Here is a 57,671-nt window from a genome sequence, read left to right on the forward strand (position 1 = left end):
CCAGGGAGTCATCGGCTTCCGGTGTGGTCCCGCGAGGGCGGGAACCCGCGATCGGGTGCGTGACCACCTCTCCCGACCGGACGGTCACGAGTGCTTCGGGTGAGGAGCCGATGATGCTCACCGGTTCCCCTCCGTCGTCATGGAGGTTGAGCAGGTACATGAAGGGGCTCGGGTTCGCATGCCGCAGCATCCGGTACACGCTCAGCGCATCAGCCTCGCACGGTGTGTCGAAGCGCTGGCCGATGACGACCTGGAAGATCTCACCGTCGACGATCTTCTGCTTCGCCGTCTCCACACCGTCGAGGTACACCTGTGGCTGGGTGCGGGTGGACACCTCGGGGTCGGCCTTCCGGGGGCGCAGGACATCTGCCGGGCTGGGCTGCTGCAGACGCTCGCACATCGCGGCGATGCGGGCGACTCCCGAGGCGTGGGCGTCGTCGATCCCGGTATCGGCGCCGTTGACGTTGAATACGTTGGCCACGAGGGTGACCATTCCCGAATAGTGGTCGAAGACGGCGATGTCGCCGGGGATCATCAGCTGCACAGTCGGCAGGTGGTGTTCGTTGGGCCGCGGCGGCCCGAGCTTCTCGAAGCGACGGACGATGTCCCAACCGAAGTAGCCGACGAAGCTGGAGACCATGGGCGGCAGCTCCGATTCCGCCTCGGCCACGGCGAGGAGGTCGAGAGTGGCGGTGACCGCGTCGAGGACGTCGCCATCGGTGGGGACGCCGACCGGTGGGGTGCCGGTCCAGTGCAATCCGTCTGCGGTCGAGATGAGGGTGGCCACGGGCGCCGAGCCGATGAAGGAGTACCTGGCCCAGGATCCGGCGACGGCGGATTCGAAGAGGAAGCTGCCCGGTCCGCCGTCGGTGAGTTTGCGGTAGAGGCTCAGCGGGGTCTCCGAGTCCGCAAGCACCTGGGTGTGGACCGGCACCAGGCGATGGTCGGCGCCGAGGGCGCGGAACTCGTCGAGGCTGGGTCGGATCGGCAGGTCGGTGGGGTTCGCCGCTGGGTCAGTCGACACTGATGGTCCTTCCGGTGAAGCAGGTCGGGGTGTTCGTATGGCAGGCGGGTCCGGTCTGGTCGACGAGCATGAGCAGGGCGTCGGCATCACAGTCGAGACTGAGCGAGCGGACGTGCTGGACATGACCCGAGGTCTCCCCCTTCACCCAGTATTCCTGCCGGGATCGGGACCAGTAGGTGGCCCGGTTCGTCTCCAGTGTGCGGGAGACGGCTTCGACGTCCATCCACGCGAGCATGAGCACCTCTGCGCTCGTGGCCTCTTGGACGATGACAGGGATGAGCCCGTCGGCGTTCGTTCGGATGATCTCCCGCCAGTTCTCCGGAGTCGCGTCGATGTCCCTGCTCATCGGACGTCGATTCCCTCCGCGCGCAGGGCGTCCTTCACCTCGGCGATGCTCAGGGTGCCGAAGTGGAAGACGCTGGCAGCCAACAGGGCGTCGGCTCCGGCTTCCACTGCTGGAGCGAAGTGTTCGACCTTTCCGGCGCCGCCCGAGGCGATGAGCGGTACGTCGACGGCGGCGCGGGCGGCGCGGATGAGTTCGAGGTCGAACCCCTCACGTGTGCCATCGGCGTCGATGGAGTTGAGCAGGATCTCGCCGACCCCGCGGTCGGCGGCTTCCCGGATCCAGTCGATGGCGCAGCGGCCCGTGCCTTCGCGGCCGCCGCGAGTGGTGACCTCGAAGCCGGATTCCGTACTCGCGCCCTGAGCGCGGCGGGCATCGAGAGAGAGGACGAGGACCTGGTTGCCGAAGTGTCGGGATATCTCGCTGATGAGTTCCGGGTTCTTCACCGCCGAGGTGTTGACCGAGACCTTGTCGGCTCCGTCGCGCAGCAGCCGGTCGACGTCGGCGACGCTGCGGATCCCTCCGCCGACGGTGAGCGGGATGAAGACCTCTTCGGCGCAGGCGCGGACGACGTCGTGGACGGTCTCCCGGTCACCGCTGCTGGCCGTGACGTCGAGGAAAGTGAGTTCGTCGGCTCCGGACTCGCCGTAGCGGCGGGCGAGCTCGACGGGATCGCCGGCGTCCCTGAGGTCGGCGAACTTCACTCCCTTGACGACGCGTCCGCCGTCCACGTCCAGACAGGGGATGACTCTGACAGCTACCACGCAGTCCTCCTAGATTCCCAGGCCCCGGTAGCGATCCATTCGGCGGGCCAGGCGCCTGGCCGAAGGTTCGCGCATGAGCGAGATGAGTTCGTATTCGAGTGTCTCACCGACCCTGGCGACGAAGTCGAGCGGTTCGTCGCTGGCGTCGGAATGTTCAGCGATGATTCGGTCGACGACTCCGTTGGCCTGCAGCATGGGAGCGTGCACGCCCTGGCTCTGAGCCATCTCGGCGGCTCTCTCGGTCGTGCGGTGCACGATCGCCGAGGCGCCTTCGGGCGGCAGGGGCGAGAGCCAGCCGTGTTCGGCGCTGAGCACCCGATCGGTCGGGATGAGGGCCAGTGCTCCGCCCCCGGATCCCTCACCGAGGATGAGCGAGACGGACGGAGCGTCGAGGTTGGCGAGGTCGGCGAGGCTGCGGGCGATCTCGCCGGCGATGCCGCCTTCTTCGGCTTCCTTCGACAGAGCCGCGCCGGGGGTGTCGATGACGGTCACGAGCGGCAGGTGCAGCTCCGCGGCCAATCGCATTCCGCGTCTGGCCTCACGCAGGGCCGCCGGGCCCATCGGTTCGCGGGAGTCCTGCCGGAATCGGTCCTGGCCGAGAACGATGCACGGTGCGGAACCGAACTTCGCGAGGGCCAGCAGCAGTCCGGGGTCCTTCTCCCCTTCGCCGGTGCCGTTGAGCGGCAGCACGGTGTTCGCTGCGGTGCGCAGCAGATCACGGACCCCGGGTCGTTCGGGGCGACGCGAGCTGGTGATAGCGGCCCAGGCATCGGAGTTCGGGTCGACGCTGTCCGGGGCCGTGTCCGGGTCCGGCACCGAGCTGGGAACCTCCTTGGCGCCCATGAGCACGTCGAGGACGCGGGAGACCGTGCCGGCGATGCGTTCGGGTCCGATGACGGCGTCGACGATGCCCATCTTGTGCAGGTTCTCCCCGGTCTGCACGTTCTCCGGAAACTTCTCTCCGTAGATGGCCTCGAATACTCGAGGGCCTAGGAATCCGATGAGGGATCCGGGTTCGGCAACGGTGACGTGCCCCAGCGATCCCCAGGAGGCGAAGACTCCTCCGGTGGTGGGATGGCGCAGGTAGACGAGGTAGGGCAGTCCGGCCTTGCGATGGGCGATGACGGCGTTCGTGATCTTCACCATCGACAGGAAGGCGATGGTGCCCTCCTGCATGCGGGTGCCGCCAGAGGCGGGACCGGCCAGCAGGGGCAGCCCTTCGAGGGTCGCACGTTCGATGGCATCGACGAGGCGTTCGGCCGCGGCCACGCCGATCGACCCGGCGAGGAAGCGGAATTCGCCGGCGATCACGGCCACGCGACGGCCGGCGATGGTGCCTTCGCCGGTGATGATGGATTCGTCGACTCCGGACTTCTGCGCCGCGGCTTCGAGTTCAGCAGCATAGGCGTCAGAGATCCCGCCGGCGGCTGGACGGGAGTGGTGTCCCAGGACAGATAGGATCCTTCGTCGAGGACGATGTCGACGAGCTCGAGTGCGTTGAGACGCGTCATGGCGTTTCCGTTCAGTTTCCGTCGGCGAGCCACGCCACGATGGATTCCGCGTCTTCGTCGAGCAGCGGCGGGGCATCGTGAGCGGTGCGGGTGGTTTCGACCTCACCGGAGGAATCGGAGTCGAAGAAGCGCAGCGGCGGTCCGGGCAGGTCGATGTCGCCGAGCACGGGGTGGTCGACCGAGACCTTGAGTCCCTGGCTGAGTGCCTGCTCCCACTGGTAGACCTCGGGCAGGGTGCGCACCGTGCCGGACGGGATTCCCGCCTCGGTGAGCCTGTTCAGCAGATCGGCTGCGTCGTAGGCGGAGAAGCGGTCTTCGATGAGTTCGATGACGGCGGCCCGGTTGTCCACGCGCTCGGAGTTGACGGCCATGCCCTCGGCGGCGGGATCGATGTCGAAGGCAGTGCAGAACTTCTGCCACAGGTTCTCGTTGCCCACGGAGATCTGCACGGCGCCGTCGCGGCAGTTGAAGAGTCCGTAGGGCGACAGCGACGGGTGGTGGTTGCCGCCGGGCTGCGGTTCCTGACCGGCGACCGTGGCCCGGGTGCCCTGGAAGGCGTGGACGCCGACCATTCCCGCGATGAGCGAGGTGCGCACGACCTTGCCCTTGCCGGTGCGTTCGCGTTCGAGCAGGGCCGCCAGCACGCCGTATGAGCCGTAGATTCCGGCCAGCAGGTCAGCGATCGGCACGCCCACGCGCTGCATATCATCGGGTCCCGAGCCGGTCAGCGACATCAGCCCGGCTTCGCCCTGGGCGATCTGGTCATAGCCGGCGCGGGAGGCTTCCGGACCGTCGTGGCCGAATCCGGTGATGGACAGGATGACCAGGCGCGGGTTGATCTCCATGCAGCGGGCGGTGGAGAAGCCGAGTCGGTCGAGGACACCGGAGCGGAAGTTCTCGATGAGAACATCGGCGCGTGCGATGAGTCCGGTCAGGGTGTCCTTGCCCGTGTCGGATTTGAGGTCGAGGGCGATGGATTCCTTGTTGCGGTTGCACGAGAAGAAGTAGGTGGCCTGAGGATTGTCCGCAGGCCCGACGAAGGGAGGTCCCCACGACCGCGAATCATCGCCCTTGCCGGGGTTCTCGACCTTGATCACCCGCGCGCCGAGATCGCCGAACATCATTCCTGCATGAGGGCCGGCCAGGGCACGAGAGAGATCGACGACGGTGTATCCGGTCAGGGGGCCTGCCTCGGGTGTCTCGTTCGCCATTCCTAATCCTCCTTGAAGTGGGTGCGTCTCTTGATGAGCATACGCAATCGTGCGACCTCCGCATGGGCGCGGCGACCGTCTGCGTGCTGGATCGCCATCACCGCGCAGGTGGTGCCGTCCGTGAGGTCCAACAGGGGCCACGGATCATCGCCCTCGGGTGAGAACGTCACACCGAGGATCTGTCCCCATTCGAACCGACGGGTGCGCACCATGTTCTTGACCACCAGACCGTCCTCGGTGGGCCGGGCCTGGATATCGGAGATGCGCAGCAGGGCGGCTCCGAAGAGAATGCCCAGCAGGTTCATCCATATCATGTCGAGCACTGTCCACGGTTCCCAGTCCACGACGAACAGCGCCACGGACAGGACCGCGAACCCAGCGGTCACGGCAACGGCACCGACGATGCTGACGACGCGCACCTGGCGGGGCCGGAACACGGCCAGATCAGATTCGGCAGGCGCCAATGTTCGTCACCAGAATCGCACGCGCCCCGACTCCGTAGAGCCGGTCCATGACGTTGTTGACTTCCTTCGCTTCGACCATGACGCGCACAGCGACCCACCCGGTCTCCTGCAGCGGGGACACGGTCGGGGATTCGAGCCCCGGGGTCAGCGAGATCGCCTCGGGAACCAGGCGCTGTTCGATGTTGTAGTCGACGAGCACATACTGGCGGGCGACCATGACCGATTCGAGGCGGCGTTTGAGCACGCCGATGCGGGATTCGGCTCCGTCGCGCTGGATGAGCACACCTTCTGATTCGAGCAGCGGCTCGCCGAAGGTTTCGAGTCCCGCGGCGCGCAGCGTGGAGCCGGTCTCGACGACATCGGCGATGGCGTCGGCGACTCCGAGCTGGATGGAGACCTCGATCGCTCCGTCGAGCTGCACAGTCGTCGCTTCGATTCCGCGTCGCTGCAGGTCGGCTTCCACGAGGTTCGGGAAGCTCGTGGCGATGCGGGCACCGGCCAGCTGCTCGGCCGAAGTGAAGGAGCCGACGGTGCCGGCGTAGAAGAACCGCGAGGCGCCGAATCCGAGTCCGAGCACCTCATCGGCCTCGGCCTGTGACTCGAGCAGAAGATCACGACCGGTGATTCCGGCGTCGAGGATGCCCGAGCCGACGTAGATGGCGATGTCGCGGGGACGCAGGTAGAAGAATTCGACTCCGTTGACCTCGTCCTGATGGACCAGGGTCTTGGTTCCGCGTCGAGTGGAGTATCCGGCCTCGCTGAGCATGTCGGAGGCGGCTTCGGACAGTGCGCCCTTGTTGGGCACGGCTACACGCAGCATGGGGTCCCTTTGGAGTTCGATGGCGTCGGGTCGGTCAGGTTCGTGGGAGGGTCTTACAGGTGGGTGTTGACGTCGTCGAGGGTCAGTCCCTTGGCGATCATCATCACCTGTACGTGGTAGAGCAGCTGCGAGATCTCCTCGGCGAGCTCTTCCTTGGTTTCGTATTCGGCGGCCATCCACACTTCGGCGGCCTCTTCCACGACCTTCTTGCCGATCGCATGGACTCCGGCGTCGAGTTCGGCCACGGTCTTCGAACCGGTGGGGCGATCGAGGGATTTCTGCTGGAGTTCGGCGTAGAGAGTCTCAAAGGTCTTCACTTCTCCAGCCTAATGCATCCGCATCGGCCGCAGCATTCGGGGTCTCATGTTCTAAAACGCGGCGGACCCGGGTCTCACCGGTGCGACCGGAGGCTGACCTCAGTCCTCGGGGTCGCGGCCGATGTCGGTTGCCGGACGGTGAGGCGCAGAGATCGTCTGTCGTGACCGCTTCGACCAGTCGACGAGTCCGAGGATGACCATGACGAGGAAGAACAGGTACACGGCACCGGAGAAGACGAGTCCGCCGGAGATCGCCAACGGGATGCCGACGAGGTCGACGGCGAGCCAGACGAACCAGAATTCGACGATGGCCCGGCCCTGGGCGTACATGGCCACGATCGAACCGATGAAGATATAGGCATCGGGGTAGGGGTTCCAGGACCATCCGCCCAGGGCGAGGACCCAGCCGAAGACTCCGGTGCCGATGACGAGAGCTGCGAGCAGGATCGCCCGTTCCTTCCAGCTCGCCCAGCGGACGAGGACTTCACCGGCTGCGGCCTTGGACTTCTTCCATTGCGTCCATCCCCAGACCGCGGCGACGATGATGACGACCTGCCGAGAGGCGTTGCCGCCGAGGCCGGCGGAGAGGCTGGCGGAGAAGAGGAGGATGGAGCCGAGGATCTGCACCGGCCAGGACAGGATGTTCCGGCGCAGCGCCAGGACGACCGTGGCCAGCGCACAGATGTTGCCGAAAAGGTCGGAGTACGGCACAGGCTTGCCCAGCAGTTCGAATGCCGGGGTGTTCAACCAGTCGAACAGGTCCATCGCAGGCTCTCTTCAGGTGTGGGCCGTAAGCATAGTCCGGCCCGGTTCGGTCAGTGGGTGTGTGCGGCGGCGAGGGTGCGGAGTTCGCTGATGGCGGCTGCCGCATCGTCGGCACCGTAGACGGCGGAGCCGGCGACGAGGACGTCGGCGCCGGCGTCGACGACACGGTCGATCGTCGCCGCGGAGACTCCCCCGTCGACCTGCAGCTTGATCTCGAGTCCGGCAGCAGAGATCGCTTCGCGGGTCCGCGTGATCTTCGGCAGGCACACGTCGAGGAACTTCTGACCGCCGAATCCGGGTTCGACGGTCATGATGAGGATCTGGTCGAATTCGCCGAGGAGGTCGATGAAGGGTTCGATCGGGGTGGCAGGCTTGAGGGCGAGGCTGGCCTTGGCCCCGAGACGGCGCAGTTCCCGAGCGAGACGGACGGGGGCGGCAGCCGCCTCGGCGTGGAAGGTCACCGAGGCGCAGCCGATCTCCGCGTACACGGGAGCATTGCGGTCGGCATCGGCGATCATCAGGTGGGCGTCGAGCGGGATCGGTGAGATCGCCTGGATGCGTTCGACGACGGGCGGGCCGAAGGTGAGGTTCGGCACGAAATGGTTGTCCATGACGTCGATATGGGCCATATCGGCGGTGCTGATCTTGGTAAGCTCACCGCGCAGATCGGAGAAGTCCGAGGACAGGATGGAGGGGTTGATATCGATCGACATGGGTCATTTCGCCTTTCGCAGGAGAGCCAGGAACATTCCGTCGCTGTTGTGGACATGGGGCCAGAGCTGGGCGTATCGCCCGCCTTCACGGTTCACCGACGCGAACGACTCCGACTCGCTGCCGGTGATCGCCGACAGCACGGCCGGGGTGTCGAGGATCTCGATGTCCGCACTTCCCGCTTTGGCTCGCAGGCGCAGAACCTCGTCGACGATGAGCACGGTCTCGGCGTAATGCGGTGAGCACGTCGAGTAGGCGACCACTCCCCCTGGTGCGCAGGCGTCGAGGGCGGCAGAGAGCAGTTCGCGCTGGAGTCCGGTCAGTGCCGTGATGTCGTCGGGCGACCTGCGGTAGCGGGCTTCGGGGCGGCGGCGCAGGGCGCCGAGTCCGGAGCAGGGCACGTCGACGAGGATCTTCGAGTAGGGTCCGCGAGCGTCGCGGCCGTCGCGGACGGCGGCGGTGACATTGGTCAGCGCCTTGGTGGAGTCGCGGACGAGGTCGACACGGTGCTCGCTGGAGTCGAAGGCCTCCAAGGTCGTCGATTCGCCCGCGGCTCTGGCTGCGAGGACGGCTGCCTTGCCTCCGGGTCCTGCGCACAGATCGGCCCAGGTTCCGATGGGTGCGTCGATATCGGCCAGAGCGAGGGCGACGAGCGCGGAACCTTCGTCCTGGACGCGGGCGCGTCCGTCGGCCACGGCTGCCACGTCTCGGGGCACTGCGGTCTCCAGGGTGACGCCGATCGGCGACAGCGGAGTGGGTTCACCCGGCAGTTCGGCGCGATCGATGAGTCCGGGCAGGGCGGTCACGCCGACCTTTGCGGGAGCGTTGTCGGCTTCGAGGAGGGCTTCGAGCTCGGCGGCATCGCGGCCGTGTCCCTTGAGCGCCTGGTTCAGTGCACGGACGACCCATTCGGGATGGGAGTGTTCGATCGCGAGTCGGGTGGTCTCGTCGGCCTCGGCGGTGACGCGGTCGAGCCACTCGGCGGGTTCGGCTTCCGAGATGCGGCGGAGCACGGCATTGACGAATCCGGCGGTCTTCGCCGCCGATCGTTTGACCACGGCCACGGTTTCGGACAGTGCAGCATGGTTGGGCACCCGCATCGACAGCAGCTGGTGGGCGCCGAGCCGCATTGCGGCCAGGGGTTCGGGATCGATCTTGTCGACGGCTCGGGACGAGGCGATTTCGATGACCGCATCGTAGAACTTCTGCCGACGCAGGGTACCGTAGGTGAGCTCGGTGGTGAAGGCAGCGTCCTGAGCGCCCATATGGGTGCGGGAGAGTTTGGCCGGCAGCAGCAGGTTCGCGTAGGCGTCTTTCGTCGCCACGTCGAGGAGGACTTCCCAGGCGATGCGCCGCGGCAGGTTCTTACCCGCTCGCTCTGCATTTCGGGGGCCGCCTCGGCGCTGCCCGCGATTGCCGTCGTTGCCGCGGCTGCCGCCTCGGCGGTCTCTGCCTGCTGACTCAGCCATGGCTCTTATGCCTGCCTCTCGGTATAGGGGTCGAAGGTCACGTCTCCGCGGCCGCGCAGGAAGTCGGCAGTGGCCATCCGGGCCTTGCCGAAGGGCTGGATCTGCTCGACTCGGACCCAGCCGTCACCGCAGCGCAGCACCGGCTGCCGCTGCCAGGTGGTCAGTTGCCCGACAGTGCCGGGGGTCGTCACTTCTGGTGCGGGTGAAAGTCCGAAGAGCTTCGTCCTCTTTCCGTCGAGTTCCACCCACGGTCCCGGTGCGGGACTGGTTCCGCGGGCCCGGTCGATGACCCGGGCGGCCGGAGCGGACAGATCGAGGTGGGCGTCGACGACGGTGATCTTCTCGGCATGGCTGGACTCACCGGTCTGCGGGATCGGGGCGGCGGTGCCGGCGGCGAGATCGTCGAAGGCGGCGACGAGTTCGGGGGCGCCGCGGCGTGCATAGTCCTCAAGAGCCTCGGCGACGTCGGAGTGGTCGAGCGGCAGTTCGAGTCGGCGCAGCACGGGGCCGGTGTCCATACCTTCGTCGATGCGGAACACGCTGATCCCGCTGGTGGTCTCGCCGCCTATGAGTGCGCGTTGGACAGGGGCGGCGCCGCGATAGGCCGGCAGCAGCGAGAAGTGGAGGTTGAACCAGCCGAGTCGGGCGGTGGCCAGTGCGGCGGGTCCCGCGATGGCGCCGAAGGCGACGACGGCGACGGCGTCGACATCGAGTGCCTGCAGCTGGGAGATGACCTCGCCGCGCAGACGACCGGCTTCGATGACGGGCAGTCCGAGTTCGAGAGCGCGAGTCTTCACCGGTGACGGGGTGAGGACTCTCTTCCTTCCGACGGGCGCATCGGGTCGGGTGAGCACCGCACGGATGCGGTGGCTCGACTCGGCTAAGGCCTCGAGGGCGGGAACTGCGACATCAGGGGTGCCGGCGAAGACGATATCCACGTGGGGAATTCTACTGGTTCGCCGCGCCGTCACAGCGACCGGGGATCATCGATGCGCACGCGCACCTGTCGCTGCTTCTTGGCGGACCGGGAGGCGATGATCTCGGCCGCTCTCGTCCCGACGCAGTCTCCGGCGGAGAACGGGTAGGCGCTGACGCTGCGCTGGCCGTCCTCGGCGTCTTCGCGCAGGAGTTCCTCGACCTCGCCGATCTGTTCCCGCACCTCGTCGATGTCGGCACCCGCTCCCGTGAGTTCGAGGATCCGTCGGTAGGGCGGGAAGCCGAGGGACTTCCGGTCGCTCAGCTGTCGTGACATGAAGGTCGTGGGATCGAAGGCGGTCAGGGTCTGCCGGATGAGTTCGTCCTCGTCTCCGAGGTAGACGGCTCCTCCGTCAACGCGGGATCGCACGAGTGAGGCGGCTCGCAGTCGACGTGCCACACTTTCGTCGATCGAGCGCATCCAGGGTCCCGGCCACAGCGAATCCAGAAGGATCGCCGCGGCATAGCCGCCGAGCACATAGGGTTCGGCTCCGGTGGTGGCGACCACGAGCCGCGGGGTCTCGTCGAGGGCAGTGGAGATGTGGTCGCCTCCGGATTCGACGATCTCGATGTCGGGCAGCGCCCGGGCGAGCTCTTCGACGGTGCGGGCCCGGCCGCGCACGATCGATCGCACACGGTTCGAATGGCAGCGCAGGCAGCTGAACGTCTCCGAGTGGTAGCCGCAGGACCGGCAGGCGAAGGGACCGACCTCGGACTGTGTGGTCAGCGTCGCCTGACATTGCGGGCAGCGGGCGACTTCCTGGCAGCGGGCACAGGCGAAGACGGGATAGTAGCCGGAGCGCGGCACCTGCACGAGCACCGGGCCGGGCACTCCGCCGTCCCGGGGACGCGGACGCAGCGCCGTTCGCATGATCTGCCAGGCGCGGCTGGGAATGCGCTGCCACGCGAAGGGATCCCGCTCCTCATCGGGGACGAAGACGACCGGCGCGGCATGCCGCCGGGCCGGACCGACCGGTGTGACGTCGGCCAGCCAGCCGATCTCGACGAGACGCTGCACCTCGGCGCTGCGGTCAGTGGAGACGAAGAGCAGCTCGGTGTCCTCGATCGTCGACCGCAGCAGGCAGACTTCTCGGGCGTGCGGGTACGGGGCGTGCTGATCGAGATAGTTGAGGTTCGCGTCATCGGTGCAGATGATGAGCCCGAGGTCCGCGACCGGGGCGAAAGCCGCCGCACGCGTGCCGATCGTGATCCGCGTGTGTCCGAGCAGTCCGCGCAGCCAGGCCTGCCACCGCAGCTCCGGTGACTGGTCGGCGCTGAGCACCGAGACCTCCGCGATCCCGGCTTGAGCGAGGGTCGACTGGAGCACGGCGAGTTCGCGATGATCGGGCACGAGCCAGAGCACGGACCGGCCGGCCTCGAGACTCGCCCGTGCGGCATCGAGTCCGGCACGGATCCAGCTCAGCCCCGGCGTCGGCCCGGGTGTGCACGCCACGGCCCTGCGCCGAGGCGACGCCGAGGCATCGTCGGCCGTGGGCTGGTCCCCCGCCGCGAGAACCCATTCGGCTAGGCGGTTCAGCAGCTGCGGATCATCCGCCGGTCCGGCGTTCGGCCCGGTCGCTGGGTCCGCCGCGTCCGCATCGGTCTGCGCGCCCGGATCTCCCGCCTTCTCCGCCTTGAGCACGGCTTTCTCGCCGCGGGCATGACGCGGTGGGATGGCCAGGCGCAACACATCGGCGAGGGTGCCGCCGTAGCGACGGGCGACGGCTTCGCTCAGGGCGAGCAGATCGTCATTCAGCACCTGAATTGGGCCGCTGATGCGTTGGATCGTCGCGAGAGGACCGACGTGGTCCGATGTCTCGACGCGTTCGAGCACATAGCCGTCGCGCAGCTTCCCAGCGAACTTCACCCGCACCCGCACACCGGGCAGGGCAGCCTCGGCGAGCTTCTCCGGCACCGCATAGTCGAACGTCCGCGCCAGGTGCGGGACGGGATGGTCGATGAGCACTCGGGCGACCGGTTCGGTCGGGGCCAGGGGAACCTGGCCCTCGGCCGAGGTGCCGGTGTCGATCGGGAGGGGTTCGTCCACGCCGACGGCAGACTAGTTGGAGGACACGGCGCGCAGCAGGTCCTCGGCGCGGTCCGTGACCTCCCAGGTGAAATCGGGCAGTTCACGGCCGAAGTGGCCGTAGGTCGAGGTCTGCGAGTAGATCGGGCGCAGCAGGTCGAGTTCCTGGATGATCATCGCGGGGCGGAGGTCGAAGACCTCGCGGATGGCGGCCGAGATGGCTGCCGGGTCCGCCTTCTCCGTGCCGAAGGTCTCGACGTAGAGCCCCATCGGATCGACTCGGCCGATCGCATAGGATACCTGCACCTCGGCGCGGTCCGCGAGACCGGCGGCGACGACGTTCTTCGCGACCCAGCGCATCGCGTAGGCCGCCGAACGGTCGACCTTCGACGGGTCCTTGCCGGAGAACGCACCGCCGCCGTGGCGGGAGAACCCGCCGTAGGTGTCGACGATGATCTTCCGACCGGTCAGACCGGCATCGCCCATCGGTCCGCCCGTGACGAAGGGACCGGCCGGGTTGATGTGGATGTTCGCTCCCGAGGTGTCGAGACCGGAGTCGGCGATCACCGGATCGATGACGAGTTCCTTGATCTCCGTGTGCAGCTGGGACTGGCTGGTGTCCGCCGAATGCTGGGTGGAGACGACGACATTCTCGATCGAGACTGCCTCGTCGCCGTCGTAGCCCAACGTCAGCTGCGTCTTGCCATCGGGACGCAGGTAGTCGAGCCGGCCGGACTTGCGCACCTCAGAGAGCTGCTCGGCCATCCGGGAAGCCAGGTGGATGGGCAGCGGCATGAGCACATCGGTGGAGTTGTCGGCATAGCCGAACATCAGTCCCTGATCTCCGGCGCCGAGGCTGGTGCCGTGGTCTGAGGATTCGACGGCTTCGCGGAAGTCCAGCGGATTCGTCACACCGGAGTGGATGTCCGTGGACTGGCTGCCGATGGACACGGAGACTCCGCAGGAGTGTCCGTCGAAGCCGGTGTCCGAGGAGTCGTAGCCGATGCCCGTGATGAGGCTGCGCACGATTCCGGCGACATCGGCGTAGGCGGCCGTATTCACCTCACCGGCGACGTGGACGAGGCCGGTGGTGACCATGGTCTCCACGGCCACTTTGGCGTTGGGGTCCTGCCGGAGCAGGTCGTCGAGCACCGCATCGCTGATCTGGTCGCAGATCTTGTCGGGATGTCCCTCGGTGACGGACTCGGATGAGAAGAAACGCAGATTTGTGTGTGTCACGTTGTCGATTCTACGTGGGTGATTCGGTCGGAGACGGCCGCGATGACCTTTTGTGAAACATGGTCCTTCGACCCGTGGAATTCCTCACCGACGACGATCTCGCCGCGGTCGGAGGAGATGATCTGGACCATGGTGTCATCGTGGCCGAAGGCGCGGTCGTCCGAGACGTCGTTGAATACGAGCAGGTCGACGCCTTTGCGCTGGAACTTGGCTCGAGCGAAGTCGAGGGCGGCGGTGGCGGCGTCCCCGGTCTCGGCGGCGAATCCGACGATGATCTGGTGGCGCAGTCTGGTCTCACGGCTGCGCTCGTCGACGAGTCCGCGGAGGATGTCCGGGTTCTGCACGAGACGCAGAGTCAGACCGGCGTCTCCGGACTTCTTCATCTTCGAGTCCGTCGTCTCGGCCGGCCGGTAATCGGCGACGGCAGCGGCCATGATGATGGCATCTGCGCGCGTCTGGGCGCTATGCATCGCCGACTGCAGCTCCAGAGTGGATTCGACCGGAGTGATCGTGATGCCCGCAGGCAGTCCCGTCAGCAGACCGGTGTCGATGTTCGCGGCGACGAGCTCGACTGCTGCGCCCGCGGCATACGCGGCCTTGGCCAGCGCAATGCCCTGCTTGCCCGAGGAGCGGTTGCCGAGGAAGCGCACGGGGTCGAGTGCTTCCCTGGTGCCGCCGGCGCTGATCACGATGCGGCGACCGGACAGAGCACCGCTGGGGTCGGCGGGTGCGTCTGCCGAGCCGCCGGCTGTGCCGTCCTTGACCGAGAGCGCGAAGTCGACGATCTCTTCGGGTTCGGGGAGTCGTCCGGGACCGGAATCGGGGCCGGTGAGGCGTCCGACTGCAGGGTCGAGGACATGGACGCCGCGGGAGCGCAGGGTCGCGATGTTGGCGACCGTCGCGGGGTTGAGCCACATCTCGGTGTGCATGGCCGGGGCCACGACCACCTCGGCGGTGGTGGTGAGCACGGAGGCGGTGAGCAGGTCATCGGCTCGTCCGGCTGCGATCTTCGCGATCAGATCGGCGGTCGCCGGGGCGATGATGACGAGTTCGGCTTCCTGTCCGATGCGCACATGATTGACGGTGTCGATCTCGTCGAAGACATTGGTGGTCACGGTCTGGCCGGACAGGGCCTCAAGAGTGGGGGCACCGATGAATTTCAGTGCGTTGGCCGTAGGAACGACCTTGACGCTGTGGTCGAGCTCCCGGAGTCGCCGGATGATGTGTGCCGCTTTGTAGGCGGCGATCCCACCGGCGACGCCGAGTACGATTCTCACTGGTCGCTGAAGTCGATCGCGCCGTCGTCGCTCACAGGAGCGGTGGCTTCGGCCTCGGGTGCGGCCTGGATGAAGTCGGCTTCGGAGACCTCGCGGGCGACGATCTTCGACTCGTTGACCTCACGCAGAGCGATCGACAGAGGCTTCTCGTTGGTGCCCGGAGTGACGAGCGGACCGACGTTCTCGAGCAGTCCCTCCTGCAGCTGGGCGTAGTACGAGTTGATCTGACGGGCGCGCTTTGCCGCGATCGAGACCAGTTCGTACTTCGAACCGGTGACGTTGAGCAGATCGTCGATCGGAGGGTTGGTGATGCCTTCAGGCTGTGCGGGCAAGGAGATTCCCATCTAATCGGAAGTGGATATACCCATCAATGATAGGAGTTCTTCGGCCGCAGTGCGAACGTGGTCGTTCACAATGGTCACGTCGAACTCCGATTCGGCGGCCAATTCGCGTTTCGCGGTGGCCAGTCGTCGCTCCTGCTCCTCCTCCGTTTCGGTGCCCCGACCGGTCAATCGGGAGACGAGTTCCTCCCAGCTGGGCGGGGCGAGGAAGACGAAGCGGGCATCGGGCATCTTCTCTTTGACCTGGCGAGCTCCCTGCAGATCGATCTCCAGCAGCGCGGGAATCCCCTGGTCGAGCTTCTCCTCCACCGGAGCCGAAGGCGTGCCGTAGCGGTGGCGTCCGTGGACGACGGCGTATTCGAGCAGCCGATCCTCGGCGATGAGGGTGTCGAAGGCGTCGTCGGTGAGGAAGTGATAATGGACACCATCGATCTCACCGGGTCGCCTGGGGCGGGTCGTGGCCGACACGGAGAACCACACCTCGGGGTGATTCTGCCGAATATAGGTGCTGATGGTGCCTTTTCCGACGGCGGTCGGACCCGCGAGAACGGTGAGTCGATTATTCACAGATCTGAGGTTGTCACACTCAGGAATATTTCTCCAACAGGGCGGACTTCTGGTGCACGCCCAGACCTTTGATCCGACGGGAGGTGGCGATGCCGACCTCTTCCATGGCGGCTTCGGCGCGCCGGTCGCCGACTCCGGGCAGAGCTCTGAGCAGATCGAGCACACGCATCTTCGCCAGTGCTTCGTCGTCTGCTGCCTTCTTGAGCACGGCCGCGAGATCGGTATCGCCGGTCTTCAGCGCCGACTTCACTTCGGCTCGTGCCTGACGTGCCTTGAACGCTTTGTCCAACGCAGCGGAACGCTGTTGCGGGGTCAACGGTTCGAGTGCCACTTTGTCTCCTCTGTCACCATGAACGGGCAGGTAGGGAAGTTGTCTCAGTCTAAGACAAAATCCCTGCCGAGAGGCGATATGAGCAGAAATTTGTGGTGTGGCGAGCCGGAATCCGCCGTCGACGGAGCACCGAATCCGGTGTTCGGACCGCCCCCGCGATCCGAACACCGGTGTTCAGTCGGTGATCGTCAGCGCACGATTGAGAGCGGCGGCGGTTTCGGCGAGACCGTCGGGTCCAGCGCCGAGCACCGCCCGGGAGGCGGTGGCGAGCACCTGTCCCGATTTCAGCGCCCGGTCGCCGAAGACGGCACGCAGCTCGGTCAGGCCCGCGCCCTGTGCGCCGACGCCCGGGGCGAGGATCGGTCCCCCGCAGTCACCGGGATCGAATCCCAGATCGCGCGCGGCGGTGCCGATGGTCGCGCCGACGACGAGTCCGAAAGGACCGAGCTCGTCGGATGACCCCACCGCCCGAGCATTGCGCTGCCGCACTCGGGACACGATCGATCCGGCCACCGATTCGCGGTCTTTCTCGGCATGCTGGACCTCTGCCCCTTCCGGGTTCGAGGTCAGTGCCAGGACGAACACGCCCTTTCCGTGAGCGGCAGCGAGTTCGAAGGCGGGCTCCAGGGCACCGAATCCGAGGTAGGGCGAGACCGTGATCGAGTCCGCGGCCAGCGCCGAGGCGGGGTCGAGGTAGGCCTTCGCGTAGGCACCCATGGTCGACCCGATGTCACCGCGTTTGATGTCGAGGACGGTGAGCAGTCCGGCGTCCCGGGCCGCGGCCAGCGTCTCTTCGAGAGCAGCGATTCCGGCGGAGCCGAACTGTTCGAAGAACGCGGACTGCGGTTTGACGGCGGCCACCGAGCCTTTGAGCTCGGAGACCGTGCGGAGGGCGAACTCCCGTACGCCTGCGGCGCTGGCAGGCAGCCCCCAGGAGGCGAGGAGATGCTCGTGCGGGTCGATGCCCACACACAGCGGTCCGTGCTCGTCCATGGCCGCTGCCAGTCGGGTGCCGAACATCAGGCGCTCCAGTCCTGCAGGCTGCGCACGTCGAACTTCGAGTCGCGGATGACCTCGAGGGAGGTCACGGCGGCGGCGAATTCGGCCAGCGTCGTGATCAGCGGCACGGAGTTCGCGGTCGCCGCCGCTCGGATCTCATAGCCGTCGGCGCGTTCCTGCCGACCCGACGGCACGTTGATGACCATGTCGATGGTGCCCGCGGTGAGGTAGTCGATGACCGTGCGGTCTTCGGCGTCGGCCTCGAAGTGCTTGTGCACCTGGGTGGTCTTGATCCCGTAGCGGGAGAGCACGGCCGCGGTGCCGGTGGTCGCGACGACGTCGAAGCCCATGTCGACGAGCTCCTTGACCGGCAGCACCATGGCGCGCTTGTCCCGATCGGCCACCGACACGAACACGGTCCCCGCCGTCGGCAGCTTCACGGAAGCCCCGAGCAGTCCCTTCGCGAAGGCGGTCGGGAAGTTGTGGTCGATGCCCATGACCTCACCGGTCGAACGCATCTCGGGGCCGAGGATCGAGTCGACGATCTTGCCTTCGACGGTGGTGAACCGTCGGAACGGCAGGACTGCCTCCTTGACCGCGATCGGATGGTCGAGCGGCAGGGTCGAGCCGTCGCCGTCTGCTGCCAGCAGATCTCCGCGCAGATCCTCGATCGTGCGACCGACGGCGATGAGTGCCGCGGCCTTGGCCAACTGGGTCGACGTCGCCTTCGAGACGAACGGCACGGTCCGCGAGGCACGTGGGTTGGCTTCGATGACGTGGAGGACATCCGCGGCGATGGCGAACTGGATGTTGAGCAGTCCGCGCACGCCCACACCTTCGGCGATGGCCTTCGTGCCCTGGCGGACGCGTTCGAGCACGTCCTCGCCCAGAGTCAGCGAGGGCAGTACGCAGGCGGAGTCACCGGAGTGGATTCCGGCCTCCTCGATGTGCTCCATGATTCCGCCGATGTAGACCTCGTTGCCGTCGTAGAGGGCGTCGACGTCGATCTCGATGGCGTCTTCGAGGAACCGGTCGACGAGGACCGGACGGTCGGTCGAGATCTCCGTGGCGCTGGCCATGTAGTCGAGCAGCTGGGTGCGGTCGTAGACGATCTGCATTCCGCGTCCGCCGAGGACATAGGAGGGCCGCACGAGCACCGGGTAGCCGATGTTCTCCGCGATCGCGGCGGCTTCCGCGGCGGTCACCGCGGTGCCGTGCTTGGGGGCTGTGAGTCCGGCCCTCTCCAGCACGGCTCCGAACTCTCCGCGGTCCTCGGCCAGGTCGATGGCTTCGGGCTGGGTGCCGAGCACCGGCACACCCGCGGCCTTGAGCTTGTCGGCCAGGCCCAGCGGGGTCTGTCCGCCGAGAGTGCATACGACCCCGAGGACCTCGCCGGCGGCGAGCTCGGCGTGGTAGACCTCCATGACGTCTTCGAACGTCAGGGGTTCGAAGTACAGGCGATCGGCGGTGTCGTAGTCGGTCGACACGGTCTCCGGGTTGCAGTTGACCATGATCGTCTCGTAGTCGGCCGACCCGATCGCCATGGTCGCGTGCACGCACGAGTAGTCGAACTCGATGCCCTGGCCGATGCGGTTCGGGCCCGAACCGAGGATGATCACTGCCGGGCGTTCGCGCGGCATGACCTCGGTCTCGGAGTCGTAGCTCGAGTAGTGGTAGGGAGTCTTCGCTTCGAATTCCCCGGCGCAGGTGTCGACCGTCTTGAACACCGGGCGCACGCGCAGTGCATGGCGGATGCCGGTGACGACGCTCGTGTCGAGGCTGCGCAGTCCCGCGATCTGCTCGTCGGAGAAACCGTGGTTCTTCGCGACCCGCAGGACCTGCTCGTCGAGTTCGTCGGCGTCGCGGACATAGGCGGCCACCTCGTTGATGAGCTGGATCTGGTCGAGGTACCAGGGATCGATCTCGCAGGCGTCGAAGACCTCTTCGGCACTCAGGCCGGCGGCGAGTCCGCGCTGGACCGAGTGGATGCGGTCGGCAGTGGCGTGCGAGATCGCTTCGAGGACGGATTCGCGGACGTCGTCGTCGGAGACGTCGGGCAGGTCGGTCCAGCTGAACGCGGAGTCCTTCTGCTCGAGTGAGCGCATCGCCTTCTGCAGCGCGGTGGTGAAGTTGCGGCCCAGTGCCATGACCTCACCGACGGATTTCATCGTCGTCGTCAGGGTCGGATCCGCGGCCGGGAACTTCTCGAAGGTGAAGCGCGGGATCTTCACGACCACATAGTCCAGGGTCGGTTCGAAGCTGGCCGGAGTGACCTTCGTGATGTCGTTGGGGATCTCGTCGAGCGAGTAGCCGACGGCGAGCTTCGCGGCCATCTTCGCGATCGGGAAGCCGGTGGCCTTCGATGCCAGCGCCGAGGACCGGGAGACGCGTGGGTTCATCTCGATGGTGATGATGCGTCCGGTCCTGGGGTCGACGGCGAACTGGATGTTGCAGCCGCCGGTGTCCACGCCGACGGCCCGGATGATGGCGATGCCGATATCGCGCATCGACTGGTATTCCCGGTCGGTCAGCGTCAGTGCCGGGGCCACGGTGATCGAGTCGCCGGTGTGCACGCCGACGGGGTCGACGTTCTCGATCGAGCACACGACGACGACGTTGTCCTTGTTGTCGCGCATGAGCTCGAGTTCGTATTCCTTCCACCCGAGTATCGATTCCTCGAGCAGCACCTCGTGGGTGATGGAATCGGACAGGCCGGCGCCGGCGATGCGGCGCAGATCGGCTTCGTCATAGGCCATGCCCGAACCGAGGCCGCCCATGGTGAACGATGGTCGGACGACGACCGGGTAGTTGAGCTCCTCGGCGGCGGCCAGAGCTTCGTCGAGCGTGTGGCAGATGGCGGATCTGGCCACTTCGGCACCGCAGGCTTCGGCGATGTCTTTGAACTTCTGGCGGTCCTCGCCGCGCTGGATGGCGTCGACGTCGGCACCGATGAGTTCGACACCGTACTTCTCGAGCACTCCGGCGTCGTGGAGGGCGATGGCCGCGTTGAGTGCGGTCTGTCCGCCCAGGGTGGGCAGGAGCGCGTCGGGGCGTTCCTTCTCGATGATCGTCTCGATGACGTCCGGGTCGATGGGCTCGACGTAGGTGGCGTCGGCGATGTCCGGGTCGGTCATGATCGTCGCCGGGTTCGAATTGATGAGGATGACGCGCAGGCCCTCGGAGCGCAGCACGCGGCAGGCCTGGGTGCCGGAGTAGTCGAATTCGCAGGCCTGGCCGATGACGATGGGGCCGGAGCCGATGACGAGGACGGATTTGAGGTCGTGTCTCAGTGGCATTGGGTGTTCTCCTTAGGCCTGGGCAGCCGAATCGGCCTGGGAAGCGGACATGAGGTCGACGAAGCGATCGAACAGGTAGCTCGAATCGTGCGGGCCGGCCGCAGCCTCGGGGTGGAATTGGACGGAGAAGGCGGGAATGTCGAGGCAGGCGAGTCCCTCGACGACGTCGTCGTTGAGGCACACATGGGAGACGGTCACCCGGCCGTAGTCGGCCTTGTGCGGGGCGGTGGTCTCGCCTGTCAGCGGAGCGTCGACGGCGAAGCCGTGGTTCTGCGAGGTGATCTCGACCTTCTCCGTGGTCCGGTCCATCACGGGCACGTTGATCCCGCGGTGGCCGAAGGGCAGCTTGTAGGTGCCGAAGCCCAGGGCCCGACCGAGCAGCTGGTTGCCGAAGCAGATGCCGAAGAACGGGATTCGGGCGTCGAGCACGGCGCGCAGCAGTTCGACCTGGTCGTCTGCGGTGGCGGGGTCGCCGGGACCGTTCGAGAAGAATACTCCGTCGACGCCCAGGGCCCGGATCTCGTCGAAGCTGATCGTCGACGGCAGCAGGTGCACGTCGATTCCGCGTTCGCTCAGTCGTTCGGGGGTCATCGATTTGATGCCGAGATCGACGGCGGCGACGCTGAAGCGCTTCTCTCCGCGGGCGGGGATGAGTCGGGGCTCGGTGATCGAGACCTCGTCGACGAGGTTGGCTCCGGCCATCTGCGGAGACGCCTGGACACGAGCGAGGAGTTCGGATTCGGGCGCCTCGGCGGCGGGTCCGGAGAAGATGCCCACGCGCATGGCTCCCTTGTCGCGCAGGTGGCGGGTCAGGGCTCGGGTGTCGACGTCGGAGATGCCGACGATCCCGGACTCGGTCAGCCAGTCGACCAGGTCGCGTTCGGAGCGCCAGTTCGACGAGATCCGGGAGGCGTCGCGGACGACGTAGCCGGCGGCCCAGATCTGGGCGGATTCGTCATCGGTGCGGTTGACTCCGGTGTTGCCGATGTGCGGAGCGGCCTGGATGATGATCTGTCGGTGGTAGGACGGGTCTGTCAGCGTCTCCTGGTAGCCGGACATGGCCGTGACGAACACGGCCTCACCGGTGGTTTCGCCGATGTGTCCGTAGGCGGATCCGTGGAAGGTCCGGCCGTCTTCGAGGACGAGGACGGCGGGGGTGGTGGAAAAGCTCATTGTGCCTCTTCGATCATTTCGCGGATGCGGTCGACGGTGGGGGTGGTGGATGCGGCGTAGCGGGCGCGGAAGCCCGTGTCGACGAGGGTGTCGCCCAGGTGCCAGGTGATGCGGATGATGCCTCCGCGTTCGACGAATTTCCCGATCATCCCGTTCGTGGTGTCTACGGAGACGATGTCGCGGCGCGGGATGAGGAAGTCCTCGCGTCCGGCCAGGTCCATGATCACTCCCCCGTCGGTGACGACGAGTTCCCCGGTGGTGCGGATGCCCAGACCGTGGACGGCGACGCGTTCGAGCGGATGGCCGGCCTTCGTCGTCGACACATAGGAGCCTTCGACGGGTTCGCCCACGGCCTTGATTCCCATATGGGGCTTCGGCGGGGTGACGACCTCTGACTGGGCCTGTTTGCGTCGGCTCCATCCCCAAGCGATCGCTACGATCACGAGGAGGATGACGGCGGCGACGATGAGTGTGCCTACTGTTGTGTCCATGTTGCTCCTGCCGGGTGGGGTGTGGTGAGTGCCCCTGCGGCCAAGACCCGGTGGCCGTAGAAGAAGGTGTCGGTGACCTGAGCGGTGACTTCGACGCCGGCGAAGGGGTTGTTGCGCCCCTTCGTGGCGTGGTCGGCGGGTTCGATGCGGTGCGGTGCGGACGGGTCGACGAGGACGATGTTCGCACTCGCCCCGATCTCGAGGCTGCCGTGCCCGGAGGCCCCGGTGATCCGGGCCGGAGCCGAGGACATCACGCGCGCAACATCGCCGAAGTCGAAGTCGTGGTCGGCCATGGCGGCGACGACGATCGACAGGGCCGATTCCATGCCGACCATGCCCATGGCCGCTGCGGTCCATTCGCTGCATTTGTGTTCAGCCGTGTGCGGGGCATGGTCGGTGCCGACGACGTCGATCGTGCCGTCTGCCAGCGCTTCACGCAGCGCCTGCACGTCACGGTCGGTGCGCAGCGGCGGGTTGACCTTGTAGACGGGGTCGAACGTGCGCACGAGTTCGTCGGTGAGCATGAGGTGGTGCGGCGTCACCTCGGCGGTCACGGCGATCCCCCGGGCCTTGGCCCAGCGGATGAGGTCGACGCTGCCGGCCGTGGAGACGTGGCAGATGTGCAGTCGGGATCCGACGTGTTCGGCCAGGAGCACATCGCGGGCGATGATCGACTCCTCGGCCACGGCGGGCCAGCCGGGCAGTCCGAGTTCGGCCGAGACCGTTCCCTCATTCATCTGTGCGCCTTCGGTCAGACGCGGCTCCTGTGCGTGCTGGGCGATGATCCCGTCGAAGGTCTTGACGTATTCGAGGGCGCGGCGCATGAGAAGCGGATCGGAGACGCAGATTCCGTCGTCGGAGAACATCCGCACGCGGGCTCCCGAGCGCGCCATGGCTCCCAGCTCGGCGAGCTGCTGTCCCTCGAGTCCGGTGGTCACGGCGCCGACGGGTACGACTTCGGTGAATCCAGCGGCGCGGCCGAGGCGGTGAACCTGTTCGACGACTCCGGCGGTGTCGGCCACGGGCGCGGTGTTCGCCATGGCGTGGACGCAGGTGAACCCGCCCGAGGCGGCTGAATGTGATCCGGTGAGCACGGTCTCGGCGTCTTCCTTGCCCGGCTCGCGCAGATGGGTGTGCATGTCGACGAGTCCCGGCAGGGCCACGAGTCCTGCGGCGTCGACGGTCTCATAGTCGCTTGTGCTCAGCAGCTCGGGGTCGACGATGCGACCGCCCTGGATCGCGATATCGGCGGCTCCGCGTCCGAGCACATCGGCACCGCGGATGAGGTAATCAGTCATTGGTCTCCTCCTGACCGGTCAGCAGACGGTAGAGGACCGCCATGCGCACGCTCACTCCGTTCTCGACTTGGTCGAGGACGAGGGCGCGGGGTGAGTCCGCTGCGGCAGCGGAGATTTCGAAACCGCGGTTCATGGGTCCTGGGTGCATGATGAAGCTCGTCTCCGGCAGTTTGGCCAGACGGGCCGCGCTCAATCCCCACAGGCGGGCGTATTCGCGTTCGTTGGGGAAGAAGGATTCGTGCATCCGCTCGTGCTGGACCCGCAGCATCATCACGGCTGCGAAGTTCTCGCCGCTCAGCGCCGAATCGAAGTCGTAGTGGATGGTCACCGGCCAGTTCTCCACTCCCCAGGGCAGCAGCGTGGGCGGGGCGATGAGGTGGACGTCCGCGCCGAGGCGGGCGAGCAGGTGGACGTTCGACCGTGCAACTCGGGAGTGCAGGATGTCTCCGACGATGGCGACCTTCGCTCCGTCGAGTCCCTGACCGCGCGGTCCCCCTTTCACCGGCCCCGAGGCGGGGACTCCGGCGAGTGCCCGACGCAGGGTGAACGCGTCGAGGAGCGCCTGGGTGGGGTGTTCGTGGGTGCCGTCGCCGGCGTTGACGACAGGGACGTCGATCCACCCTGTATGGGCGAGGCGGTGGGCGGTACCTGCTCCGGAGTGGCGGACGACGATGGCATCGGCACCCATCGCCGAGATCGTCTGGATCGTGTCCTGGAGGCTCTCGCCCTTCGAAACGGAGGAGCCCTTGGCGGAGAAGTTGAGCACATCGGCCGAGAGGCGTTTGGCTGCGGCTTCGAAGGACAGTCGGGTGCGTGTGGAGTCCTCGAAGAACAGGTTGACGACTGTGCGTCCGCGCAGCACGGGCAGCTTCTTGACCTCGCGTTCGGAGACGAGAGTCATCTCCTCGGCGATGTCGAGGATGCCGATGGCGTCGTCCCGGCTCAGCGATGCGGTGTCGAGCAGATGCTTCATTCGCGGCCTCCCGAGATGCTCACGGAGTCGTCTCCGTCGGTTTCTATCAGGGAGACGTTGACGCGTTCGCTGCTCGAGGTCGGCAGGTTCTTGCCGACGTGGTCGGCACGGATCGGCAGGTCCCGGTGGCCGCGGTCGACGAGGACGGCGAGGCGGACCTTGGCGGGCCGACCGACATCGGCAAGGGCGTCGAGGGCGGCGCGGATGGTGCGTCCGGAGAAGAGCACATCGTCGACGAGGACGACGGTCTTCGCATCGATTCCCGCACTCGGAATGGTGGTGGGTTCGGGGGCCCGGTAGGAGCCGCCGCGCAGATCATCGCGGTACATCGTGATGTCGAGGCTGCCGGCGAGTTCGCCCGCGGTCTCGGGCCGACCGGAGATGGAGGCGATCGCCTCGGCGAGTCGGTGGGCGAGCGGGACTCCGCGGCGCGGGATCCCTAAGAGGACGAGGTCGTCGCTGCCCTTGTTGGATTCGATGATCTCGTGCGCGATGCGGGTGATCGCCCGCGAGATATCGGGGGCGTCCAGCACTGTTCGCTGTGTCATATTTCCCCTTCTCCGCCTCTCTGGACGGTGGTTAAAGGAGTGGTTCGATTCGATTGTAGACCCGGTGGGGTGCCCACCGGCGGGCGGGTCCGGAGTGCGGACCCGCCGCCTCAGATGAGTGTCGGTTTGATGTCGAGGATGCGGGAGAGCAACCCCGAGACGAAGCCGGGAGAGTCATCTGTGGAGAACTGTCTGGCCAGGGACACTGCTTCGTCGATGGCCACTTTGTCGGGTACCTCATCGTTGTACAGCATCTCCCAGGTCCCGATCTCCAGCAGCGACCGGTCGACGGCCGGCATCCTATCCAGGGTCCAGCCTTCTGAGTAGGTGGAGATGATCTCGTCGATCTCCGCCTGCTTCTCGGTGATGCCCCTGACGATCTCGACCGCGTATTCCTTCATCGGGTAGTCGGGATCGTTCGACCGCATGGTGACGAGTTCGTCCATGGCCAGTCGACGCTGCCCGGCTTCGAAGAGCAGCTCGAGAGCCCGGCGACGGGCTCGGGTACGTGCGGACGCCACTTACTTGACGCGACCGAGGTAGTCGCCGCTGCGGGTGTCGACCTTGACCTTCACGCCTTCTTCGAGGAACAGGGGCACCTGGATCTCGTAGCCGGTCTCGAGGGTCGCGGGCTTCGAACCACCGGTCGAACGGTCGCCCTGGAGTCCGGGTTCCGTGTGGGTGATGGTCAGTTCCACCGAGGGCGGCAGCTCGACAGAGAGCGGGGTGCCTTCGTGGAAGGAGATCTGCAGCTCCTGGTTCTCGAGCATGTAGTTCGCGGCGTCGCCGACGAGCTCTGCGGAGATGTTGACCTGGTCGTAGTCCTTGGCATCCATGAATACGTAGTCGGTGCCGTCATGGTAGAGGTACTGCATATCGCGGCGGTCGACATTCGCGGTCTCGACCTTGGTGCCGGCGTTGAAGGTCTTGTCGATGATCTTGCCGGAGATGACATTCTTCAGCTTGGTGCGGACGAAGGCCGGTCCTTTTCCGGGCTTGACGTGCTGGAATTCGAGCACCTGCCACAGCTGGTTGTCGAGGTTGAGCACAAGGCCGTTCTTCAGGTCGTTCGTTGTCGCCACTAATTCGTCCTTCTTCGGTTCAGTCCTGATCACCGAATGGTGATCGCAGTCGGCACGACGCGTCGGAGGACCCCGAGGTGCGGGGTCGACGAACGCGCCACTGGGCAAGTCTAGCAAGCCCAGCGGGACGCTTCCATCCGGGCGGGGTCAGTCGAGGCCGAGGCCGATGCCGAGGGGAACCGTCGGCGAATCCTCGCCGATCTCCTGGTAGGCGGTGAAGAGGATGGAGGCATCGGGGATCTCGACGGTGCTCGGTTCGCCGATGTCGCTGAGCAGCACCATCCGCAGCATCGCTCCGCGGGCCTTCTTGTCTCTCTTCATCGTGTCCAGCAGCTGCGGCCACACGTCGGAACGGTAGCCCACCGGCAGTCCGAGCTTGCCCAGCAATTCACGGTGGAGGTCGACGACTTCGTAGGGCAGGCTCTTGATCATCGACGCCACCTCGGCGGCGAAGACCATACCCACCGATACGGCGGCACCGTGGCGCCACTGGTAGCGCTCCTTGTGCTCGATCGCATGGCCGAGGGTGTGGCCGTAGTTCAGTATCTCCCGGCGTCCGGACTCCTTGAAGTCTCCGGAGACGACATCGGCCTTGACCCGGATGGAGCGTTCGATGAGTTCGCGCAGCACGGGGCCGTGCACATCGGCGATCTCGTCCTTCGAATGGTTCGACACGAGGTCGAGGATTGCGGGGTCGGCGATGAATCCGGTCTTGACCACCTCGGCGAGGCCGGTGAACAGTTCGTTCTCCGGCAGGGTCCCGAGCGTGTCGAGGTCGACGAGGACACCGGCGGGTGCGTGGAAGGAGCCGACGAGGTTCTTGCCTTCGGCGGTGTTGATCCCGGTCTTGCCGCCGACGGAGGCATCGACCATGCCGAGCACGGTGGTGGGGATGTGGATGACCTTGATTCCACGCAGCCAGGTGGCGGCCACGAAACCGCCGAGGTCGCTCACCGCTCCCCCGCCGACGGTGATGATCGCGTCGGTGCGGGTGAAGTCGGATTGGCCGAGGACCTGCCAGCAGAATGCGGCGACCTGGACGTGTTTGGCCTCTTCGGCGTCGGGGATCTCCGCGGCCACGGCCTCGAGACCGGCGGCGGCGAGGTCGTCGCGAACGGTCTCACCGGTGGTGCGCAGGGCGCGGGGGTGGATGACGAGGACCTTCTCGACGCGGTTTCCGAGCAGCTCGGGCAGTTCGCCGAGCAGTCCCTGGCCGACGAGGACGGGGTAGTTCCCGCCGGCGTCCACATTGATGCGTGTGAGGCTCATTCGTCCGTCTTCCTGATCGTTCATCGTCTTCTCTCAAGGTTCGGCCGCCCGGTGGGTACTCGGAGTCGAGGCACCAGTTCCGTGGACCGGATCCAGCCTAGCCCTCACAGGCTCCCGGCGGCGAAACGGGTGGCCGATGTGGTCGCAGGCGTCTCACCGCCGGGGCTGTGCTCAGCGCTGCTGACCGGATCCGGCGTCGTCGGGATCGGCGTACTTCGCGTACTCCTCGGCTCGCTGCAGACCGGTGAGGACGTCGACGACCCGGTTGACCACCGTCGACGGCGGTGAGTTCGAGGCCTGGACCCGGAAGGTCGCGACCTGTTCGTACAGGGGTTCGCGTTCGTTGACCAGGGCCAGCCAGTTCTCCACCGGGCTGCCGGCACCGCGCAGCAACGGTCGGTGCGGGGCGGTCAGCCGCTGTGCCACGGTGTCGACATCGATATCGATGTGCACGACCTTGATCGCCGGGTGTCGCAGCTGGGCTCGGGTGCCGGGGTTGAGGATCGCTCCTCCGCCCAGGGACACGATGCCCGGACGATCGAGCAGACGACGCAGCGCTCTGCGCACGACCTCCCGTTCGATGCGTCGGAAGTGATCTTCGCCGCGTTCGACGAAGATCTCCGAGATGACCCCGTACTTGTCGACGATGTTCGCGTCCGTGTCCGTCAGCGGCAGGCCGAGCCGGTCGGCCAGCAGCCGACCGATCGTCGATTTCCCTGCCGCCGGCGGACCGGAGAGCACGATGCGCGAGAGCGCGGCGGGGACCGGTTCCAAGGGCGGAACCGGTTTGGGCAGCGGGGTGTGGTTCATCGTCCGATGCGGAGGTTCTCCGGAATGGCCGCGACATAGGCGTCCAGGTTCCGCTTCGTCTCGGCAACGGAGTCTCCGCCGAACTTCTCGACGACGGCTTCGGCGAGAACCAGTGCCACCATGGCTTCGGCGACGACTCCCGAGGCGGGAACTGCACACACGTCGGAGCGCTGATGATTCGCCTTCGCGGCCTCACCGGTTTCGACGTCGACCGTCGCCAGGGCACGCGGCACCGTGGCGATCGGCTTCATCCCCGCCCGCACACGCAGCGGGCCGCCCGTGGACATTCCGCCTTCCGTGCCGCCGGCACGATTGCTCGTGCGGCGGAATCCGTCGGGTCCGACTTCCAATTCGTCATGGGCCTGCGAGCCGGGACGCTTCGTGGTGAGGAAACCGTCTCCGACCTCGACGCCCTTGATCGCCTGGATGCCCATGAGGGCACCGGCCAGGCGGGAGTCGAGACGACGGTCCCAATGCACGTGGGAGCCCAGGCCCGGAGGCAGGTTGTAAGCGAGAACCTCGACGACTCCGCCGAGGGTGTCCCCGGCCTTCTTCGCAGCGTCGATCTCGGTGACCATCGCCGCTGAGAGGTCGGCGTCGAAGCAGCGGACCGGATCGGCGTCGAGGGCGTCGACATCGGCCGCGGTCGGCAGCGCGGGCAGCGCATCGGCTGCGTGTTCGGCGCCGCCGATGGCCACGGTGTGGGAGACCAGCGTGATGCCGAGTTCGCCGAGGAACTTCGCTGCCACCGTGCCCAGAGCCACGCGCATCGCGGTCTCACGCGCCGAGGCGCGCTCCAACACGGGGCGGGCTTCGTCGAAGCCGTATTTCTGCATGCCGACGATATCGGCATGGCCCGGACGCGGCCGGGTCAGCGGGGCGTTGCGCGCCAGTCCTTCGAGTTCGGACGCGTCGACGGGATCCGGGCTCATCACGGATTCCCATTTCGGCCATTCGGTGTTGCCGACCTCGATCGCCACCGGTGAGCCCAAGGTCTGCCCGTGGCGGACTCCGCCGAGGAGACGCACCTCGTCGGCTTCGAACTTCATCCGTGCGCCGCGGCCATAGCCGAGTCGGCGGCGAGCCAGGCTCGCACGAATATCGTCCCTGGTGATCGGTACATGGGCGGGAAGCCCCTCAATGATCCCGGTCAGCGCTTCGCCGTGGGATTCGCCTGCAGTCAGCCATCTCAACATTCCACCGATTCTACAAAAGTATTGGGGCGAACAGGCACCCGAGCCACATGCCGGAAAGCATGGCCGGTCCGAAGGCGATGGTCACCCCGCGCACCCGACCGGCTCGGATCGTGCCGATGAGCGCCCAGACGCCGCTGATGAGCATCATGGCGACAAGCACGAGGGCAGGTGCCCACGGGTCGAAGAGACCGGGCACGGCGAAGACGATGAATGCGAGCTTGACGTCCCCGAGCCCCATCGTCCGCACTCCCAGCAGTCGACCCATGAGGTGCAGCGCAGCGAAGGCGCCGAGTCCGAGGAATCCTGCGAAGAATGACCAGAACCACATCGGCAGTTCTCCGAGCACGGAGCCCGTGATCAGGAGTCCCAGGGCGACCAGAGACAGGGGGATGACGATCCGATCAGGCAGTCTGCGGACGCTCAGGTCTGCGGAGATGAGGAATGGTGTGGCTCCGGAGACGAGTCCCAGCAGCAGGGCGGAGAGGATGCGATCGGCGGAATTCGGCTGGTCTGGGGCGAACGTCGTTCCGCCCAGCGGCGCATAGGCGCTCCACCCTGTCTCCAGTGGTGCGAGCACGAAGAGGGTGAAGACGACGGCGACTGCCGCGGCGATGATGGGGCCGAGCAGCATCGGTCCCGGACCACGTGCCCATCCGGATGACTGCCACCGCTGCAGGTGCGCGGAGTCGTTGAGCCAGGTCCGTGGGGTCACGGCGAGGATGAGACCGCAGGCCAGAGCGGCCAGAACCGTGACTCCGATGGTCATCCCGTGCAGCACTCCGGTGTCCATCGCGATCACCGGTTCAGTCCTGCGCCCGGGCGGGAGGGCCTTCGAGTGCTGCGTACATAGCCGCCGTGACCCGCGCGGTCAGGTCGTCTGCCGCCGGCAGGCTCTCCGTCGTGGTCGGGTCGTCGGCCCTGGCTGCGGCGAGGAACATCTCGAACTGGGCGACGGCCTGTTCGACGAGCATGGCGGTTCCGGCGACGGGGCGCAGACCGTGTGCGGCGGCCGCGGCGAGGAAGGTCGAATCGGCGGCGTAGGCGACGTCGAGGGCGATCGCTCCGGGGGCGAAGGAGTCATCCCAGATCGGGTCGGGCGCCGCCTCGGCGGGCAGCGTGGAGATGACGATCGACGATGGACCGATTCGAGTCAGGTCGCCCACCGAGGCGGTCAGCCCGATCCGTTCGGCCAGATCGAGAACCCGGCGGGCACGGTCCGGGTTGCGGACGCGGAAGTCCACGTGTGCGATCCCGAGATCGCGGCAGGCCACGAGCGCCGAGGCAGCCGTGGCTCCGGCGCCGAGGACCGTCGCCCGACCGGCTCCCGCACCACCGGCCGCGGACGGACCCGATTCCCCGTGCGGGGCGATGGCACGCACGATGCCCTCGACGTCGGTGTTCGCCACCTGCATTTCTCCGCTGCGGCGGACAAGGGTGTTGCCGGCGGTCGTCAGTGCCGCCGTTTCGTCGACGGTCCACCCGCGTTCGGCGGCGAGTGTGACGAGTCGGTCCTTCAACGGCATCGTCAGTGAGAAACCGGTGTGATCGGGGTGGGAGTCGAGGAATTCCTCGAGCTCATCGGCTCCGATTTCGTACCGGGAGTACTCGCTGGATGCCAAGTTCAGCGCCGCGAAGGCGGCTCGGTGGAGCACCGGGGATTTCGAGTGTGCGATCGGCGAACCGAGCACTGCGGCAAGGATCCTCACCGGCTATCCGTCGTCCTTGCTGTGCTCGCGCAGCCACTTGCGGTAGATCTCGACGTTCTTCTTGTGGTCCTCGTAGTTGTCGGCGAACTTGGTCTCCCCCGTGTCCGGGTTGGTCGCGACGAAGAACTGCCAGTCACCGTCGGCGGGTTCGAGCGCAGCTTCGACGGCGCCCTTGCTCGGCGAGTTGATGGGACCGGGAGGCAGACCCTTCTTCTTGTACGTGTTGTACGGCGAGTCCGACTGGCGTTCCTTCTTCGTCGTCGTCAGGTCGGAGCGGGCACCGTGGATGTAGGCCACGGTCGCGTCCGATTGGAGGAGTCCCCCGGTCTGCGATTCGTCGGAGATGCGGTTGAGGAAGGACCTGGCGACCTTCGAGCGCACCTCAGGGTCACCCGGGGATTCCTTCTCCACGAGGCTGGCCAGAGTGAGGATGCGGTTGGCGTCCTTGCTCTCGATTCCCAGTTCGTCGAGTTCGGTCTCGGTCTTGTCGACCATCTCCTGGACGATGTCCTCGGCGGTCTTCTGCTTGTTGAGGTCGTAGGTCGCCGGGTACAGATACCCCTCGAGGCTCGGTGCGTCGATCTCGAGTCCGTAGTCCTTCGGGGTCTTGTCGTCGATGGCTTTGTCGACCTCATCGGCGTTCATCCCCGATTCGATCATGATCGCCTTGATCTCTTCGACCTGTTTGCCTTCGGCGACCGTGATCTTCGGCGGGGCGATGGGGTTGATGAGCGCTTCGACCGCGGCCTTCGAGCTCATCTTCTCCCGCATCGTCCAGGTTCCGGCCTGGATGGTCGCCTCACGGCGTTCGATCTCGTCGAGGAAGGGCTCGGAATTCATGATCACTCCGGCTTCGACGAGCTGGTTGGCCACGGTGCGGGCCGAGGATCCGGGAGCGATCTCGATCGAGACCTCGTTCGTGCCCTGCCCCTCGTAGTCGCCTTTCGGTCCGAACAGATCGTCGAAGACTCCCCCGGCCGCGCGCACACCGAAGAATCCTCCGATGCCGAAGACGAGGATGCAGATGATCACGATCGTCGTCGTGCGGCGCCGGCGCATCATTCTGCGCCGCTTCTTCGCGCGGATCTCTGCGCGGGACAGTCCTTCGTCGGTTGAGAACTCTTCGGTGATCGGGCTCATACGTCGTTCTCCTCGTCGGGCAGCTCACGGCCGGCGGGGACACCGGTGTTGTGTTCGTACTCGAGGGCGTTCTGGAGGATGATCACGGCGGCTTGGGCATCGACGATCTCGCGTCGCTGGCGTGACGATTTCCCGGCTGCGGCGAGAGCCTGGTGGGCCTCGACGGTGGTGAAGCGTTCGTCGACGAGACGGACGGATGTGCCGGTGGCCGAGGCGATCCGACGGGCGAATTCCAACGCCGAGGCGGCTGCGGCCCGGGCGGCGCCGTCGAGGGACTTCGGGTCCCCCACCAGGAGTTCGATGGGTTCGTATTCGTCGACGATGTCGCGCAGCTGCCGCAGCGCCGCCGGTTCGTCCTTTCGCCGAACGACGGTGAGCGGAGTGGCCAGAATCCCGTCGGGGTCGCTGGAGGCGACACCGATCCGCACGGAACCGATGTCGAGACCCAGCCGGCGACCTCGGCGGAAACTCACTGGATGGCTGCCTTGACCGCCGCGATGGCTGACGGGATCGCCGCGGGGTTGCTGCCTCCGCCCTGGGCGAGGTCGGGCTTGCCGCCGCCTCCGCCGCCGAGTTCGCCGCAGGCCAGCGACACGAGCTTTCCTGCCTGCAGACCGGCGGCGCGGGCCGCCTCGGTGGTGGCGATGACGACGACGGGCTTTCCGCTGCTGACTCCGATGCCGAAGATCACCGCCTGACGGTCGGCGACCCGGTTGCGCAGGTCGGTGACCAGTGTGCGGATGTCTCCGGCATTGGCGATGTCGCCGAGCTCGGCCTGCACGAACAGCGTCTGGCCCACGGTCTGCGCCTCATCGAGGAACTTGCCCGAAGAGGCGAGCAGCTGCTGGGCGTTGAGGCGAGCGATCTCCTTCTCGGCGTCCTTGAGCCGGCTCATCAGGTCGGACACGCGTGAGGTGACGTCGGTGCCGGGGACCTTGAGCATCTCCGAGAGTGAGGACACGATGGTCCGCTCGGCGGCCAGGGACCGGAAGGCGTCCATGCCGACAGCGGCTTCGATGCGCCGGACTCCGGAGCCGACGGATGCTTCGGAGAGCACGGAGATCGGGCCGACCTCCGCGGAGGCACCGACGTGGGTGCCGCCGCAGAGTTCGCGGGAGAAGGGTCCGCCGATGTCGACGACGCGCACGACGTTCGGGTACTTCTCGCCGAAGAGCGCCATGGCACCGGACCTCTTCGCGTCGTCGAAGGACATGTATTCGGTGCCGACTTCGTAGTTCGAGCGCACCGCGAGGTTCGCGACCTCTTCGATCTCGGCCCGCATCTGGGTGCTCGGGGCTTCGGGGAACGAGTAGTCGAAGCGCATGTATCCGGGCTGGTTGAGCGAACCGGCCTGCACGGCGTGGCTGCCGAGGATCTCGCGCAGCGCAGCGTGGACGAGGTGGGTGGCGGTGTGGGCCTGTGCGCCCTGGAACCGGTGGTCGTGGTCGACGGCGGCGAGCACCTCGTCACCGACGCGCAGCTCTCCGTCGATCACCTCGACCCGGTGGGCAGGCAGTCCCTTGACCGGATTCTGGACGTCGCTGACCCGGGCGGTGAAGCCATGGCCGGAGATGAGGCCGACGTCGGCGCGCTGACCGCCGGATTCGGCGTAGAACGGGGTCAGGTCGAGGACGACGTCGCCGCTCTGACCGGCGGTGAGCACCTCGGCGGCGACCCCATCGACGACGATTCCTCGCACGCGGGAGTCGGACTCGAGTCGGTCATAGCCGACGAATTCGCTGGCACCTTCGTCGAGCAGCGCCGAATAGGCGGACAGGTCGGTGTGGCCGCCGCCCTTCTTCGCCTTGGCATCGGCCTTGGCGCGGGTGCGCTGTTCACTCATCAGCTCACGGAACCCGGCCTCGTCGACGCTCAGTCCGGCTTCGGAAGCCATCTCGAGAGTGAGGTCGATGGGGAACCCATGGGTGTCGTGGAGAGCGAAGGCGATGTCCCCGCTGATGGTCTTGTCCGCGCCGTCGAGTGACTTCGCGGCATTGGCGAACAGCTGAGTGCCGGATTCGAGGGTGCGCAGGAACGCTTTCTCCTCGGCGTAGGCGACCCGGGAGATGCGGTCGAAGTCCGTTTCGAGTTCCGGGTAGGACAGCTTCATGGCCTGCATAGAGACGGGGAGCAGCTCGGGCAGGACTTCTTCCTTGACTCCGAGCAGACGCATGGCACGCACGGCACGGCGGAGCAGGCGGCGGAGGATGTAGCCGCGGCCTTCGTTGCCGGGGCGGACCCCGTCGCCGATGATGATCAGGGCCGAACGGACATGGTCGGCGACGACGCGCAGCTGCACATCGGCGTGCTCGTCCTCTCCATAGGTCCGACCGGCCAGACGGCTGGCGGCCTCGATGACGGGGAAGACCTCGTCGATCTCGTACATGTTCTCCACGCCCTGGAGCAGGAAGGCGACACGTTCGAGTCCCATGCCGGTATCGATGTTCTTCGCCGGCAGCTCGCCGGCCACGTCGAAGTCCACCTTCGAGCGAACCTCGGAGAGTTCGAACTCCATGAACACGAGGTTCCAGATCTCGATGTAGCGGTCTTCGTCGGCCACGGGTCCGCCGTCGACGCCGTAGGCGGGGCCGCGGTCGAAGTAGATCTCCGAGCAGTAGCCGCCGGGGCCGGGCTGGCCGGTGTGCCAGTAGTTGTCCTCGTTGTCGCGCAGCTGGATGCGCTCACGGGGAACGGAGGTCTCCTCGAGCCACATGTCGATGGTCTCGAGATCGTCCTCGTGCACTGTCGCCCACAGCAGCTCCGGGTCGAAGCCGAGGCCGCCCTCGGCGACGGGGGTCGTCAGCAGTCCCCAGGCGAACTTGATGGCATCGCGCTTGAAGTAGTCGCCGAAGGAGAAGTTGCCGTTCATCTGGAAGAAGGTGCCGTGGCGGGTCGTCTTGCCGACCTCTTCGATGTCTCCGGTGCGCACGCATTTCTGGACGCTGGTGGCGCGGTTGAACGGGGCCGGCTCCCGGCCGGTGAGGTAGGGAATGAACTGGACCATTCCCGCGATGTTGAACAGGATGGACGGATCGGAGCTGATCACCGACGCCGAGGGGACCACGGTGTGCCCGTTCGCTTCGAAGTAGTCCAACCAGCGTTGTTTGATCTCTGCCGTCTTCAATCCAAGGCCTTTCAGATATTGCCTGTGCTCCGCCGAGCGGATGAGCCCGGCGCGACACTTACTCGTGCGTACCCGCACTTAACAGGGACTAGTTTAATGGCTCCGCCGCAATATGCGATGTGGCGCGGCGTGCCGTGAATGCACGACTGCCCGGAACCAAGAGGTCCCGGGCAGCCGCGGTGGCGCGATGCGCTGTGTTCAGCAGATCAGCGCGAGTAGAACTCGACGACGAGCTGAACGTCACAGGTGATCGGCACCTCTTCGCGCTTCGGGGTGCGCAGCAGGGTTGCCTGCAGTCCCTCGAGGTTCACGTTGAGGTATCCCGGCGTTGCGGGCAGAACGTCCTTGTGGCCACCGGCGGCGGCGACCTGGAACGGATCCATCGAAGCCGAACGCTCATGCACCTGGATGGTCTGGCCTTCCTTCACGCGGAAGGAGGGACGGTCCACGCGCTGTCCGTCGACCGTGATGTGACGGTGGACGACGAACTGACGGGCCTGGGCCATGGTGCGGGCGAATCCCGAACGCAGGACGAGGGCGTCGAGACGCGATTCGAGGAGCTCGACCATTGTCTCACCGGTCAGACCGGGCAGACGGTTGGCTTCCTTGTAGGTCTTGAGCATCTGGGCCTCACGGATGCCGTACTGAGCGCGCAGACGCTGCTTCTCCTTGAGGCGGACCGAGTAGTCGCTGTCGTTGCGACGACGGGCGCGGCCGTGCTCACCTGGAGGGTACGGGCGACGCTCGAAGTACTTCTCGGCCTTGGGTGTCAGAGCAATGCCGAGGGCGCGCGAGAGGCGCGTCATGCGGCGATTACGTGCTGGTGCTGGCACTGTATTACCTTTCATCAATGTGTTCTGCCGCGGTGGGCCTCTGCGGTTCTCGCCCCGAACGCGACTGTTGTTTCCCCGGATGGGAAAGAGGGATTGAGCGTCGAGATCCGCTCGCACCGACCGCCTTTAGGGTGCAGGCACAACAGCTGTCCATCTTAGCGGGTGCACACCGCCCGTCGCAAAGCCGATCGGCGGCCTCGCCGCTGTGATCTTGCCGACTGAGGCGAACCGTCCGCCCTTGCCGGTCGACCGATCCGCAAGCACCGCTGTCAGTGCCGGCAGCCCGCTGTCACTTCCGACAGTCGTCTTCGTGGCTGTCGATCGCGGCATCGGCCACGGCCGCTCCGGACCCGCTGTAGATGTTGATCACCGCGTGGACCCCGGCACGGGCGAAGTGCTCGGCCTGATCGGGGCGTTGGACGACAGCGGCGATGGTCCCGGGGAAGCCGGCGATGCGCAGCTGTTCGAGAGCGAAGGTGTTCGAGTCGTGCAGGGCCATGGCGAGAACGACGGTGTGGGCGCTGCCGCCGACGACGAGGCGGTGCCAGAATTCGTGGTCGGTGGCGTCGCCTTCGAGCACTGTGAACTCGTCGGTGTGCAGGGCTTCGATGACTGTGTGGTCGTTGTCGATGCCGATGACGCTGCGGTCGCCGCGTTCGACGAAGCGCTCGTAGGCGCCGCGACCGATGCGGCCCATGCCGAGGACGACGACCTCCGCATCTCCGGTGTCGAGCGGCCGATCGTTGGCCCGCAGCCGGCTCTCGTCCTCGTCCGGCAGGACCTGGTCGAGCTTCGCGACGATCTGGAGGCTGTAGGCGTTCGCCAGGGAGGAGCCGATCATCCCCAGTGCCACGGCGAGGGCGGTGATGGTCAGCCAGTTGCCCTCGAAGAGTCCGTTGTCGACTCCGACGGCGACGACGATGAGTGCGAATTCGGAGAAGTTGCTCAGGGCCAGGCTGGTGCGCACGCTGGTGCGGTTGCGCAGGCCGAAGAGGCGACCCATGAGGTAGAAGCTCGCGAAGTTGAACGGCAGCAGCACGACGCACAGGGCCAGCGCCATGAGCAGATCCGACCAGGTGGGGACCGCTTGGAGCCCGATGACGACGAAGAACCCGACGAGGAAGAGCTCTTTGACGCTGAACAGCGACTTCGACATCTCCACGGCTCGCGGGTGGGTGGAGAAGAGAAGTCCGAGCACCAGCGCTCCGAGGTCGCCGTGGATGCCGACTGATTCGAAGGCGACATAGCCGGGCCCCAAGGCCATGACGACGCCGAAGAGGACGAGCAGCTCACCGCGTCCGACGCGGTCGAGGAGCCGTCGCAGCACCCAGACCACGGGAACGATCAGGACGAGAGCGAACGCCCAGGGACTCGGCGGCTCTTCGCCTGCGATCGTGATGAAGGCGACCGCAGCGAGATCCTGGAGGACGAGGATCGCTATGGCGATCTGCCCGTAGTAGGACCCGTCGTCGGAGCGGTCTTCGAGCACTTTGACCACGAGCACCGTGGAGGAGAACGAGAGGGCGAAGCCGAGCAGCGCCAAGGTGCCCAGTCCCCCGCCGACGCTGACGATGCCGATGGCTGCGGCAGCTCCGATCGTCCCGGCACCGAGGAGGACCACCGTGATCATGTGCAGCGCAGCGGTGCCGTGGGCTTCGGGTTGGAGCAGGGAGCGCAGATCGAATTTCAGTCCGATCGTGAACAGCAGCAGGACGACTCCGATGTCCGATACCTGCTGCAGTCCCGCGAAGGCGGTGAAGCCGAAGACGTGCAGGAGGAACCGCGTCTGTTCCAAAGCTATCAGGGTCGCAGCAGCCGCCTGAGGTTCTCGAGCCTCTCGGCCATGCTGCGTTCCATTCCGTTGCCCGTCGGAGAGTAGTAGCGCTTCCCACGCAGCGACTCCGGCAGATACTCCTGATCGGCGACCCCGTGCGGATAGTCGTGCGAGTATTTGTAGCCCTCACCGTGGCCCAGCTCTTTCGCCCCCGGATAGTGGGCGTCGCGCAGATGCATCGGCACCTCTCCGGCGAGCCCGTTCTTCACATCGGCGATCGCGGCGTCCAGGGCGCGGTAGCTCGCGTTCGACTTCGGGGCCAGCGCGAGGTAGGTGACCGCCTCGGCGAGGGGGATCCGTCCTTCGGGCATGCCGATGTTGGCAACTGCGGTCGAGGCGGCCACGGCGATCGGCAGCGCCTGCGGGTCGGCCATGCCGATGTCCTCGGCCGCGGAGATGACGACGCGACGGGCGATGAAGCGCGGGTCCTCACCGGCGACGATCATCCGCGCCAGATAGTGCAGGGCCGCGTCGACATCGGAGCCGCGGATGGATTTGATGAAGGCGGAGACCACGTCGTAGTGCTGGTCGCCGTTCTTGTCGTAGCGCAGAACGGTTTCGCTGCTCGCCTCGGCGCACGCGGACTCGGTGATCGCGATCGGTTCGTCGCCGGCCTCCTCCGCCTGCGCTGCGGCGATTCCCGCAGCGGCTTCGAGGACGGTCAGTGATCGGCGGGCGTCGGCTCCGGCGATGCGGACGATGAAGTTCCTGGCCTCCTCGGTGAGGGTGAACTGTCCGGCCAGCCCGCGATCGGATTCGACGGCACGGTCGAGCAGATTGCCGACCGCCTCGTCGTCGAGCGGACGCAGCGTGAGCATGAGCGACCGCGACAGCAGGGGGGAGATGACGGAGAACGACGGGTTCTCCGTGGTGGCGGCCACGAGCACGACGAGCCTGTTCTCCACCGCCGGCAGCAGGGCATCCTGCTGGGCTTTCGAGAACCGGTGGATCTCGTCGAGGAAGAGGACGGTGGTCCGTCCGTACATCTCCCGTTCGCGGCGGGCGCTCTCGATCACCTGGCGCACGTCCTTGACGCCCGCAGTGATGGCGGAGAGCTCGACGAAGGTGCGGCCCGGGGCATGGGAGATGACATGGGCCAACGTGGTCTTTCCGACTCCGGGCGGACCCCACAGGATCACCGAGGAGGCTCCCGCCCGGTCTCCCCCGCTGGCTTCGACGAGTTGGTTGAGCGGGGACCCCGGGAAGGTCAGGTGCTCCTGGCCGACGACCTCGTCCAGGGTCCGCGGACGCATCCGCACCGCAAGTGGGTCCAGGGCCCTGCCCGAGGAGGCCCCGGAGGAACCGGCGAAGCCCGGACCCGGTGTTTCCTGGTCCGGGCCGTCGGAGAACAGATTGGGTTCTTGGCTCATCAGGCCTCGGCGTCGTCGTCTTCCGGTTCGAAGTCGACTCCGGCCTCGGCGCGCTGAGCGTCGGTGATCGGTGCCGGCGCCTGAGTCAGCGGATCGAATCCGCCGCCGGACTTCGGGAAGGCGATGACCTCACGGATCGAGTCGACGCCGGCCAGCAGGGACACGATGCGATCCCAGCCGAAGGCGATGCCGCCGTGCGGGGGTGCGCCGAACTTGAAGGCTTCGAGGAGGAAGCCGAACTTCTCCTCGGCCTCTTCGGCGGAGATGCCCATGATCTTGAATACGCGTTCCTGAACGTCCTTGCGGTGGATGCGGATCGAGCCGCCGCCGATCTCATTGCCGTTGCAGACGATGTCGTAGGCGTAGGCCAGAGCAGCTCCCGGGTCCTCTTCGAGGGAATCGAGGAATTCGGGCTTCGGAGCGGTGAAGGCGTGGTGGACGGCCGTCCACTGTCCGCCGCCGACGGCGACGTCTCCGGCGGCCTGCGCTTCGGCGGCCGATTCGAACAGGGGTGCGTCGACGACCCACACGAAGGCCCAGTCGCCGTCCTTGATGAGACCCGTGCGCTCGGCGATCTCATTGCGGGCGGCGCCGAGGAGGGCACGCATGCTGCGATCACCGGCGGCGAAGAAGATGGCGTCGCCCGGCTGCGCACCGGCCGCCTCGGCGAGTCCCGCCTTCTCCTCATCGGAGATGTTCTTGGCCACCGGACCGGACAGGGTTCCGTCTTCGCCGATGAGCACATAGGCCAGGCCCTTCGCTCCGCGCTGCTTGGCCCAGTCCTGCCAGCCGTCGAGCTGACGACGCGGCAGCGAGCCGCCGCCGGGGTAGACGACGGAGCCGACATAGGGCGACTGGAAGACGCGGAATGGGGTGTCCTTGAAGAACTCGGTGAGGTTGTGCAGTTCGAGGCCGAAGCGCAGGTCCGGCTTGTCCGAACCGTAGCGCTCCATCGCCTCGTGGTAGGTGATGTGCGGGATCGGCGTGGTGATGTCGTAGCCGATGAGCTTCCACAGCGCGGTGAGGATCTCTTCGGCCAGAGAGATGATGTCCTCCTGCTCGACGAAGGAGGCTTCGATGTCGAGCTGGGTGAACTCCGGCTGTCGGTCAGCGCGGAAGTCCTCGTCGCGGTAGCAGCGGGCGATCTGGTAGTAGCGTTCCATGCCGGCGACCTGGAGCAGCTGCTTGAACAGCTGCGGCGACTGCGGCAGGGCGTACCAGGAGCCGGGCTTGAGGCGGGCCGGGACGAGGAAGTCGCGGGCACCTTCCGGAGTCGACTTCGTCAGTGTCGGCGTCTCGACCTCGACGAAGCTGTGGGCGTCGAGGACCGACCGTGCGGCCTTGTTGACATCGGAGCGCAGGCGGATCGTCTTGGCCGGGCCCGAACGGCGCAGGTCGAGGTAGCGGTAGCGCAGACGGGTCTCCTCGCCCACGGCGCCCGAGTCCTCGGCATGGTCGGAGACCTGGAACGGCAGGGCCGCTGCTTCGGAGAGCACCTCGACGGTGGTGTCGATGATCTCGATCTCGCCGGTGGGCAGGTTCGGGTTGGTGTTGCCATCGGGACGCACCGACACGGTGCCGGTGGCCTTGACGACGGTTTCGTTGCGCAGCTGGTGGGCATCGTCCTCACGGACGACGACCTGCACGATCCCCGAAGCGTCGCGCAGATCGATGAAGGCCACACCTCCGTGATCGCGACGACGATCGACCCACCCGGTGAGGGTGACGGTTTCTCCTGCGTTCGCGGCTCGCAGGCTTCCGGCTTCGTGGCTTCGCAGCACCTAGGGCTCCTTTGTGATGTTGTGGTCTAGCGCCTGAACAATGATAGTCGCCCCGCGCTCAGCTCCGGTACACGCGGGGCCAGAGGTCGTCTTCCGCGGGAGTCCACGTGTCCGGGTCGGCCGTGGTCTGCTCTCCCGAGCGGATGTCCTTGACCTCGTGGCCGGACTCACCGTCGGTGAACCAGACGAACGGGATGCCGCGGCGTTCCGCGTAGCGGATCTGCTTGCCGAACTTCGCAGCGTTCGGCGAGACTTCGCACGGGATGTCCCGGGACCTCAGCGTCACTGCCACGGCGTCGGCGTCAGCCCGTCGGGCCTCCTCGGTGACGGCGATGACGACGGCCGAGGGGGTACCGCGGGTGGCACGGATCTCCGAGGTCTCGCCGAGGATGAACGCCATGAGGCGGGAGACGCCGATGGACATGCCCACCCCGGGATAGTTCTTCTTGCCGACGGTGACCAGCGAGTCGTAGCGACCGCCGGAGGATACGGAACCGAGTTCTTCGTGGCCGATCAGCTGGGTCTCGTAGACCGCGCCCGTGTAGTAGTCGAGGCCGCGGGCGATCTTGAGCTGGGCGACGACGACTCCGGGTGCGCGTTCGGCTGCGGCTCGCAGCAGAGTCGTCAGCGATTCGAGTCCGGCTTCGAGCAGGGGGTGGTCGACGCCGAGGGCGCGCACCTCGTCGGCGAAGTCCGGGGAGTCGGATTCGATGGCGGCCAGCTCCAGGCACAGGCGCTGCTGATCCTCATCGGCGTCGGCTTCGGCAGCCAGCAGCTTCGCCACTTCGGCGGGGCCGATCTTGTCGTATTTGTCGAGGCAGCGCAGCACGGCTTGGATGTTCGTCAGCCCGATTCCGCGGGCGAAGCCCTCGAGCAGCCTGCGGTCGTTGACGACGATCTTGATTCCGGGCACGCCGAGCGGGGCGAGCCGGGAGAACGCATCGGCCACGGCCAGGGGGATCTCGACCTCGAAGTGTCCGGGCAGCTCCCCATCGGCGATGACGTCGATATCGGCCTGGATGAACTCCCGGTAGCGACCGGCCTGCGGCCGTTCGCCCCGCCAGACGGGCTGGACGCGAGCGGCCTTGAACGGGAAGCTCAGTTCGTTCGCATTGTCGGCGATGTAGCGGGCCAGGGGCACAGTGAGGTCGAAGTGGAGTCCCAGAGGGTTGCGCTCGGCGCCCTCGGAGTGGAGGCGGGAGACGGCGAAGATCTCCTTGTCGATCTCGCCGTCCTTGGCCAACTGGCTGATCGGTTCGACGGCGCGGTGGTTGAGGGCGGAGAACCCGTGCAGGGCGAAGGTGTGTTCGAGGGTGTCGATGATGGTCTTCTCGATCACGCGTTCGGCCGGGAGTCGTTCCGGGAATCCGGACAGACGGGCTGACTTCGCCATGGTGCTCCTTGCTTTCGGTGCGGTTTGAGTGCTGTGAAGTGGTGGGAGGTTTCAGAAGAACGGATTCGTCGCGAGTTCCGTGCTCACGCGTGAGCCAGGGCCGTGTCCAGGATAGATCGGCACGTCCGGCAGTGTCGCGAAGGCCCGCAGCGATTCGGCCATCGCCTGAGGGTCTCCCCCGGGCAGGTCGACGCGGCCGATGGCTCCGGCGAAGACGACGTCACCGGTGAAGATGACTTCCTCGTCCCCGTCCTTCACTCGCAGCAGCATGGAACCTTCCGTATGCCCTGGTGCGGAGACTGCGGTGATGGTGAGTCCGGCAATCTCGAAGCTCTCACCATCACTGATGTCAATGGGTGCCGGGGCGTTCCAGTCTGCGACGAGCGGGGCCAGCATCGCCGCGAACTGCGGGTTGAGCGTTGTCGCCGGCGATTCCAGGCGGTACCGGTCGGCGGCGCCGAGGTGGACGGGCACGTTCCAGCGGGCGAGCACGTTGGTCAGGCCCAGGATATGGTCGGGGTGGCCGTGGGTGAGGAAGATCGCCCGAGGTTCGAGTCCCTCTTCGCTCAGCAGCTTCTCGAGACCCGGGGCGCAGTCGTATCCGGAGTCGATGAGAATGCAGTCGCTGGAGCCGTCTGCGCGCACGGCATAGCAGTTGACGTCGAGGAATTCGGCGTTGGTCGAGAACACATCCATGTGGAAAGTCTATCTACACGCCAGCCGATGGTTATGCTGGGATAACGTCTATCCCACAATCGAGTGATCGGCGGGTGGAATGACCTGCCGGTTCGACCGATGGAAACAAGGTGAGAACCATGTCGACCCCGACACCGAAGCCGACCCCCCGTCCGTCGTCGCTGCCGCGTCCGCAGGCGGCACAGGTGGTCAATGCCAGCCATATCGACCACGACGCCGAGGTGGCTCGCGCGGTGACACATGGTCGTGCCGATGCGGACGGCAATGTGTTCGTCACCACACCGGAGGGCGAACGTGCCGTCGGTCAGTACCCGGACGCCACTCCTGAGGAGGCTCTCGAGTACTTCGCGAAGAAGTACGTCGAACTCGCCGAGAGCGCAGTCCTGCTGCGCAATCGTCTCTCCGCCGGCGCTCCCGGCCGTGAGGTCGTGTCTGCGGCGAAGACGCTGCAGGAAACACTGCCGGAAGCCAACGTCGTCGGCGATCTCAAGGGGCTGAGCGCCACTCTCGACACACTCATCTCCGATGCCGAGGCCACGGAGTCCCGTCAGGCGGCCCGGGCGCAGGCCGCGAAACTCGCCGCCGCCGAGGATCGTGAGGCTCTCGTCGTCGAGGCCGAGACCCTGGCCAAGCAGGACCCGTCGAAGATCCAGTGGAAGCAGTCGGGCGCTCGCCTGCGCGAGCTCTTCGCCCAGTGGAAGGACATGCAGCGCAGCGGACCCCGCCTGCCGCGTGCCGTCGATCAGGAACTCTGGGGCAGGTTTTCACAGGCTCGGAACACGTTCGAACACAAGCGCAAGGAGTTCTTCGCCGAACTCGACAAGGTCAATGCCGAGGGCAAGCGGATCAAGGAGAAGATCGTCGCCGAGGCGGAGTCGCTGTCGGCGTCGACCGATTTCCGCACCGTGTCGCAGAAGTACAAGGACCTGATGAGCCAGTGGAAGCGCGCCCCGCGTGCCTCGCGGAAGGACGATGATGCGCTGTGGGCACGATTCCGTGCAGCACAGGACGTGTTCTTCTCCGCCCGCGATGCCGAGAATGCCGCTCTGGACGAGGAGTTCAAGGGCAACCTCGTCGTCAAGGAAGAGCTGTTGAAGAAGGCTCAGGCGCTGCTGCCGATCACCGACCCGGTGGCGGCCAAGCGCGAGCTGCGCAACATCCAAGACCAGTGGGAGGACGCCGGGAAGGTCCCTCGCGCCGATGTCTCGCGGATGGAGAACGGTCTGCGCGATGTCGAACGCGCACTCGCCGATGCCGAGGAAGCCGCGTGGCAGCGCAGCAACCCGGAGACGAAGGCCCGCACCTCGGGTGCGCTGAGTCAGCTCGACGAGTCGATCGTCGACCTCGAGAAGAAGCTCGAGGCCGCGAAGTCCGGTGGCGATGAGAAGGCCGTCGCCGAGGCGAAGGAAGCCCTCGATGCTCGTCGCGCCTGGCGGGATCAGCTCGCCCAGACCGCCGCAGAACTCGACTGAGGCCGCAGTGCTCGGCTGAGGCTGCGGCGCTCGTCCACAGCTTCTGACGTTCGAGTCAGCACCTGTCCACAGGCGCTCACCGAAGTCTTGTCAACGCCTCCACATCCGACGATAGTTCGGGTATGGAGGCGTTGTTTCATCTGCGGGATTTCGGGTACGAGCAGCTCACCGAGCTCACCCTCGACGGCCTGCTCATCCGACTGACCGAATCGACCTGGGTGCGCAAGGGTGCGATCCTCTCCCCCGCTGAGCGGATGGCCGCTCTGCATTCGCTCATCCCACCCGGACTCGCGCTCTCCCACGACAGCGCCTGGTGGGTGCACCGCGGACTCGGCCGGGCGCCCGCTCCGCTGAACTTCATCACGCTGCCCAGGCGCCGGTGGATCGCCGATGACGGATTCGACGTCCATGAGACGACCCTGGCGGAGAATGATTGGCATCTCATCGACGGACTGCCGATCACGACGGAGGAACGCACGCTCTACGATCTGCTCTTCCCGCACTTCCGGTTCCCGACCGCAGAGTCGCCGCGGGCACTGCGGGAGATCATCGCAGAGATTCCCAGCGGTCTCCGCCACCGGCTCCGGGACTACCTCACCGAGGTGGCCCGTCGACCGTTCGTCGCCCAGATGCGCGCGGCTCTGGACCGGGAGGATCAGCCGCCGGAGATGCGGTAGACGTCGAAGACGCCTTCGACCTTCCGCACGGCAGAGAGCACCGTATCGAGATGGCTCGCGTCGCTCATCTCAAAGACGAACTTCGACTGGGCCACGCGGGCCCGGGAGGTGCCGACCGAGGCCGACAGGATGTTCACATGGGTCTCGGTGAGCACCTTGGTGATATCGGAGAGCAGACCGGCACGATCGAGGGCCTCGACCTGGATCTGCACGAGGTAGATTCCGCTCGTCTTCTCACCCCACGAGACCTCGACCATGCGTTCGGGTTCACGTTTGAGCGAGGTGACGTTCGGGCAGTCGACGCGATGCACGGAGACTCCCGAACCGCGGGTGACGAAGCCGAGGATCTCGTCTCCCGGCACCGGGGTGCAGCAGCGAGCCAGTTTGACGAGCACATCGTCGACGCCTTTGACGATGACGCCTTCGGACGAGGAATGATGCCCCGAGGACTGGCCGGTGCGGTTGCGCGGCTCCGGCGGCAGCACGACAGACTCGTCGTCCTCCCCGACTTCCTTGGCCAGCAGATCGACGACGTGCTGAGCCGAGGACACACCGTTGCCGATCGCGGCATAGAGGGCGCTGACATCGGGCAGACGCATCTCCGTGGCGACGACCTGAAGAGCTTCCTGGCTCATCAGCGAAGCAGCGGAGATCGTGTGACGGCGCATCGCCCTGGCGAGCTGTTCGCGACCGTTCTCGATCGCCTCTTCGCGGCGCTCCTTCGAGAACCACTGGCGGATCTTGCTGCGCGCACGCGGGCTCTTGACGAAGCCGAGCCAGTCGCGGCTGGGGCCGGCGTTCTCGTCCTTCGAGGTGAAGACCTCGACGGAGTCCCCGTTCTTCAGCTCCGTGTCCAAGGCGACGAGGCGACCGTTGACGCGGGCACCCATCGTCTTGTGCCCGACCTCGGTGTGCACTGCGTAGGCGAAGTCGATGGGGGTGGCTCCCGAGGGCAGGCTCATCACCTCGCCCTTGGGCGTGAAGACGTAGACTTCCTTCGAGTTCACCTCGTAGCGGAGGCTGTCGAGGAACTCATCAGGGTCGGAGACCTCTCGCTGCCAGTCCAGCAGCTGTCGCAGCCAGGCGGCGTCGTCGACCTCACCGGCGTCGGAGACCTTCACCGAACGCGCGGTGTTCGAGGTCACGGCCTTCGACGACTTGTTGAGATCCTTGTACTTCCAGTGAGCGGCGACGCCGAATTCTGCACGGCGATCCATCTCGTGGGTCCGGATCTGGATCTCGACGGGCTTGCCGGCCGGCCCGATCACCGTGGTGTGCAGGCTCTGGTACATGTTGTACTTCGGCATCGCGATATAGTCCTTGAACCGTCCGGGAACAGGATTCCAGCGGGCGTGGACGATGCCGAGCGTGGCATAGCATTCGCGTACGGATTCGACGAGGACACGGACTCCGACGAGATCGTAGATGTCGGCGAACTCGTGTCCGCGCACGACCATCTTCTGATAGATCGAGTAGTAGTGCTTGGGGCGCCCCGTGATGGAGGCGTCGATTCCGGATTCCTTGAGTTCGCCCTGGAGCTCCTCGGAGACCGTGGCCAGATACTTCTCACGCTCGGGAGCACGATCCGCGACGAGCCGGACCACTTCGTCGTAGACCTTGGGATGGAGGACCTGGAAGGACAGGTCTTCGAGTTCCCATTTGATCGTGTTCATGCCCAGCCGGTGGGCCAGCGGGGCAAAGATGTCGAGGGTCTCGCGAGCCTTCTTCGTGCTTGACGAGGCGGGCACGAATCGCCAGGTGCGCGCATTGTGCAGACGGTCGGCGAGCTTGATGACGAGGACGCGGATGTCCTTGGCCATCGCCACGATCATCTTGCGCACGGTCTCGGACTGCGCGGCCTGCCCGTAGGTGAGCTTGTCGAGCTTCGTCACCCCGTCGACCATGGCCGCGACTTCGGAGCCGAACTCCTCGGTGAGTTCGTCGAGCGAATACGAGGTGTCTTCGACGGTGTCGTGCAGCAGAGCGGCGGCGAGCGTGACCGGCAGCATGCCGATCTCCGCAAGGATCGTCGCCACCGCGATGGGGTGGGTGATGTAGGCGTCACCGGACTTGCGGGTCTGCCCTCGGTGAGCCTCCTCGGCGACCTTGTAGGCCCTGACGACGAGGTCGATGTCCGCCTTCGGATGGTTCGACTGCAGGGCCCGGATCATCGGGCCGAGCACTCGCGGGTAGCCAGGGTTGTTCTGTGCCCTGGCCGCCCACCAGGCTAAGCGGGAGATGCCTCGCGGACGGCGCGAATCGGCGGACGAAGCCACAACATCTCCTCTCTCGGGAATCAGACTTCGGCGTGAGTCACCGGTGGGACGTCTGCTCCCCCATCCTTCAAGCGTAGTTCACGCACGGCCTCTTCCTGTGCCTTGACCGCCGGTTCATTTGCCCGGAGGAGGGCGTAGAGAGGGCTCGCGACGAACAGCGTCGAAGCGGCTGCCACTATAGTACCGATGAACAGGGACAGCGAGATATCGACGAGTGTTCCAGCACCCAGCAGGAACACGCCGATGAAGAGGATCGACGCGATCGGCAGCACCGACACCACTGAGGTGTTGATCGAGCGCACTGTAGTCTGATTCACACCGAGGTTGACGAGTTCGGAGAACTTGAGATTCCGCTTCTCCTCGAATCTCGTCGTGTTCTCTCGGATCTTGTCGAAGACCACCACCGTGTCATAGAGCGAGAAGCTGAGCACGGTGAGGAAGCCGATGATGGCCTCCGGGGTGACTTCGAAGCCGGTGGCCGAGTAGATGCCCATGGTCACGATCATCACGACGAAGAGGCCGACGATCGCCGCGAGCGACATCTTCCAAGTGCGGAAGTACAGGGCCATGACGACGAGTGCGATGGCCACGAAGATGACGAGTGCGCGGATCATCTTCGACGTCACGTCCTGACCCCATTCGGGTCCGACGAACGTCGAGGTGACGTCTTCGACCTTCACGTCGTAGCCGGCGACGAGAGCGTCTCGGACTTCCTGCATCTGCGGGTCGGTGAGCTGGTTCGTCTCGATCTGGACGGCCGTGTCACTGGTCGGGGTCAGGCGCGGCTCGGCCCCGGAGACGACATCGTTGATGATGCCTTCGCCCTTGGCGGCCGAGGTGTCGCTGACGTGGTCGACCTGGAACTGCGAACCGCCCTTGAAGGCGATGCCGAAGTTGAAGCCGAAGATGAGCGGGACGAGCAGGGACAGGAGCACGAGGACTCCGGAGATGGCCAGCCACAGCTTCGCCTTGCCGACGAAGGGGATCGATGATTCGCCGCTGTGCAGGCGGTTGCCCCAGGCAAAGAACCGTTTCACTTGTCAGTCTCCTTGCCGTCGTCAGCCGTCGAGTCTTCGACGGCATCGTCTTTCTCGGCCCGTCGGGCCGCGGCCTTCCGCTCGGCGATGGTCATTCCGCCCGTCGCAGCCGCGGACTTCGCCGCTTTCGTGCTCTTCGACTTCGTGGTCGTGGCCGTGCCGGTCGTGGAATCGTCTGCCGTGGACGTCGCCGTGGTCTCCTCCGACTCGGACGCAGCTGCCGCCGCGGCTGTCGCATCGGAGGAGTCGTCTGCGCTCATTCCGGCCTTGCGCATCCGTGCCTTCTCGCGCCGCTTGGCCTCGGGCGACTTGTCCTTGTCATCGATGGACAGATTGAGCGCGCCGCGGTAGGCGGCGGGTTTGACTCCGAGCAGACGCGGATCCATTCCGGACATCGGGTGGCCCTCGCCGAAGAACTTCGTGCGGGCCAGGAACTGCAGCATCGGATGGGTGAACAGGAAGACGATGAGCACGTCGATGATCACGGTCAGTCCCAGGGTGAAGGCGAAGCCTCGCACAGAGCCGACGGCCAGGATGTAGAGGATGACCGCGGCGAGCATGTTCACTGCCTTCGAAGCGTAGATCGTGCGCTTGGCACGGTCCCAGCCGACCTCGACAGCAGAGAGCAGATTGCGGCCGCTGCGCAGTTCGTCTCGGACACGTTCGAAGTAGACGATGAACGAGTCCGCCGCCATGCCGATGCCGATGATGATACCGGCGACACCGGCCAGGGACAGTCGGTAGCCGTATCTCCACGATGCCAACAGCAGCAGCAGGTAGGTGAGCACACCGGCGACGACGAGGCTCGAAACGGTGACGAGGCCGAGCACTCGGTACTGCAGCAACGAGTAGACGACGACGAGGAGGAGCCCGACCAGACCGGTGAGCAGACCGATCTTGAGGTAGTTCGATCCCAGGGTCGGCGAGATCTGATCCTCGCTCTGGACCTGGAAGCTCAGCGGCAGCGAACCGTTCTTGAGCTGGTCGGCCAGAGTCTGCGCCTCGTCGAGGCTAAAGGCACCGGTGATCTGGGCGTTGCCGTCGGTGATCACAACATCAGAGCTCGGCGCCGACAGCACGAGACCGTCGAGTTCGATCGCGAACTGGTTGTAGGGCTGCTGTTTTCCGGTGATGTCCGAGGTGATCTGCTTGAAGATCTCACGACCGGTGGAGTCGAAGGAGAGGTTGACGGCAGGGTTGTTGGTCTGCACGCCGTTGGCTCCTGCGGCATAGCCGGCACTGGCATCGGCGAGGTGATCGCCGGAGAGTTCCACCGGGCCGAGGATGTACTTCGCCTGTCCGTCTTCGGAGCACGAGACGACCGGCTCGTCCGAGGGCTGCTGTTCGCCGCCCGTCCGGTTCTTCTTGTCCGTGCAGTCGAGCTCGGTGTACTCCTTGATGATCTTGTCGGACTGCCATTCGGAGGCGTCCTTCTCCGGATCGAAGAGCGGCCGCGGCGTCGAGTCGGTGACCTTCGTGCTGTCGCTCGATCCGCTGCCTTCTCCGGACTTCTCCGCGTCCTTGCTCTCCGACTCCGAGGACTTCGTCTTCTCGGAGGCCGCGTTCGACTTCTTCGTCTCGCCGCCGGCATTGACGACATCGCCGCCGCCGGACGGAGCCTGGTCCTCGCTCTGTCCGTCGCCCTGCGAGTCGGCACCGGTGAGGTCCTCGAGGCGTTTGCGCTCTTCGTCGCTCAGCCCGTCATCGCCGCCCGATTCCTCGCCGCTCTTCTCCTGTTCCTTCTGGATCTGCTCCTGCGAACGCGGGTCACCGACCAGCGCCACACGACGGAAGACCAGCTGAGCAGACGAGCGGACGAGGTTTCGAGTCTCCTCGTCGGGGTTGCCCGGCAGATTCACGACGATGTTGCGGTCGCCCTGCGTCGTGATCTCGGCTTCGGAGACACCGGTCGAGTCGACGCGCTGGCGGATGATCGCCACGGCCTGATCGAGCTGCTCCTTGCTGATGTCCGTGCCCTTGGACACCTGTGGTTCCAGAATGATCGACGTTCCGCCCTCGAGGTCGAGCGCGAGCTTCGGAGTCGTCGTGGCATTCGACCAGATGACACCGCCGGCGATGATTGCGGCCAGCACCAGAGTGATGATGGTCAGCCACAGGAAGCGCAAACCAGGGCGTGGTTTTTCTTCGATATCGGACACGTTTCAGCTTTCAGTCGGGAGAAGAGTGCGAGAACGGATCAGTTCTTCTTGTCGGAATCCGAATCAGTCGGGTCCGTGGACTCCGCAGCGGCGGAGTCGGCATCGGTCCCAGCGGCGGCCTCGGTGTCGACGTCCTCGGTCTGAGCGACTGCTTCGGCGTCGGCGTCCTCGGTCTTCGCAACGGACTCATCGGCGATGACGTCATCGGACGCGTCCTCGTCCGGAGTGTCCTTCTCGGCGCGTTTGCGTTCGTTCATGGCGTCGAGCTCGGCGTCGGTGATGGCCGGCTTCTCGTCTGCGTCGACATCGACATCGGCATCTGCAGCGGGGGCGGCGGCATCGGGAGCGTCGACGGGCGCTGTGGCCTGGTTGTTCTCGATCTGACCGATGGCCTGGCGGTGGACGCGCAGAACCGTGCCGGGACCCGACTCGATGGTCACCTGGTTGTTCTCTTCGTCGATGGAGAGCACGGTGCCGAAGACACCGAAGGTCGTCATCACGGTCGCGCCGGGCACGAGACCCGATTTGATCTGCTCCGCACGCGCTTTCTGCTTACGCCGAGAATTGAACAGGAAAAAGATCAGCAGCGCGGCAAGCGCAAGAGGGATCAGCAAATCCACAGATATCAGCCTTTCATAGGAATGAATCAGTGAACCAGCTTAGTTCGTCCTCACCTCTCATAGCGAACTCAAAGGCAGGGTCAGAACTCATAGTTTGCTGGGATCTGCATTTTCAGGTGCTTCCAGGCCGCTGTGGTGGCCACACGTCCACGTGGGGTGCGGCTGATCAGGCCCTCTCGGACGAGGTAGGGCTCGGACACGGTTTCGACCGTATCGGCTTCTTCGCCGACGGAGACGGCGAGGGTTCCCAGCCCGACCGGGCCCCCGCCGAAGCGCTTGCACAGAACCTGCAGAACCGACCGGTCGAGGCGGTCGAGACCGAGCTCGTCGACCTCGTAGACGCGCAGGGCATTGGTGGCGGCCTCCTCGTCGATGATTCCGCTCCCTCGCACCTGGGCCCAGTCGCGGACGCGGCGCAGCAGGCGATTCGCGATTCGCGGGGTTCCGCGGGAACGTGTGGAGATCTCTTCGAGCCCGGCGTGTTCGGCATCGATGCCGAGCATCCTGGCCGAACGTTTGAGAACCGTGAGCAGATCGGCGCTCGAATAGAAGTCGAGCAGGGCGGTGAAGCCGAAGCGGTCACGCAGCGGCGCGGGCAGCAGACCGGATCGGGTGGTCGCCCCGACGAGGGTGAATTGCGGGAGGTCGAGCGGGATGGCGGTGGCACCGGGTCCTTTGCCGACGATGACGTCGACTCGGAAGTCCTCCATCGCCACGTACAGCATCTCCTCGGCGGCCCGGGCCATGCGGTGGATCTCGTCGATGAAGAGGACTTCACCTTCTTCGAGGGAGGACAGGATGGCTGCGAGGTCACCGGCATGCTGGACGGCCGGGCCGGAGGTCACTCGCAGGCTCGAGTTCATCTCGTGGGCGATGATCATCGCCAGCGTGGTCTTGCCGAGCCCGGGAGGACCGGAGAGCAGCACATGGTCGGGTGCCTTCTGTCTGGCCTTCGCCGCGTCGAGGACGAGGGAGAGCTGCTCACGCACCTGCGGCTGGCCGATGAAGTCGGCCAGGCCCTTCGGACGCAGCGCCGCCTCGGCATCGCGTTCGGCCGTCTCGGCACGACCGGAGACGAGTCTCTCCTGTTCGGCTCCGGTCAGGTCCTGATCACCGAAGTCCACCTCATAGGAGCCGGGGTCGAACGAGCCTGTCATCTCTTCGCACCCAGAACCTTCAGAGCGGCCTTGAGGACCACGGAGGTGCCGGCATCAGCACCGGTCTCCTCGACGACGTCGGCGACGACGTCCTCAGCCTGCGCTTCCTTCCACCCGAGACCCACAAGAGCGTCGACGACCTGCTGGTTGCCGCCGCCGAAGGACAGAGTGGGTCCGGGAGAGGCAGCGGTGAGCTTCGGCAGTTTGTTCTCCAGCTCGAGGATGATGCGCGAGGCGCCCTTCTTCCCGATTCCGGGGACTCGGGTGAGCGCGTTGGCATCCTGATTCGTGATCGCGGCGGCAAGTTCGTCAGGTCCCATCACCGAGAGGATCGCCATAGCCAGACGCGGACCGATTCCGGAGATCGACAGCAGCACTTCGAAGGTGTGGTTCTCGTCTTCGGTGCCGAAGCCGTAGAGCGTCATCGAGTCTTCGCGCACCACGAGGCTGGTGACCAGTTCGATCTCGGCGCCGTGCCGAGTCCCGGCCAGGGTGTCCGGGGTGACGTGCACCTTCCGGCCGACGCCGTAGGTCAGAACGACGAGGTGGTCAGCTGCGATCCGATGCACCGTACCGCTGAGGAAACTGATCACGGACAGCCTTTCTTAAGGGGAACACGTGTACGAATCCAGGTTAGCAGGCGCCCGCTCCCCCATGCTCACTTGGCGCGCCGCATGGCCTCGGCCCACTGCTGCTGGGCCTTCGTCAGTCCGCTGCCCTGCCTCCCGCCGGCCTTGCGTTCGGTCAGGTCCTTATTGATCCCCGGCGTCGATTGGGCCGACAGCGCCCCGCGCCAGGAATGGCAGATCGCGATCGCCAGGGCGTCGGCGGCGTCGGCGGGCTTCGGTGGTGCATCGAGTCCGAGGATCCGCGTCACCATCGAGGTGACCTGCTTCTTGTCCGCACGGCCCGAACCGGTGATCGCGGCCTTGACCTCGGATGGGGTGTGCATAGCCACCGGCAGACCGCGGCGGGCGGCCAGTCCCATGGTCAGTCCCGATGCCTGGGCGGTGCCCATGATCGTGGACACATCGTTGCGTGCGAAGACGCGTTCGATGGCCACGACATCGGGACGGTACGTGTCCAGCCAGCTGTCGAACGCCTCGGCGATGGCACCGAGACGGAGGTCGACGGAATCGGCCGAAGGAGTCCTCAGGACGTCGACGGCGACCATCTTCGCCTTCCGGGCGGGCAGGGTGTCGATGACACCGAGCCCGCACCGGGTCAGGCCGGGATCAACACCGAGGATGCGCATCAGGCATCGAGTTCGGCGAGGACCTCATCGCTGACATCGGCGTTCGAGTAGACGTTCTGCACCTCGTCGCTGTCTTCGAGCGCATCGATGAGGGAGAATACCTTGCTCGCGGTCTCTGCGTCGAGGCTGACCTCGAGTTCGGGCACGAAGGAGGCCTCGGCCGAGTCGTAGTCGATTCCGGCGTCGACGAGGGCCGTACGCACGGCCACGAGGTCGGTGGCCTCGCAGATGATCTCGAACTTCTCGCCGACTTCCTTGACCTCTTCGGCTCCGGCGTCCATGGTCGCCAGCAGAATGGCCTCTTCGTCGGTCTCCTCTGCATTGACGGTGATGACGCCCTTGCGGTTGAAGTTGTACGTCACCGAACCGGGATCGGCCATCGAACCGCCGTTGCGGGTCACGGCCACGCGCACCTCGGACGCGGCGCGGTTGCGGTTGTCGGTGAGACATTCGATGAGCAGTGCCACACCGCCGGCGGCGTAGCCTTCGTACATGATCGTCTCGTAGTTGACACCGGAGCCGTCGAGACCGCCGCCGCGCTTGACCGCACGGGTGATGTTGTCCGCGGGGACCGAGTTCTTCTTCGCCTTCTGGATCGCATCGAACAGCGTCGGGTTGCCGTCGGGGTCGGGTCCACCGTTGCGTGCGGCCACCTCGATGTTCTTGATCAGCTTGGCAAACAGCTTGCCGCGCTTGGCATCGATGGCAGCCTTCTTGTGTTTAGTCGTTGCCCATTTGGAATGACCTGACACTGGTGTTCCTTCCTGTAGTTACAGCCTCTCAAGTCTATACGCTGACCGCCCCGACTCATGCAGACTTCCCGTGCGCGATTCCGTACGGAATCGCACCGGACTTCGCTGCGAACCTGTTCGGTTCCGCGATCGTGAGCTCAGTCGATGACCAGCGGCACGTCGGGAACGGACCCGGCGGTGGCCAGGTCGATGAGGCCGAGGAGGTTCTTCGGATAGATCGTCTCCGTCGTGGCCAGGAGCTCCTCCCGAGTCCACCAGCGGAATTCGAGCAGGCTGCGCTTCTCGATGTCCGTCCATACCGCGTCTTCGAGTTCGATGTCCTCGCTGGTGCGGAACGCGAAGTAGGTTTCGACCTGGCGCAGCGACTTCTCCGTGAATTCGAAGACCTCGTCGCGCGTGGCCAAGGGACCGATGAGTTCGTGAGGTTCGCATTCGATCCCGGTCTCCTCCGCGAGTTCCCGGGCCGCCGTCTGCGCTGCCGACTCGCCGAGTTCGGAACCGCCTCCGCAGGTCATCCACCATTGGTGGCTGGGGGTCAGCAGATCCTGGGCACGGATCAGGAGAACCTCGTCGCGCTCATTGAGTAATACGACCCGTGAGGCTTTACGAGGTTTCATGTTTCTCCAGTGGTCGGCGGCGAAGGGAGGCAAGTGTTTGCAGAATAATGACGCTGGGGGATTTCGGCAAGAGCGCGACAGCGGCCCAGAGAACGATATCGGCTCTGCGCGGTCCCGGCCAACTCGGCGCTCATGACGCGGAGTCGGCCGCTCCGGCCACAGCGGGATCAGCTGCCTCCGGACGATGTCGGCCATCCTGTGACTGTTCCCGATCTTCGCCGCCCAGACGGCGATCCCACCAGTCGAGGATGGCTTCGAAGCGCTGCCTGCGGTGGCGGGGCTGCCCGGCCCGGGAGAGCTCGTGGTTCTCCCCGGGGAAGATGAGCATCTCGGTGTCGACCCCGGCTCTCTGGAGGGCCGCATAGTACTGCTGTGCCTGCTCCAGCGGGCAGCGCAGATCGAGTTCCGAGTGCATCACCAAGGTCGGTGTGCCGACCTGTGGAGCGTGGGCCAGAGGTGATTGGGCCGCGATCGCCTCGCGGCTGCGGCTCGTGTACTCCTCGGTGAAGAAGCGGCCGATGTCGGAGGTCCCGACGAAGCTGTCGGGGTCGAGGTAGCCGCGTTCGACGATGGCGGCGCGGAAGCGATGGTCCGCGGCGATCGTCATGGCTGTGAGATATCCCCCATACGATCCGCCCTGGATGCCCAGACGGCTGCGGTCGAGGGAGGGATCGAGGTCGAGGGCGTGGTCGAGGACGGCGAGCACATCGGCCATCGCCGGTGCCGCCATGTCTCCTTGGACGGCGGTCCCCCAGCTGCGGGTGCGGCCGCCGGATCCGCGCGGGTTCGAGAACACGACGGCGTAACCTGCGGACGTGAGCACCTGGGTCTCGTCGAACCACGAATGCGTGTACTGGGCGAAAGGCCCGCCGTGGATGTTGAGGATGACGGGGAACGGCCCGTCTCCGTGCGGTTTGGCCAGCCAGCCGGTGATCGTCCCGGAAACGCCTGGCACCCGCAGCACCTGGGGCAGGACGGAGTTCGCCGGTGCCGGATGTTCCTTGACGATCACAGTGGACCCCCTCGCCGAGGCGGCCCCGGACGCCGCGGGCCCGCCGAGGGCGATGCGGCCGAGCACGGCTGGAGAGTGCGGGGTCGATCCGGTGAAGACGAGCGTTTCCTCGTCGGCGTCGAAGCCGTTGACGACAGTGGTGTCGTCGGTGAGGAACTCGAGGTCATCCACGCCGATCTCTGCGGCGTCGAAGCCGATGCGAACGATCCGGGTGGCCCCGTCTGTGTCGACGGCGGCGATGACCGCTCCCTCGCGGATCTGCGGCGGGATCGGTGCCAGCGCCACGGTCTCCGGGTCGGTCAGCCGCCTCGTGGAGCCGGTCGACACGGTGTGGATGAAGAGCCCGGGCATCTGGCCGACGAAGTCGAGTTCGTCACGGGTCAGCGCATTGCCGAGCAGCAGGACAGTGTCTTCGTCGAGCCACAGGTGCAGACCGACGTCCATGGACGGCAGCTCGAGTGATGTCGGCGCATCTCCCCCGAGCAGCCAGACCGTCGAGCGCAGGTCGGGCTGCCCGTGGTCGGGGTGGAGTGCGGAGACGACGGAAATTCGCGTGCCGTCCGGGGAGAACTGCGGATCGTGGACGTCGCTGTCCGGGGTCGTCAGCAGAGTCGACAGCGGAACTTCGGAGGACCCGCGCAGGCCCACGGTGCCGAGACCGGGTTCGGCGAGGTCGACGAGGAAGGCCCGCGCCGGACGGTCGTTCGTATAGCCGAGGCCGTTGGCCAGGTACGAGGCCGTGGTGATCCGGCGTGGGGCTTCCTCGGCCGCCGGAATGGCATCGTCGACCCCGTAGCGTCCGGGTTCGGCGACGCGGGCGACGTAGAGCGCCCTGGAACGGGTGTCGTCGAGGGCGAATTCGGACACGCCGAGGTGGTTGTCCGTGATCTGGTGTGCCGTCTCCAGGCTGTCGCCGACGAAGAGCTGCGGGGCGGCCTTCTTCTCCGCGCTCAGGTAGCCGGACCAGTTCGGGCCGCACTGCGGGTTCGAGTCAGCCCACGAGTGGGTCAGCCGTCTGGAACTGTCGTCGCCCAAGGAGAACAGCTGAGAGAGGTAGCTGTTGGTCTCGAGGTCGGGTCGACGGATCGTGATGACGGCTTCGTCGCCGCGCAGCACGGGTGAGGAGTACTCGGCAAGAGTGCCAAGATCTTCAGGATTCATCTGTTCCATTCCTTTTTGAGCCGTGCCTGCACATCGGCGTGCACTTGCGGCAGGGCCTTGGTCTGGGCGATCACGGGCAGGAAGTTCGCGTCTCCGCCCCAGCGCGGGACGACGTGCTGGTGCAGGTGGGCGGCGATTCCTGCGCCGGCCACGGGTCCCTGATTCATACCCAGGTTGAATCCGTGAGGTCCGGACACAGCCCGGATGACGTGCATCGCCTTCTGCGTGAACTCGGCGAGTTCGACGGTCTCCTCGTGAGTCAGATCCGTGTAGTCGGCCACGTGACGATAGGGGCAGATGAGCAGGTGG

Annotated in this window: 53 protein-coding genes and 1 pseudogene (2 of these 54 cut by a window edge); 2 read left to right on the plus strand and 52 right to left on the minus strand. The window is 66.0% G+C overall.

Features of this window, described 5'->3' with window-relative positions:
• The 41 genes and pseudogenes from trpE to LJ362_RS09200 all read right to left on the minus strand — a co-directional run.
• A protein-coding gene (gene trpE / locus LJ362_RS09000) for an anthranilate synthase component I (protein WP_413774203.1) crosses the window boundary here: on the minus strand, positions 1-1,111 show its 5' portion. Its footprint begins 530 nt before the window's first position; the window shows 1,111 of its 1,641 coding nt (coding positions 1-1,111); it begins with the start codon at positions 1,109-1,111; its stop codon lies off the left edge, out of view.
• Positions 1,014-1,370, minus strand: a complete 357-nt coding sequence (gene hisI, locus LJ362_RS09005) for a phosphoribosyl-AMP cyclohydrolase (protein ID WP_264798715.1) — start codon at positions 1,368-1,370, stop codon at positions 1,014-1,016. The genes trpE and hisI overlap by 98 nt, the downstream gene beginning before the upstream one ends.
• Positions 1,367-2,131, minus strand: a complete 765-nt coding sequence (hisF, locus tag LJ362_RS09010; RefSeq protein WP_139467318.1) for an imidazole glycerol phosphate synthase subunit HisF — start codon at positions 2,129-2,131, stop codon at positions 1,367-1,369. Before hisF ends, hisI begins: the two co-directional genes overlap by 4 nt.
• A gap of 9 nt (positions 2,132-2,140) precedes the next feature.
• Positions 2,141-3,642: pseudogene (locus tag LJ362_RS09015) on the minus strand (carboxyl transferase domain-containing protein).
• Positions 3,643-3,653: 11 nt separating this feature from the next.
• Positions 3,654-4,853 carry a CaiB/BaiF CoA transferase family protein gene (locus LJ362_RS09020; RefSeq protein WP_264798716.1) on the minus strand — a complete coding sequence of 400 codons (1,200 nt, stop codon included), beginning with the start codon at positions 4,851-4,853 and terminating at the stop codon, positions 3,654-3,656.
• A gap of 2 nt (positions 4,854-4,855) precedes the next feature.
• On the minus strand, positions 4,856-5,290 hold the full coding sequence (locus LJ362_RS09025) for a PH domain-containing protein (protein ID WP_264798717.1): 435 nt from the start codon (positions 5,288-5,290) through the stop codon (positions 4,856-4,858).
• A gap of 7 nt (positions 5,291-5,297) precedes the next feature.
• Complete coding sequence (hisG, locus tag LJ362_RS09030) at positions 5,298-6,137, minus strand: ATP phosphoribosyltransferase (protein ID WP_264798718.1); 840 nt, start codon at positions 6,135-6,137, stop codon at positions 5,298-5,300.
• A gap of 53 nt (positions 6,138-6,190) precedes the next feature.
• Positions 6,191-6,454, minus strand: coding sequence for a phosphoribosyl-ATP diphosphatase (locus LJ362_RS09035; protein WP_101544371.1), 264 nt, complete (start codon positions 6,452-6,454; stop codon positions 6,191-6,193).
• A gap of 99 nt (positions 6,455-6,553) precedes the next feature.
• On the minus strand, positions 6,554-7,219 hold the full coding sequence (locus tag LJ362_RS09040; protein ID WP_264798719.1) for a nicotinamide mononucleotide transporter family protein: 666 nt from the start codon (positions 7,217-7,219) through the stop codon (positions 6,554-6,556).
• Positions 7,220-7,269: 50 nt separating this feature from the next.
• Complete coding sequence (gene rpe, locus LJ362_RS09045; protein WP_172169686.1) at positions 7,270-7,932, minus strand: ribulose-phosphate 3-epimerase; 663 nt, start codon at positions 7,930-7,932, stop codon at positions 7,270-7,272.
• A gap of 3 nt (positions 7,933-7,935) precedes the next feature.
• Positions 7,936-9,399 (minus strand): RsmB/NOP family class I SAM-dependent RNA methyltransferase, encoded by a 1,464-nt coding sequence (locus tag LJ362_RS09050; RefSeq protein ID WP_264798720.1) that lies wholly within the window; start codon positions 9,397-9,399, stop codon positions 7,936-7,938.
• Between the two features lie 5 nt (positions 9,400-9,404).
• Positions 9,405-10,337: a methionyl-tRNA formyltransferase gene (locus LJ362_RS09055; protein ID WP_264798721.1), complete on the minus strand. Its 933-nt coding sequence runs from the start codon at positions 10,335-10,337 to the stop codon at positions 9,405-9,407.
• Positions 10,338-10,366: 29 nt separating this feature from the next.
• Positions 10,367-12,421, minus strand: a complete 2,055-nt coding sequence (locus LJ362_RS09060; protein ID WP_264798723.1) for a primosomal protein N' — start codon at positions 12,419-12,421, stop codon at positions 10,367-10,369.
• 12 nt (positions 12,422-12,433) lie between these two features.
• On the minus strand, positions 12,434-13,639 hold the full coding sequence (gene metK / locus LJ362_RS09065) for a methionine adenosyltransferase (RefSeq protein ID WP_264798724.1): 1,206 nt from the start codon (positions 13,637-13,639) through the stop codon (positions 12,434-12,436).
• A complete protein-coding gene (gene coaBC / locus LJ362_RS09070; RefSeq protein WP_264798726.1) occupies positions 13,636-14,916 on the minus strand; it encodes a bifunctional phosphopantothenoylcysteine decarboxylase/phosphopantothenate--cysteine ligase CoaBC in 1,281 nt (426 codons plus the stop codon). The genes metK and coaBC overlap by 4 nt, the downstream gene beginning before the upstream one ends.
• A complete protein-coding gene (rpoZ, locus tag LJ362_RS09075) occupies positions 14,913-15,260 on the minus strand; it encodes a DNA-directed RNA polymerase subunit omega (protein ID WP_264798728.1) in 348 nt (115 codons plus the stop codon). The genes coaBC and rpoZ overlap by 4 nt, the downstream gene beginning before the upstream one ends.
• On the minus strand, positions 15,261-15,824 hold the full coding sequence (gene gmk / locus LJ362_RS09080) for a guanylate kinase (RefSeq protein ID WP_139908109.1): 564 nt from the start codon (positions 15,822-15,824) through the stop codon (positions 15,261-15,263).
• Between the two features lie 19 nt (positions 15,825-15,843).
• The gene (gene mihF, locus LJ362_RS09085) at positions 15,844-16,155 is read right to left on the minus strand and encodes an integration host factor, actinobacterial type (RefSeq protein WP_025777825.1); all 312 of its coding nucleotides are present in this window, start codon (positions 16,153-16,155) and stop codon (positions 15,844-15,846) included.
• Positions 16,156-16,329: 174 nt separating this feature from the next.
• Positions 16,330-17,175: an orotidine-5'-phosphate decarboxylase gene (gene pyrF, locus LJ362_RS09090; protein WP_264798729.1), complete on the minus strand. Its 846-nt coding sequence runs from the start codon at positions 17,173-17,175 to the stop codon at positions 16,330-16,332.
• On the minus strand, positions 17,175-20,450 hold the full coding sequence (gene carB, locus LJ362_RS09095; protein WP_264798731.1) for a carbamoyl-phosphate synthase large subunit: 3,276 nt from the start codon (positions 20,448-20,450) through the stop codon (positions 17,175-17,177). Before carB ends, pyrF begins: the two co-directional genes overlap by 1 nt.
• Before the next feature lie 12 nt (positions 20,451-20,462).
• A complete protein-coding gene (gene carA, locus LJ362_RS09100) occupies positions 20,463-21,623 on the minus strand; it encodes a glutamine-hydrolyzing carbamoyl-phosphate synthase small subunit (protein ID WP_264798732.1) in 1,161 nt (386 codons plus the stop codon).
• Positions 21,620-22,114: a hypothetical protein gene (locus LJ362_RS09105; RefSeq protein WP_262776687.1), complete on the minus strand. Its 495-nt coding sequence runs from the start codon at positions 22,112-22,114 to the stop codon at positions 21,620-21,622. The genes carA and LJ362_RS09105 overlap by 4 nt, the downstream gene beginning before the upstream one ends.
• On the minus strand, positions 22,099-23,412 hold the full coding sequence (locus LJ362_RS09110) for a dihydroorotase (protein WP_264798733.1): 1,314 nt from the start codon (positions 23,410-23,412) through the stop codon (positions 22,099-22,101). The genes LJ362_RS09105 and LJ362_RS09110 overlap by 16 nt, the downstream gene beginning before the upstream one ends.
• Positions 23,405-24,385, minus strand: coding sequence for an aspartate carbamoyltransferase catalytic subunit (locus LJ362_RS09115; RefSeq protein WP_264798734.1), 981 nt, complete (start codon positions 24,383-24,385; stop codon positions 23,405-23,407). Before LJ362_RS09115 ends, LJ362_RS09110 begins: the two co-directional genes overlap by 8 nt.
• Positions 24,382-24,933 (minus strand): bifunctional pyr operon transcriptional regulator/uracil phosphoribosyltransferase PyrR, encoded by a 552-nt coding sequence (pyrR, locus tag LJ362_RS09120; RefSeq protein ID WP_264798735.1) that lies wholly within the window; start codon positions 24,931-24,933, stop codon positions 24,382-24,384. The genes LJ362_RS09115 and pyrR overlap by 4 nt, the downstream gene beginning before the upstream one ends.
• 110 nt (positions 24,934-25,043) lie before the next feature.
• On the minus strand, positions 25,044-25,454 hold the full coding sequence (gene nusB / locus LJ362_RS09125) for a transcription antitermination factor NusB (protein WP_264798736.1): 411 nt from the start codon (positions 25,452-25,454) through the stop codon (positions 25,044-25,046).
• Positions 25,455-26,015, minus strand: a complete 561-nt coding sequence (efp, locus tag LJ362_RS09130; protein ID WP_264798737.1) for an elongation factor P — start codon at positions 26,013-26,015, stop codon at positions 25,455-25,457.
• A gap of 147 nt (positions 26,016-26,162) precedes the next feature.
• Complete coding sequence (gene aroB / locus LJ362_RS09135; protein WP_264801811.1) at positions 26,163-27,284, minus strand: 3-dehydroquinate synthase; 1,122 nt, start codon at positions 27,282-27,284, stop codon at positions 26,163-26,165.
• Between the two features lie 171 nt (positions 27,285-27,455).
• Positions 27,456-28,094, minus strand: coding sequence for a shikimate kinase (locus LJ362_RS09140; protein WP_264798738.1), 639 nt, complete (start codon positions 28,092-28,094; stop codon positions 27,456-27,458).
• Positions 28,091-29,290, minus strand: coding sequence for a chorismate synthase (gene aroC, locus LJ362_RS09145; RefSeq protein ID WP_264798740.1), 1,200 nt, complete (start codon positions 29,288-29,290; stop codon positions 28,091-28,093). Before aroC ends, LJ362_RS09140 begins: the two co-directional genes overlap by 4 nt.
• Before the next feature lie 10 nt (positions 29,291-29,300).
• Positions 29,301-30,080 carry a prepilin peptidase gene (locus LJ362_RS09150; protein WP_264801812.1) on the minus strand — a complete coding sequence of 260 codons (780 nt, stop codon included), beginning with the start codon at positions 30,078-30,080 and terminating at the stop codon, positions 29,301-29,303.
• A gap of 13 nt (positions 30,081-30,093) precedes the next feature.
• A complete protein-coding gene (locus LJ362_RS09155; protein ID WP_264798741.1) occupies positions 30,094-30,996 on the minus strand; it encodes a shikimate dehydrogenase family protein in 903 nt (300 codons plus the stop codon).
• A 3-nt stretch (positions 30,997-30,999) separates the two neighbouring features.
• Positions 31,000-32,136, minus strand: a complete 1,137-nt coding sequence (gene mltG / locus LJ362_RS09160; protein ID WP_264798743.1) for an endolytic transglycosylase MltG — start codon at positions 32,134-32,136, stop codon at positions 31,000-31,002.
• Entirely contained in the window at positions 32,133-32,609 is a 477-nt protein-coding gene (gene ruvX, locus LJ362_RS09165; RefSeq protein ID WP_264798745.1) for a Holliday junction resolvase RuvX, read from the minus strand. Before ruvX ends, mltG begins: the two co-directional genes overlap by 4 nt.
• Positions 32,606-35,260, minus strand: a complete 2,655-nt coding sequence (alaS, locus tag LJ362_RS09170) for an alanine--tRNA ligase (protein ID WP_264798746.1) — start codon at positions 35,258-35,260, stop codon at positions 32,606-32,608. Before alaS ends, ruvX begins: the two co-directional genes overlap by 4 nt.
• Before the next feature lie 206 nt (positions 35,261-35,466).
• Positions 35,467-36,108 carry a 30S ribosomal protein S4 gene (gene rpsD / locus LJ362_RS09175; protein WP_373270422.1) on the minus strand — a complete coding sequence of 214 codons (642 nt, stop codon included), beginning with the start codon at positions 36,106-36,108 and terminating at the stop codon, positions 35,467-35,469.
• 274 nt (positions 36,109-36,382) lie between these two features.
• A complete protein-coding gene (locus tag LJ362_RS09180) occupies positions 36,383-37,888 on the minus strand; it encodes a cation:proton antiporter family protein (protein ID WP_264798748.1) in 1,506 nt (501 codons plus the stop codon).
• A gap of 5 nt (positions 37,889-37,893) precedes the next feature.
• The gene (locus LJ362_RS09185) at positions 37,894-39,297 is read right to left on the minus strand and encodes a replication-associated recombination protein A (protein WP_264798749.1); all 1,404 of its coding nucleotides are present in this window, start codon (positions 39,295-39,297) and stop codon (positions 37,894-37,896) included.
• Complete coding sequence (gene aspS, locus LJ362_RS09190) at positions 39,297-41,078, minus strand: aspartate--tRNA ligase (RefSeq protein ID WP_264798751.1); 1,782 nt, start codon at positions 41,076-41,078, stop codon at positions 39,297-39,299. The genes LJ362_RS09185 and aspS overlap by 1 nt, the downstream gene beginning before the upstream one ends.
• A 58-nt stretch (positions 41,079-41,136) precedes the next feature.
• On the minus strand, positions 41,137-42,471 hold the full coding sequence (gene hisS / locus LJ362_RS09195) for a histidine--tRNA ligase (RefSeq protein ID WP_264798752.1): 1,335 nt from the start codon (positions 42,469-42,471) through the stop codon (positions 41,137-41,139).
• A 51-nt stretch (positions 42,472-42,522) separates the two neighbouring features.
• On the minus strand, positions 42,523-43,167 hold the full coding sequence (locus LJ362_RS09200) for an MBL fold metallo-hydrolase (RefSeq protein ID WP_264798754.1): 645 nt from the start codon (positions 43,165-43,167) through the stop codon (positions 42,523-42,525).
• 119 nt (positions 43,168-43,286) lie between these two features.
• Here LJ362_RS09200 and LJ362_RS09205 point away from each other — a divergent pair, with 119 nt between their 5' ends.
• Positions 43,287-44,639 (plus strand): DUF349 domain-containing protein, encoded by a 1,353-nt coding sequence (locus LJ362_RS09205; RefSeq protein WP_264798756.1) that lies wholly within the window; start codon positions 43,287-43,289, stop codon positions 44,637-44,639.
• 122 nt (positions 44,640-44,761) lie between these two features.
• Positions 44,762-45,316 carry a hypothetical protein gene (locus LJ362_RS09210; RefSeq protein ID WP_264798758.1) on the plus strand — a complete coding sequence of 185 codons (555 nt, stop codon included), beginning with the start codon at positions 44,762-44,764 and terminating at the stop codon, positions 45,314-45,316.
• Here LJ362_RS09210 and LJ362_RS09215 read toward each other — a convergent pair.
• From LJ362_RS09215 to LJ362_RS09265, 11 genes are all read right to left on the minus strand, one after another.
• Positions 45,295-47,592: a RelA/SpoT family protein gene (locus tag LJ362_RS09215; protein ID WP_139467351.1), complete on the minus strand. Its 2,298-nt coding sequence runs from the start codon at positions 47,590-47,592 to the stop codon at positions 45,295-45,297. The two genes, LJ362_RS09210 and LJ362_RS09215, sit on opposite strands and share 22 nt — an antisense overlap.
• Positions 47,593-47,612: 20 nt before the next feature.
• Complete coding sequence (gene secF, locus LJ362_RS09220; protein ID WP_173152635.1) at positions 47,613-48,629, minus strand: protein translocase subunit SecF; 1,017 nt, start codon at positions 48,627-48,629, stop codon at positions 47,613-47,615.
• Positions 48,626-50,788, minus strand: coding sequence for a protein translocase subunit SecD (gene secD, locus LJ362_RS09225; protein WP_264798759.1), 2,163 nt, complete (start codon positions 50,786-50,788; stop codon positions 48,626-48,628). The genes secF and secD overlap by 4 nt, the downstream gene beginning before the upstream one ends.
• Before the next feature lie 38 nt (positions 50,789-50,826).
• Positions 50,827-51,408 carry a preprotein translocase subunit YajC gene (gene yajC, locus LJ362_RS09230; RefSeq protein ID WP_264798760.1) on the minus strand — a complete coding sequence of 194 codons (582 nt, stop codon included), beginning with the start codon at positions 51,406-51,408 and terminating at the stop codon, positions 50,827-50,829.
• An 80-nt stretch (positions 51,409-51,488) separates the two neighbouring features.
• The gene (gene ruvB, locus LJ362_RS09235; RefSeq protein WP_264798762.1) at positions 51,489-52,565 is read right to left on the minus strand and encodes a Holliday junction branch migration DNA helicase RuvB; all 1,077 of its coding nucleotides are present in this window, start codon (positions 52,563-52,565) and stop codon (positions 51,489-51,491) included.
• Positions 52,562-53,158 carry a Holliday junction branch migration protein RuvA gene (gene ruvA, locus LJ362_RS09240; protein ID WP_264798763.1) on the minus strand — a complete coding sequence of 199 codons (597 nt, stop codon included), beginning with the start codon at positions 53,156-53,158 and terminating at the stop codon, positions 52,562-52,564. The genes ruvB and ruvA overlap by 4 nt, the downstream gene beginning before the upstream one ends.
• A 65-nt stretch (positions 53,159-53,223) precedes the next feature.
• Entirely contained in the window at positions 53,224-53,820 is a 597-nt protein-coding gene (gene ruvC / locus LJ362_RS09245) for a crossover junction endodeoxyribonuclease RuvC (RefSeq protein WP_264798765.1), read from the minus strand.
• A complete protein-coding gene (locus LJ362_RS09250) occupies positions 53,820-54,572 on the minus strand; it encodes a YebC/PmpR family DNA-binding transcriptional regulator (RefSeq protein ID WP_101547192.1) in 753 nt (250 codons plus the stop codon). Before LJ362_RS09250 ends, ruvC begins: the two co-directional genes overlap by 1 nt.
• A gap of 137 nt (positions 54,573-54,709) precedes the next feature.
• Entirely contained in the window at positions 54,710-55,189 is a 480-nt protein-coding gene (locus tag LJ362_RS09255) for an NUDIX hydrolase (protein ID WP_062242804.1), read from the minus strand.
• Between the two features lie 130 nt (positions 55,190-55,319).
• Complete coding sequence (locus LJ362_RS09260; protein WP_264798767.1) at positions 55,320-57,362, minus strand: alpha/beta hydrolase family protein; 2,043 nt, start codon at positions 57,360-57,362, stop codon at positions 55,320-55,322.
• Positions 57,359-57,671 carry the 3' portion of an HIT domain-containing protein gene (locus LJ362_RS09265; RefSeq protein WP_320109109.1) on the minus strand. The gene runs 155 nt beyond the window's last position, so only the last 313 of its 468 coding nucleotides appear in the window; its start codon lies off the right edge, out of view; it ends in the stop codon at positions 57,359-57,361. The genes LJ362_RS09260 and LJ362_RS09265 overlap by 4 nt, the downstream gene beginning before the upstream one ends.

It is taken from the genome of Brevibacterium sp. JSBI002 (assembly GCF_026013965.1).
Lineage (GTDB): Bacteria > Actinomycetota > Actinomycetes > Actinomycetales > Brevibacteriaceae > Brevibacterium.

Excerpts from the sequence above, each read along its gene's own strand:
- hisI (WP_264798715.1), bottom strand. The coding sequence starts at position 1,370 with ATGAGCAGGGACATCGACGCGACTCCGGAGAACTGGCGGGAGATCATC.
- LJ362_RS09020 (WP_264798716.1), bottom strand. The coding sequence starts at position 4,853 with ATGGCGAACGAGACACCCGAGGCAGGCCCCCTGACCGGATACACCGTC.
- hisG (WP_264798718.1), bottom strand. The coding sequence starts at position 6,137 with ATGCTGCGTGTAGCCGTGCCCAACAAGGGCGCACTGTCCGAAGCCGCC.
- LJ362_RS09040 (WP_264798719.1), bottom strand. The coding sequence starts at position 7,219 with ATGGACCTGTTCGACTGGTTGAACACCCCGGCATTCGAACTGCTGGGC.
- rpe (WP_172169686.1), bottom strand. The coding sequence starts at position 7,932 with ATGTCGATCGATATCAACCCCTCCATCCTGTCCTCGGACTTCTCCGAT.
- LJ362_RS09050 (WP_264798720.1), bottom strand. The coding sequence starts at position 9,399 with ATGGCTGAGTCAGCAGGCAGAGACCGCCGAGGCGGCAGCCGCGGCAAC.
- rpoZ (WP_264798728.1), bottom strand. The coding sequence starts at position 15,260 with ATGGGAATCTCCTTGCCCGCACAGCCTGAAGGCATCACCAACCCTCCG.
- pyrF (WP_264798729.1), bottom strand. The coding sequence starts at position 17,175 with ATGTTCGGCACCCGACTGGCAGCGGCCATGGACGAGCACGGACCGCTG.
- carB (WP_264798731.1), bottom strand. The coding sequence starts at position 20,450 with ATGCCACTGAGACACGACCTCAAATCCGTCCTCGTCATCGGCTCCGGC.
- carA (WP_264798732.1), bottom strand. The coding sequence starts at position 21,623 with ATGAGCTTTTCCACCACCCCCGCCGTCCTCGTCCTCGAAGACGGCCGG.
- LJ362_RS09105 (WP_262776687.1), bottom strand. The coding sequence starts at position 22,114 with ATGGACACAACAGTAGGCACACTCATCGTCGCCGCCGTCATCCTCCTC.
- LJ362_RS09110 (WP_264798733.1), bottom strand. The coding sequence starts at position 23,412 with ATGACTGATTACCTCATCCGCGGTGCCGATGTGCTCGGACGCGGAGCC.
- LJ362_RS09115 (WP_264798734.1), bottom strand. The coding sequence starts at position 24,385 with ATGAAGCATCTGCTCGACACCGCATCGCTGAGCCGGGACGACGCCATC.
- pyrR (WP_264798735.1), bottom strand. The coding sequence starts at position 24,933 with ATGACACAGCGAACAGTGCTGGACGCCCCCGATATCTCGCGGGCGATC.
- aroB (WP_264801811.1), bottom strand. The coding sequence starts at position 27,284 with ATGAGCCTCACACGCATCAATGTGGACGCCGGCGGGAACTACCCCGTC.
- LJ362_RS09140 (WP_264798738.1), bottom strand. The coding sequence starts at position 28,094 with ATGAACCACACCCCGCTGCCCAAACCGGTTCCGCCCTTGGAACCGGTC.
- aroC (WP_264798740.1), bottom strand. The coding sequence starts at position 29,290 with ATGTTGAGATGGCTGACTGCAGGCGAATCCCACGGCGAAGCGCTGACC.
- LJ362_RS09150 (WP_264801812.1), bottom strand. The coding sequence starts at position 30,080 with ATGGACACCGGAGTGCTGCACGGGATGACCATCGGAGTCACGGTTCTG.
- mltG (WP_264798743.1), bottom strand. The coding sequence starts at position 32,136 with ATGAGCCCGATCACCGAAGAGTTCTCAACCGACGAAGGACTGTCCCGC.
- rpsD (WP_373270422.1), bottom strand. The coding sequence starts at position 36,108 with ATGAAAGGTAATACAGTGCCAGCACCAGCACGTAATCGCCGCATGACG.
- LJ362_RS09185 (WP_264798749.1), bottom strand. The coding sequence starts at position 39,297 with ATGAGCCAAGAACCCAATCTGTTCTCCGACGGCCCGGACCAGGAAACA.
- hisS (WP_264798752.1), bottom strand. The coding sequence starts at position 42,471 with ATGGCGAAGTCAGCCCGTCTGTCCGGATTCCCGGAACGACTCCCGGCC.
- LJ362_RS09200 (WP_264798754.1), bottom strand. The coding sequence starts at position 43,167 with ATGGATGTGTTCTCGACCAACGCCGAATTCCTCGACGTCAACTGCTAT.
- LJ362_RS09205 (WP_264798756.1), top strand. The coding sequence starts at position 43,287 with ATGTCGACCCCGACACCGAAGCCGACCCCCCGTCCGTCGTCGCTGCCG.
- LJ362_RS09210 (WP_264798758.1), top strand. The coding sequence starts at position 44,762 with ATGGAGGCGTTGTTTCATCTGCGGGATTTCGGGTACGAGCAGCTCACC.
- ruvB (WP_264798762.1), bottom strand. The coding sequence starts at position 52,565 with ATGACAGGCTCGTTCGACCCCGGCTCCTATGAGGTGGACTTCGGTGAT.
- ruvC (WP_264798765.1), bottom strand. The coding sequence starts at position 53,820 with ATGCGCATCCTCGGTGTTGATCCCGGCCTGACCCGGTGCGGGCTCGGT.
- LJ362_RS09255 (WP_062242804.1), bottom strand. The coding sequence starts at position 55,189 with ATGAAACCTCGTAAAGCCTCACGGGTCGTATTACTCAATGAGCGCGAC.
- LJ362_RS09260 (WP_264798767.1), bottom strand. The coding sequence starts at position 57,362 with ATGAATCCTGAAGATCTTGGCACTCTTGCCGAGTACTCCTCACCCGTG.